Origin of the sequence: Sinorhizobium fredii NGR234, from assembly GCF_000018545.1 — a bacterium.
Lineage (GTDB): Bacteria > Pseudomonadota > Alphaproteobacteria > Rhizobiales > Rhizobiaceae > Sinorhizobium > Sinorhizobium fredii_A.
Genome location: NC_000914.2, coordinates 288357 through 346027 on the forward strand (window position 1 = coordinate 288357; position 57671 = coordinate 346027).

General features: G+C 58.3%; 47 protein-coding genes and 9 pseudogenes. 34 read left to right on the forward strand and 22 right to left on the reverse strand.

What is annotated here, in order from left to right; translation table 11 throughout:
- Window positions 1-305: 305 nt before the first annotated feature.
- Window positions 306-623: pseudogene (locus NGR_RS30995) on the reverse strand (Mu transposase domain-containing protein); the annotation flags it as partial.
- Window positions 624-667: 44 nt separating this feature from the next.
- Here NGR_RS30995 and NGR_RS31000 point away from each other — a divergent pair.
- From NGR_RS31000 to NGR_RS31010, 4 genes and pseudogenes are all read left to right on the forward strand, one after another.
- The gene (locus NGR_RS31000) at window positions 668-931 is read left to right on the forward strand and encodes a DUF5372 family protein (protein ID WP_088198184.1); all 264 of its coding nucleotides are present in this window, start codon (window positions 668-670) and stop codon (window positions 929-931) included.
- A gap of 181 nt (window positions 932-1112) precedes the next feature.
- Complete coding sequence (locus NGR_RS33430; RefSeq protein WP_010875249.1) at window positions 1113-1562, forward strand: helix-turn-helix domain-containing protein; 450 nt, start codon at window positions 1113-1115, stop codon at window positions 1560-1562.
- Window positions 1563-1584: 22 nt separating this feature from the next.
- Entirely contained in the window at window positions 1585-1851 is a 267-nt protein-coding gene (locus tag NGR_RS33435; protein WP_010875250.1) for a transposase, read from the forward strand.
- Window positions 1841-3913, forward strand: a pseudogene (locus NGR_RS31010) (recombinase family protein). Before NGR_RS33435 ends, NGR_RS31010 begins: the two are co-directional and overlap by 11 nt.
- A 9-nt stretch (window positions 3914-3922) precedes the next feature.
- On the opposite strand, the pseudogene istA (NGR_RS31015) reads toward NGR_RS31010, so the two are convergent.
- A pseudogene (istA, locus tag NGR_RS31015) lies at window positions 3923-4689 on the reverse strand (IS21 family transposase); the annotation flags it as partial.
- Window positions 4690-4818: 129 nt separating this feature from the next.
- On the opposite strand from istA (NGR_RS31015), the pseudogene NGR_RS31020 reads away from it, so the two are divergent.
- From NGR_RS31020 to NGR_RS31030, 3 genes and pseudogenes are all read left to right on the forward strand, one after another.
- A pseudogene (locus tag NGR_RS31020) lies at window positions 4819-5288 on the forward strand (ATPase, T2SS/T4P/T4SS family); the annotation flags it as partial.
- Between the two features lie 310 nt (window positions 5289-5598).
- Entirely contained in the window at window positions 5599-5802 is a 204-nt protein-coding gene (locus tag NGR_RS31025) for a hypothetical protein (protein ID WP_234818709.1), read from the forward strand.
- Window positions 5803-6350: 548 nt separating this feature from the next.
- Window positions 6351-6995 carry an NYN domain-containing protein gene (locus NGR_RS31030; RefSeq protein ID WP_010875252.1) on the forward strand — a complete coding sequence of 215 codons (645 nt, stop codon included), beginning with the start codon at window positions 6351-6353 and terminating at the stop codon, window positions 6993-6995.
- An 88-nt stretch (window positions 6996-7083) separates the two neighbouring features.
- Here NGR_RS31030 and NGR_RS31035 read toward each other — a convergent pair whose 3' ends face one another.
- Together NGR_RS31035 and NGR_RS31040 are read right to left on the reverse strand one after the other, a co-directional pair.
- Window positions 7084-7776 (reverse strand): RES family NAD+ phosphorylase, encoded by a 693-nt coding sequence (locus NGR_RS31035; protein ID WP_010875253.1) that lies wholly within the window; start codon window positions 7774-7776, stop codon window positions 7084-7086.
- A 3-nt stretch (window positions 7777-7779) separates the two neighbouring features.
- On the reverse strand, window positions 7780-8169 hold the full coding sequence (locus NGR_RS31040; protein ID WP_010875254.1) for an antitoxin Xre/MbcA/ParS toxin-binding domain-containing protein: 390 nt from the start codon (window positions 8167-8169) through the stop codon (window positions 7780-7782).
- 288 nt (window positions 8170-8457) lie between these two features.
- On the opposite strand from NGR_RS31040, the gene NGR_RS31045 reads away from it, so the two are divergent.
- From NGR_RS31045 to NGR_RS31065, 5 genes are all read left to right on the forward strand, one after another.
- Window positions 8458-10239 (forward strand): ThiF family adenylyltransferase, encoded by a 1782-nt coding sequence (locus NGR_RS31045; RefSeq protein WP_010875255.1) that lies wholly within the window; start codon window positions 8458-8460, stop codon window positions 10237-10239.
- The gene (locus tag NGR_RS33900; protein ID WP_078070322.1) at window positions 10236-10733 is read left to right on the forward strand and encodes a Mov34/MPN/PAD-1 family protein; all 498 of its coding nucleotides are present in this window, start codon (window positions 10236-10238) and stop codon (window positions 10731-10733) included. Before NGR_RS31045 ends, NGR_RS33900 begins: the two co-directional genes overlap by 4 nt.
- Window positions 10734-11268: 535 nt before the next feature.
- Complete coding sequence (locus NGR_RS31055; protein ID WP_240545230.1) at window positions 11269-12738, forward strand: UbiA family prenyltransferase; 1470 nt, start codon at window positions 11269-11271, stop codon at window positions 12736-12738.
- Window positions 12739-12756: 18 nt separating this feature from the next.
- On the forward strand, window positions 12757-13827 hold the full coding sequence (locus NGR_RS31060; RefSeq protein WP_010875257.1) for an NAD-dependent epimerase/dehydratase family protein: 1071 nt from the start codon (window positions 12757-12759) through the stop codon (window positions 13825-13827).
- A gap of 31 nt (window positions 13828-13858) precedes the next feature.
- Entirely contained in the window at window positions 13859-15835 is a 1977-nt protein-coding gene (locus tag NGR_RS31065; protein WP_240545231.1) for a hypothetical protein, read from the forward strand.
- 53 nt (window positions 15836-15888) lie between these two features.
- Here NGR_RS31065 and NGR_RS31070 read toward each other — a convergent pair whose 3' ends face one another.
- The 4 genes from NGR_RS31070 to NGR_RS31085 are packed head-to-tail and all read right to left on the reverse strand — an operon-like array spanning window position 15889 to window position 19334.
- Window positions 15889-17388, reverse strand: coding sequence for a GMC family oxidoreductase N-terminal domain-containing protein (locus NGR_RS31070; protein WP_240545232.1), 1500 nt, complete (start codon window positions 17386-17388; stop codon window positions 15889-15891).
- A 26-nt stretch (window positions 17389-17414) separates the two neighbouring features.
- Window positions 17415-17792, reverse strand: coding sequence for a hypothetical protein (locus NGR_RS31075; RefSeq protein ID WP_240545233.1), 378 nt, complete (start codon window positions 17790-17792; stop codon window positions 17415-17417).
- A 1-nt stretch (window position 17793) separates the two neighbouring features.
- Window positions 17794-18147 (reverse strand): DMT family transporter, encoded by a 354-nt coding sequence (locus NGR_RS31080; RefSeq protein WP_010875261.1) that lies wholly within the window; start codon window positions 18145-18147, stop codon window positions 17794-17796.
- Window positions 18144-19334: an NAD-dependent epimerase/dehydratase family protein gene (locus tag NGR_RS31085; protein WP_010875262.1), complete on the reverse strand. Its 1191-nt coding sequence runs from the start codon at window positions 19332-19334 to the stop codon at window positions 18144-18146. Before NGR_RS31085 ends, NGR_RS31080 begins: the two co-directional genes overlap by 4 nt.
- A gap of 394 nt (window positions 19335-19728) precedes the next feature.
- On the opposite strand from NGR_RS31085, the pseudogene NGR_RS33720 reads away from it, so the two are divergent.
- Window positions 19729-20115: pseudogene (locus NGR_RS33720) on the forward strand (ATP-binding protein); the annotation flags it as partial.
- 124 nt (window positions 20116-20239) lie between these two features.
- On the opposite strand, the gene NGR_RS31095 reads toward NGR_RS33720, so the two are convergent.
- Window positions 20240-20932 (reverse strand): hypothetical protein, encoded by a 693-nt coding sequence (locus NGR_RS31095; RefSeq protein WP_010875263.1) that lies wholly within the window; start codon window positions 20930-20932, stop codon window positions 20240-20242.
- Between the two features lie 948 nt (window positions 20933-21880).
- Between NGR_RS31095 and istA (NGR_RS31100) the strand changes: the two genes are divergently transcribed.
- The 5 genes from istA (NGR_RS31100) to NGR_RS31120 all read left to right on the forward strand — a co-directional run bounded on the left by istA (NGR_RS31100) (window position 21881) and on the right by NGR_RS31120 (window position 31537).
- Window positions 21881-23395, forward strand: coding sequence for an IS21 family transposase (gene istA, locus NGR_RS31100; protein ID WP_010875203.1), 1515 nt, complete (start codon window positions 21881-21883; stop codon window positions 23393-23395).
- A complete protein-coding gene (istB, locus tag NGR_RS31105; RefSeq protein WP_010875204.1) occupies window positions 23392-24288 on the forward strand; it encodes an IS21-like element helper ATPase IstB in 897 nt (298 codons plus the stop codon). Before istA (NGR_RS31100) ends, istB begins: the two co-directional genes overlap by 4 nt.
- Window positions 24289-25946: 1658 nt before the next feature.
- Window positions 25947-26597, forward strand: a complete 651-nt coding sequence (gene nodS / locus NGR_RS31110; RefSeq protein ID WP_010875264.1) for a nodulation methyltransferase NodS — start codon at window positions 25947-25949, stop codon at window positions 26595-26597.
- Window positions 26598-26613: 16 nt separating this feature from the next.
- Entirely contained in the window at window positions 26614-28290 is a 1677-nt protein-coding gene (nodU, locus tag NGR_RS31115; RefSeq protein ID WP_010875265.1) for a nodulation protein NodU, read from the forward strand.
- Between the two features lie 1066 nt (window positions 28291-29356).
- Entirely contained in the window at window positions 29357-31537 is a 2181-nt protein-coding gene (locus tag NGR_RS31120) for a prolyl oligopeptidase family serine peptidase (RefSeq protein WP_010875266.1), read from the forward strand.
- Window positions 31538-31935: 398 nt separating this feature from the next.
- Here the strand turns inward: NGR_RS31120 and NGR_RS31125 are convergent, their stop codons facing one another.
- Window positions 31936-32832, reverse strand: coding sequence for a LysR substrate-binding domain-containing protein (locus NGR_RS31125; RefSeq protein ID WP_010875267.1), 897 nt, complete (start codon window positions 32830-32832; stop codon window positions 31936-31938).
- Window positions 32833-32979: 147 nt separating this feature from the next.
- Between NGR_RS31125 and NGR_RS31130 the strand changes: the two genes are divergently transcribed.
- From NGR_RS31130 to NGR_RS31175, 9 genes are all read left to right on the forward strand, one after another.
- Window positions 32980-33741, forward strand: a complete 762-nt coding sequence (locus NGR_RS31130; protein ID WP_010875268.1) for an SDR family NAD(P)-dependent oxidoreductase — start codon at window positions 32980-32982, stop codon at window positions 33739-33741.
- A 30-nt stretch (window positions 33742-33771) separates the two neighbouring features.
- Window positions 33772-34611: a transketolase gene (locus tag NGR_RS31135; protein WP_010875269.1), complete on the forward strand. Its 840-nt coding sequence runs from the start codon at window positions 33772-33774 to the stop codon at window positions 34609-34611.
- Window positions 34608-35645 carry a transketolase family protein gene (locus NGR_RS31140; protein ID WP_010875270.1) on the forward strand — a complete coding sequence of 346 codons (1038 nt, stop codon included), beginning with the start codon at window positions 34608-34610 and terminating at the stop codon, window positions 35643-35645. Before NGR_RS31135 ends, NGR_RS31140 begins: the two co-directional genes overlap by 4 nt.
- A gap of 65 nt (window positions 35646-35710) precedes the next feature.
- Window positions 35711-37267: a DctP family TRAP transporter solute-binding subunit gene (locus tag NGR_RS33445; RefSeq protein WP_240545234.1), complete on the forward strand. Its 1557-nt coding sequence runs from the start codon at window positions 35711-35713 to the stop codon at window positions 37265-37267.
- On the forward strand, window positions 37264-38523 hold the full coding sequence (locus NGR_RS31155) for a TRAP transporter large permease subunit (protein ID WP_010875272.1): 1260 nt from the start codon (window positions 37264-37266) through the stop codon (window positions 38521-38523). Before NGR_RS33445 ends, NGR_RS31155 begins: the two co-directional genes overlap by 4 nt.
- Before the next feature lie 10 nt (window positions 38524-38533).
- A complete protein-coding gene (locus tag NGR_RS31160) occupies window positions 38534-40027 on the forward strand; it encodes a sugar ABC transporter ATP-binding protein (protein WP_010875273.1) in 1494 nt (497 codons plus the stop codon).
- Complete coding sequence (locus tag NGR_RS31165) at window positions 40024-41025, forward strand: ABC transporter permease (protein ID WP_010875274.1); 1002 nt, start codon at window positions 40024-40026, stop codon at window positions 41023-41025. The genes NGR_RS31160 and NGR_RS31165 overlap by 4 nt, the downstream gene beginning before the upstream one ends.
- Window positions 41026-41068: 43 nt before the next feature.
- Entirely contained in the window at window positions 41069-42043 is a 975-nt protein-coding gene (locus NGR_RS31170; protein ID WP_010875275.1) for a substrate-binding domain-containing protein, read from the forward strand.
- Window positions 42044-42100: 57 nt separating this feature from the next.
- Window positions 42101-42994 (forward strand): amidohydrolase family protein, encoded by an 894-nt coding sequence (locus NGR_RS31175; protein WP_010875276.1) that lies wholly within the window; start codon window positions 42101-42103, stop codon window positions 42992-42994.
- A gap of 351 nt (window positions 42995-43345) precedes the next feature.
- Here the strand turns inward: NGR_RS31175 and NGR_RS33725 are convergent, their stop codons facing one another.
- The gene (locus NGR_RS33725; RefSeq protein WP_348774948.1) at window positions 43346-43531 is read right to left on the reverse strand and encodes a hypothetical protein; all 186 of its coding nucleotides are present in this window, start codon (window positions 43529-43531) and stop codon (window positions 43346-43348) included.
- A pseudogene (locus NGR_RS32665) lies at window positions 43525-43640 on the reverse strand (DUF1778 domain-containing protein); the annotation flags it as partial. The pseudogene NGR_RS32665 and the gene NGR_RS33725, both read right to left, overlap by 7 nt.
- Before the next feature lie 581 nt (window positions 43641-44221).
- On the opposite strand from NGR_RS32665, the gene NGR_RS31185 reads away from it, so the two are divergent.
- Together NGR_RS31185 and NGR_RS31190 are read left to right on the forward strand one after the other, a co-directional pair.
- Window positions 44222-44452 carry a type II toxin-antitoxin system Y4mF family antitoxin gene (locus NGR_RS31185; RefSeq protein ID WP_010875278.1) on the forward strand — a complete coding sequence of 77 codons (231 nt, stop codon included), beginning with the start codon at window positions 44222-44224 and terminating at the stop codon, window positions 44450-44452.
- A complete protein-coding gene (locus NGR_RS31190) occupies window positions 44449-45711 on the forward strand; it encodes a type II toxin-antitoxin system HipA family toxin (protein WP_010875279.1) in 1263 nt (420 codons plus the stop codon). Before NGR_RS31185 ends, NGR_RS31190 begins: the two co-directional genes overlap by 4 nt.
- Here the strand turns inward: NGR_RS31190 and NGR_RS33905 are convergent.
- Both NGR_RS33905 and NGR_RS33450 read right to left on the reverse strand, forming a co-directional pair.
- Window positions 45708-45836 carry a hypothetical protein gene (locus NGR_RS33905; RefSeq protein ID WP_420093033.1) on the reverse strand — a complete coding sequence of 43 codons (129 nt, stop codon included), beginning with the start codon at window positions 45834-45836 and terminating at the stop codon, window positions 45708-45710. The two genes, NGR_RS31190 and NGR_RS33905, sit on opposite strands and share 4 nt — an antisense overlap.
- A pseudogene (locus NGR_RS33450) lies at window positions 45794-46054 on the reverse strand (IS701 family transposase); the annotation flags it as partial. The gene NGR_RS33905 and the pseudogene NGR_RS33450, both read right to left, overlap by 43 nt.
- A gap of 367 nt (window positions 46055-46421) precedes the next feature.
- On the opposite strand from NGR_RS33450, the gene NGR_RS31195 reads away from it, so the two are divergent.
- Window positions 46422-46676 (forward strand): hypothetical protein, encoded by a 255-nt coding sequence (locus NGR_RS31195; RefSeq protein ID WP_165447175.1) that lies wholly within the window; start codon window positions 46422-46424, stop codon window positions 46674-46676.
- Between the two features lie 43 nt (window positions 46677-46719).
- Here NGR_RS31195 and NGR_RS31200 read toward each other — a convergent pair whose 3' ends face one another.
- Complete coding sequence (locus NGR_RS31200) at window positions 46720-46857, reverse strand: hypothetical protein (protein WP_158228604.1); 138 nt, start codon at window positions 46855-46857, stop codon at window positions 46720-46722.
- Between the two features lie 359 nt (window positions 46858-47216).
- The gene (locus NGR_RS31205) at window positions 47217-47882 is read right to left on the reverse strand and encodes a hypothetical protein (RefSeq protein ID WP_420093032.1); all 666 of its coding nucleotides are present in this window, start codon (window positions 47880-47882) and stop codon (window positions 47217-47219) included.
- A gap of 46 nt (window positions 47883-47928) precedes the next feature.
- Here NGR_RS31205 and NGR_RS31210 point away from each other — a divergent pair, with 46 nt between their 5' ends.
- Window positions 47929-48162, forward strand: a complete 234-nt coding sequence (locus NGR_RS31210) for a hypothetical protein (protein WP_164924747.1) — start codon at window positions 47929-47931, stop codon at window positions 48160-48162.
- A gap of 439 nt (window positions 48163-48601) precedes the next feature.
- On the opposite strand, the gene NGR_RS31215 is transcribed toward NGR_RS31210, so the two are convergent.
- Window positions 48602-49291 (reverse strand): OmpW/AlkL family protein, encoded by a 690-nt coding sequence (locus tag NGR_RS31215; protein WP_010875282.1) that lies wholly within the window; start codon window positions 49289-49291, stop codon window positions 48602-48604.
- 1160 nt (window positions 49292-50451) lie between these two features.
- On the opposite strand from NGR_RS31215, the pseudogene NGR_RS33460 reads away from it, so the two are divergent.
- Window positions 50452-50826: pseudogene (locus NGR_RS33460) on the forward strand (Na/Pi cotransporter family protein); the annotation flags it as partial.
- A 231-nt stretch (window positions 50827-51057) separates the two neighbouring features.
- Window positions 51058-51474: an NUDIX hydrolase gene (locus tag NGR_RS31225; RefSeq protein ID WP_164924748.1), complete on the forward strand. Its 417-nt coding sequence runs from the start codon at window positions 51058-51060 to the stop codon at window positions 51472-51474.
- Window positions 51475-52360: 886 nt separating this feature from the next.
- Here NGR_RS31225 and NGR_RS31230 read toward each other — a convergent pair.
- The 5 genes and pseudogenes from NGR_RS31230 to NGR_RS31250 form a co-directional block, all read right to left on the reverse strand.
- Entirely contained in the window at window positions 52361-52786 is a 426-nt protein-coding gene (locus NGR_RS31230; RefSeq protein ID WP_010875283.1) for a hypothetical protein, read from the reverse strand.
- Complete coding sequence (locus NGR_RS31235; RefSeq protein ID WP_010875284.1) at window positions 52783-53334, reverse strand: recombinase family protein; 552 nt, start codon at window positions 53332-53334, stop codon at window positions 52783-52785. The genes NGR_RS31230 and NGR_RS31235 overlap by 4 nt, the downstream gene beginning before the upstream one ends.
- Before the next feature lie 142 nt (window positions 53335-53476).
- Window positions 53477-55045 (reverse strand): hypothetical protein, encoded by a 1569-nt coding sequence (locus NGR_RS31240; RefSeq protein WP_010875285.1) that lies wholly within the window; start codon window positions 55043-55045, stop codon window positions 53477-53479.
- A 15-nt stretch (window positions 55046-55060) separates the two neighbouring features.
- A pseudogene (locus tag NGR_RS31245) lies at window positions 55061-56035 on the reverse strand (transposase); the annotation flags it as partial.
- 77 nt (window positions 56036-56112) lie between these two features.
- Window positions 56113-56451 (reverse strand): DUF4158 domain-containing protein, encoded by a 339-nt coding sequence (locus NGR_RS31250; protein ID WP_164924749.1) that lies wholly within the window; start codon window positions 56449-56451, stop codon window positions 56113-56115.
- Window positions 56452-56802: 351 nt separating this feature from the next.
- Here NGR_RS31250 and nopJ point away from each other — a divergent pair, with 351 nt between their 5' ends.
- Window positions 56803-57585 carry a type III secretion system YopJ family effector NopJ gene (nopJ, locus tag NGR_RS31255; RefSeq protein WP_010875286.1) on the forward strand — a complete coding sequence of 261 codons (783 nt, stop codon included), beginning with the start codon at window positions 56803-56805 and terminating at the stop codon, window positions 57583-57585.
- The last annotated feature ends 86 nt before the right edge of the window (window positions 57586-57671 follow it).

Consider the following 57671-nt stretch of genomic DNA (forward strand, 5'->3'; position numbering starts at 1 on the left):
TATTGGGTAACGGTCAGGCCCTTTGAGGAAGTTCAATCACCAAGGACAAGGCAGGCGGAGTAGAAGGCGAGCGTCTGAGATGCGCATTCATCCGCGAGAGCCGAACACTTATCGAGTGGGCGCGCGAAATGGGTTGCGCGGAATAGCAACGGGGAGCAACGGATCCGAACATAGGAGCGCTCGTGTGCGGCGTAGCTGGGAAAAACTTTTCGATCGTCAGCGTCTCTTCGATCTTGACGACATTGAAACGGCTGATCGATCATCCTTCGTAAAGGGCGCTTATCGCATCACTTTTCAGCGCCTTTTTGCTGGCGGATGAGGGCATGCGGGACGGAATAGAAGAAGCTCTTGCACTCGACATGGTAATCCGTCGAGACCCGCGCCAAGCGCCATTCGGCGAACTCGTAGTCTTCGGCGGGCAGGCTTGCGAGTGCCGGGCGTTCGACCGTCTCGAAGAGGTGCCGGCGGCTGACGCCGAGCCGGCGCATGACATGATCGTTGATGCGCGCGAGCGCCTCGGCGATCGCGGCATTAGCCTCGGCGAGCGAGAAGAAGGTCTGCTTGCGGAGGCGTCCGAGAATGCAGCTCTGGGCAAAGCGCACGGCGTTCTCGAGCTTCGCCTTCTTTCAAGTCCAGGACTGCAGTTCGTACTGACACTCAAGCCCGCATAGAGTTCGAGGTCACACACCCGTTCCATCCTTGGCGCGGACAGCGCTTCGTGCTGTCGACACGCAAACAGAACTGGGGCGAAGACCGCGTCATGTTTTACGACGCTCAAGGACGGTTGCGTTCGCTGCCGGCCTCGTGGACCGATGTTAATGAGGCCGACTTGTTCAGTCAGGTTGCTGCAGGTCGGTCCTTCTCCCGCCCAGACGATCTGTCGGCGCTGGCGTCGTTGATCGATCGCATTAAGCGCCGTCAGGAAGAGTGACGAAGCGTCAAGTAAACTACGCCGCACATGTAAGGCTAATTATGCCGGGCGTACGATGTCTTTGATCATCAAAGCAAGGAGTGAAGCCCTGTGATGCATGCGTATCGGCGATATTAGCGATATAATTTAATTGACGTGCGAGCCAAGTGCGGCATAATTTATCTTACACAAGGAGGCTCCCATGACCAAAGAAAGCAAGCCCGATCGCCTGCGCCAGATGGGCGCTCTGAACCCCAAGCCCGAGAGCGTCCGCGCCCCCTGGTTCCGGGAAGCAGGTTTCTTTGATCCGCTCGATCTCGTGCAAGTGAAGTATGAGATGCTTCGGCACGCCCGCGAAGACGGCACCAACAAAGCGGATGCGGCCGCGCTTTTTGGGCTTTCTCGGCAGACCTACTATCAAGCGGAGGCCGCGTTCGAGCGCGATGGCATGTCCGGCCTCTTGCCGCGCACCCGTGGGCCGAAGTCAGCCCACAAGCTTACTGGCGAGGTCATGCGTCTCGTCGAGGAGCATCTCGACGCGAACGGCCAACTGCAGGCCCGTTCTCTGGCGGACCTGGTGCATTCGAGACTGGGCATCAGCGTCCATCCTCGCAGCATCGAACGCGCGGTGGCGCGGAAAAAAAAACGATGAAGAGCCGACCCACGCAATCGCCATGTCAGAGAACGGCAAGGATGTTTACGAAGCGCTCCGCGCCGATGTTATTTGCGGCACGGCTTGCGCGAGGCGCATGGGCGCCATCGTCTTTCACGGACTGTGGCGCGGCCTGGCAGTGCTGATCGCACCACATCAATCCGCAATAGCGCGACAGCAGTCAGCGCCTCGGTTCAAGACAACTTCAATGGTCGCGCACGACCGCCAGCTCGTGCACATGCTCGCCAATATGGTGCTGGCAGCAGAGACAGGAAGCCATGTCTACTGATAATGCCATGAAGATTAGCGCCGATCACCTGCGGCGCGATGCATTTCTCTACGTCCGCCAATCCTCCCTTCGTCAGGTGTTCGAGAACACCGAGAGCACGAAGCGACAATATGCATTACGGGACCGCGCGGTGGCTCTGGGGTGGCCGATTGAGCGCGTCCACGTCATCGACAACGACCTCGGCCTTTCCGGCGCACAGTCGCAGGACCGCGATGGATTTCAGCGCTTGGTGACGGAGGTCGCGATGGGGCACGCAGGGATCGTGCTGGGGCTGGAGGTATCTCGCCTGGCTCGCAACAATGCTGACTGGCATCGCCTTCTGGAACTGGCCGCCATGTCGCGCACGCTCATCATGGACGAAGATGGCGTTTACGACGCCGCGTCGTTCAACGATCGTATGCTGCTCGGCCTGAAGGGCACGATGAGTGAGGCCGAACTCCACATCCTGAAGTCTCGACTGCAAGGCGGCATTCTCAACAAGGCGCGTCGTGGCGAGCTCGAGTTACCGTTGCCGATCGGACTGGTCTACACGCCTGATATGCGCGTGGTGCTCGATCCGGATCGCCAGATCCAGGACACGGTGCGCATGCTGTTCGATACCTTCCGGGAGGTGGGCTCAGCCTGTGCGGTCGTGCGCCGCCTGCGCAGCGAGAAGATCCTGTTTCCCCGTCGTATCCGTCGCGGCATCGGCAAGGGCGACGTCCTGTGGAGCCAGATCGACCATTCTCGCGTGATCCAGATTTTGCACAATCCACGATACGCTGGTGCTTTCGCATACGGACGCACACGCACGATCTACAATGCCAAGCTTAAGTCCGTACAGCAGAAGATGCCGAGGTCCGACTGGCAGGTGCTCATCCCTCAGGCCCATGAAGGCTACATCTCGTGGGACGAGTTCGAACGCAATCAAACAAGTCTCGAACAAAATGCAGTCGGTTTTTCTCCGGGCCTGCGGGGTCGTATGCCTCGTCAGGGCAACGGCTTATTGCAAGGAAGAGTTTTGTGCGGTCGCTGCGGCGCCCGCATGCGGGTCCATTATGAACAGTTCGAGGGCAAGCTTCGTCCCTATTACATCTGCAACGAGGCCGTCGTGCGCCACGCGGGCAAGGCTTGCCAATGGGCAAGAGGACCAGCGATCGATGAAGCGGTCAGCGCGTTGCTGCTCGAAGCAAATGGCACCGACGGCGATAGAGGTCGCGCTTGCGGTGCAGGAGGAGATCTCACAACGTGTCGAACAAGCTGCCTCGCTGCGCGACAAGCAGTTACAGCGCGCCCGGTATGAGGCTGAACTCGCACGCCGCCGCTATCTGAAGGTCGATCCCGACAACCGCTTGGTTGCCGACGCACTCGAAGCGGATTGGAATGGCAAGCTACGCGACCTCGATACGCTTCAGCGCGAACATGACCGTCAGAACGAGACAGACCAGTCATTGCTGGACGGCGCTATGCAGGAACGGATCCGAGCGCTGGCCGCAGATTTTCCGCGCATCTGGAACAACGAGCGCACCAGCGCGGTCGAGCGTAAACGCATGCTTGGCCTCCTCATCGAAGACGTGACACTGCTGGTCGACGAGCAGATCAACATTGCGGAGGTCGCACGCAAAGCCTGGCAGTAGCTCGTCCCCGGCCCATGGCCGTGATCCGCAAGACCCCGGAAGCGGTTGTGGCACTGATCAACAAACTTCTGGAGACCGACAACGACCAGCAGATTGCCAGTCGTCTCAACGCACTCGGGCATCGTAACTGGCGCGGTGAGGCTTTTACGTTGAAGAAAGTCATGCTCGTTCGCCGAGCCTATGGGCTGAAGACCCGGTTCGAACGGTTGCGCGAGAGTGGCATGCTAACTGGCGAGGAAGTGGCTCGTCGATTTGGCGTAAGTGCCACAACCGTACACCAACTCGGACGCGAGGGTGTTCTAAAGCGCCATCGCTACGCTACCAACCACCGCTACCTGTATGAGCCACCGGCTAACGTTAGACTCGCAAAAGGCGTAGGCGGTCGCTATGGTAGCCGCAAACCTAGGTTAATTGACGCTCAACAATTCCAACAAGGTGCATCGTGATGTCTGCTCCTTGGCCTGCGGGCGGCGCGGCCGGGCCGGTAGGACGCCGACGCCGTAGTGGGACGCCATCATGCCGTAGCTGCGGTTGATCTCGGGATCGTGGAAGTTGGCCCGGTTGACGCCGGACTTCAGGTTGTCCGGCACGATCAGCCGGGGCACGCCACCGAAGAAGGCGAACATGCGCACGTGCGAGCCGATCCAATCCGGGAGCGTCTGGGTCAAGGTCGCCTCGGCGAACGTATAGCTCGACGCGCCGAGCACGCCGACGAACAGTTCCGCCTCGCGAACCTCGCCGGTCTTGCGATCGACGATTGGCACCCCCTTGCCGGAATAGTCCACGAAGGCCTTGTCGCCAGCGGCGTGCTCCTGGCGCATCGTCGGCGACAAGCGCTGCTCGAAGCCGCGGAACAGTTCGCAGAAGCGGCTGTAGCAGTATCCGTCGGGATGGACGCTGCGATATTCCTCCCAGAGCATAAGAAGCGTCACGCCCGGCTTCTTCAGTTCGATGGAGAGCTCGGCCCAATCAGGCTCTTGGCGTCGCCGTTGGCCCTGCTTGACCCCGGCGCGGGCGAACAGCCGATGCTCGAGCGCCTCGTCGGTCAGTTCGCCAGGCAGTGGCCAGGTCAGGCCCGCCAACGCCGCCCGCTTCAGGTTATCCTGCACGGTGCTGCGCGCAACACCAAGCATCACCGCAATCTCGCGGCTGCTTTTCCGCTTCCGCCAAGCCGGAGCATTTGTCGTAATTGTCTCATGGTCAGCCTTCTCTTCGCCGGCATCAATATCTCCTCGTGTACCCGGAGGCTTGATGGCCAAAGTTGCTGACCCAGGGGGTATCGTTAGAGCCGAAAACCGGCCGGTAATTGATTGGAATCGTGGCCGGCTTCAAATCGGAACGGTGGCCGGATATTGATCGGAATGCGGCCGGCTTCACGTCGGAATCCGCACTTGAACCGATCAGGGAATTTATCGACGATCCGAGGGTGGTGGAAATCGCCGTCAACAAACCGGGCGATGTATATGTGGAACGGTTTGGCGCCGATTACATGGAGCATCATCTAATCGTCGCCCTGATGGGTGATGAAATCCAGAACGTCGGCGAGCGTGTTGCGGCCGCGACGAACCAGTTCATCAGCCGCTCGAAACCGATCCTCAGCGCCGCGCTTCCGACCGGCGAGCGTATCCAGATCGTCTTGCCGCCGCGCGGCACCCGAAGGTGGCTCGATCTCGATCCGCAAGCAGGTGGTCAATAACTTCACGCTCGAGGAGTATCGCGACAACGGTTCGCTCGTTAAGGTCTCTGTGGCCGTCGGCGGCCTCAAGCGACATCGATCGCGAGTTGATAGGGCATCTGCGCGCAAATCGGATAATGCTGTTCACCTGATCCCGTCGAGGGGCGACCAGGGGCGCAGCGGACGTGACCATTGCCGCCGCTTTGAGAGCGCGCTGTTCCATATCGAGGTTCTGTTCGAGGGTGGAAACCCTTGCATATCCGGTCTTCTCGCCCATCATACCCCGTTGCGTAATGGAGCATGCTTATGCAATCCTGCCCGGATACGCGGCTCTAGGCAGCTGATTTCATTGCGTTTTCTGCGGCCTGTGCAACGCGTGTATAAACGATCGTTTGCGCAACGCTCAAATGCGCGTAGTATCCTCACGCCCGAGAAGCAGCGATTAGGTGTATGACTATGATGAAGGCGATCTGGCCAGAACCTTCGGACCCGGAAAGCATGATGGAAGCCGCGATTGACCTGTTCGGCGACGAGGCAGCGACTGCCGTGGCGCATTGCGGTCTTGAGGCCTGGACCGACGGGCGAGCAGACGATTTCGCATTCTGGGTCGACATTTTCCGCAGTCTGACGGGGATGCCTTCGGCCGGCGCCGGAAATTAAGCGGACTGGTCGGTGCGGCGCCTGTCCGTCGATAGCCATTGATTTTGCGCGATGCAGGCTGCTTCGGCCTCTTGCGTTGCAGCGCCCGCGGCATTATATCCGTAGTAACTTGTTGCAGCTGCGTATATGCAGAATATCTAATTGAGCGCGATTAGGTCTGATTGGCGTGCGTTGCGTCTCATTAGCGTCCATTTCCTGCAGCGTTTATCGTTTCGTATTGACTTGTGCGCATGCGTGGCGCATACATAAATTACTCCGGCGTGACCGATTAGATATTATGGTTGCGCCGGCATACAAAGGGCTCCCGCGGGAGCCCTTGCTACTTTTAGGGTTGGGGGATCTTGGGGCGCTCTGCTATTTTCGTCGACGCGGGCTATCTGTTCCCGCAGGGGAGCACTGCACTCACCGGTAACAAAGTGGCTAGGGCGAAGTTGTCACTCTCGGCGAGGTCAGTCATTGAGGAACTGAAGGCGTTCTGTTCCACGAAAGCCCCTACTGGGTCACTGATGCGCATTTACTAGTACGATGGAATAAGACCAGGTGCAGCGATGAGCGCTGATCAGACTGCCATCGCCGACATGGATGACATCAAGTTGCGCCTCGGGTTCATTAATGGGCAGGGGCAGCAAAAGGGCGTGGATTCGCTTATCGTGACTGACTTGATAGAGTTGGCACGGCAAAGGGCTATCTCTGAGGTGGTGCTGCTGTCTGGCGATGAAGATGTCCGAGTCGGCGTGCAGATTGCTCAGAACTATGGGGTTCGGGTTCATTTGCTGGGCATTCATCCGGCGCGAGGATCGCAGTCGCCGACCCTCAGACAGGAAGCCGACACCACCTCTGAATGGGACAAGCTCACCGTCGAAAAGTTTCTGTCGCTGCGGTCCGTTCACCAGCCTGCAATGACCGCTATAGCGGCATCGCCCGCCAAAGCGGCGGTACCCGCCGCAGAAACTGCCGATGATGATAATGGACTTATCATTGCTGCCGCGTGCTCTTTCGTCGCAGATCTCCAAGAGGCCGACCTTCAGGCAATTAAAATCTTCTGGAAGGACAACAGGGGAGTTCCCCCCGAATTCGACGGCAGGCTCCTGGCCCAGACGGCTGAGAAGATCAGCAGGCGTTTAGAGAAGGCCGAGATGAGAGTACTCCGTTCCCGGTTTCGAGAGGAGGTCACAAAGCGACGAGAAGGGTAGAGTTGCCTGCTGAGAATATCACTGTGAATAAGCAGAAGGCGAAATCGATTTTAAGCGGAATGTAGGTGTGTTTTGCTAGATTTAATGCTCACACGGCGAATGCATCATCCGCGCCACCCAATACCTCTGGGCGAATTTCGTTGCCTGCATCATCAAAGGCATAAAGGAGGGATATTCGGGTACCATTCCAAACGTAGCGGTAATGGACCGTCTGAATCGTTCGGCCAAGAACGTCGCCTCGGAGTACCGCAATGCAAATGGCTGAGGGCCGCTCCGGCGGATGATAAATCACGCCGTCCGCGCCTTCGGGCACCGAACCTCCCAATCTCCAGCGTTCCTCGCACGATAGATCGATCGGATACTTTCGAAAATCGATGAACCGCCCGCTCACCGGTGTCTTGAGCAATCGCATATCGAGGCCGATTGGCGCTTCCTTGGTTCGCGACAAGAAGGCCTGACGACGCTCGACAGACATAGCGAGCGCGGTCTGACGATCGTCTGCCAATTCCAGTGCCGGGCGACTACCGTCGAAAAAGCGGATTCCCTCCGGGTTCAGGTACTTGAAGGGAGCCAGGTTCCAGTTCTGCAGCCTCGGCGCCCTCGGATCGGTATGAGCGGATAGCAGCCGGCCCTCCGACTGGAGACGCGGATTCGTCTTGTTCTCTATTTCGACAAGTGCCTCGATCTTGTCCTCGCTGACCAATCCCTCGTACACCGCGACTGGCGGGAACCGTGACGGAATTAGCCGATAAAACTCGTCCTTGATGGCGACCTCATCCATTTGTCACCCGCCACGCTGAGCATCGAGGTACTGGCGCACTCTGTAGATATCGACAACCCTCCCCTGCAGCATGGTGTCGAGTGCACTTGCTCCATCGAAGAAATCGTTGGGTCGGCGAATCCAATCGTCGGCGCGCTCCTCTATGGTAAAGAGAATTCGCAGTGCCTTCCAAATGCTGAGAATGTGCGACAGGCGCTCAACCGTGTCGGCGGGCAACGTGCCGCCCGCCTTCTTCCACTTGAAGAACGTCGACCGACCTGGAGATCCCAACAGCTTGATCTGATCGTCGGCAGACAGACGCCACCGGTCGGCAATGCGGAAGAACGCTTCGAGTTCTGCAGGGACTCGAGCAGAATCGCTGCTTGGAGATGACCCTCGAACTGGTTCTGTCATAAAAATCTGCTCCTAAGTCCAAGTGTGTACTTGAACAACGAATGAGTCCATTCTTATATAATCCATATCTGGACTCATCCAGAATTTTAATCCGGAATTGGACTCCGTCAAGAACGGAGGCCTGTATTGTAAGGAGATACTCATGTCGAATACGAATAAGCCGGGCCGGGAAGGTCATCCTGAACACCCCGACGTCCCGAAGGGGCCGCCCAGCCATACTCCGGGTCGCCCCGATGGCCCGCCAGTGCCCTCTCACCCCCCGTCCCACCGGCCGGTCGGCTGACGGAGGTGAACGTTCTTAAGCGCGGCTCGGATCAGGACAATTGGTGGCAGGCCTATCCTGGCTTGTATGCCCGGGAGTTGGCGGCCTATGAGGGGCACGGCGCCTCTCACCGGCCGTTAATCCAACAGGACGGCACCTTGATCCTCGAGGTCCTTTGGCCGATGGACAGTGCCGGGTCCATCCGACTTAATGTCGGCTACTCGCCGCTGCATCCGTTCTGCCGACCCTCGATATCCGCGCCTGAACTGCAACTCGAGCGGCATCAGAATCCCTTTACGAGGGATTTGTGCCTGCTGACGCAGGACTCTGCCCAGTGGTACCCCCATCAAATGGTCGCGGACTTCATAGCCGAGCGGTTATCGCAGGTCCTGCAAGTCATGACACTGCGGCGGAACGAGCAGTGGAGTGAGGCAGCCAGCCTCGAAGAACAAGCTCCCGACCCTGTAACGCCATATCATATGCATGTTGCCGAGGAGTATTCGGCGGTCTTTTTTGATGGGCAGCAGACCGTTCCAAATGCCCCCCTCGGAACCGCAGTTTTCCTGCTCCAGGACCGCCTGGAGCGAGGAAGGTCTCCACCGTTTCAAGCCATTCTGAGCAAAGTGGAGCCATTGAGCGGCACCTGGATGGCGAAGCCCTTCGATCTCCCGAAACGGGCCGGCCCATGGAAAAACGTCATCGGGCGCTGGATACGCCTGGAGCCGCCATTCCCCGAGGCCCCGGAGGAGATTTTGGCGGCGGCCGAGAAGGCGATAGAGCGACAATCGGCCCTCTTCCCCGCTCACCTGAAGAAGCTCGGATCAATTGCCGACGACGATCTATCGATTACCGCCGTGGTTTTTCAGGAGGAGCTTTCCTACGGCCCTGATAACAAGGGCAACGGTTGGTTCTTTCTCGTCAGTCGGCGCGTGCCTGGCAGCCGCCGGCGACAGGTTTCCTTGGTGCGCGGATACCGTCTGTCGAGCGATATGCTCTCGCGACTGCCTGTCGCGAGTGCTTTGAAAAGCAAAAAGGTTGTTCTCGTAGGGTGCGGCGCCATCGGCAGTTTCGCTGCAGTCGAGCTTGCGCGCTCAGGCGTCGGTCAGCTGACGATCATCGATTTCGATCTCGTCGAGCCTGGCAACACGGTCAGATGGGCGCTGGGTCGTTCGGTGTGGGGCCTGCCAAAGACAACCGCGCTGCACGATTTCCTCTATCACAACTACCCTTGGACAAATGTCGGGCGTGGACACGCTAAAGTGGGCTCAGCAATCTCGAATGTGGACGACGTCCGCAAACTCGAGGGGAATCCCATGCGTTGGCTTCGAGCATTGATCGAGGACGCCGACATTGTGGTAGACACTTCGGCCTCGACCGAGTGTCAGGGCGCCTTGGCCTACATGTGCCGTAGCATAGGAAAGCGGTACGTACTCGGCCACGCAACCGAAGGCGCGGCCGGAGGCGTTGTGGCGAGATTCAAACCGGGAGCCCCGGGTTGTTATGTCTGCTTGCAGCAGCATTGGTCCGGCAAGACGCTCCCGCTCCCAACTATTGACAGCTCGGGCACGATAGTTCCGACCGGCTGCAACGCGCCAACGTTCACCGGAGGCGCCTTTGACCTGCAGGAAGTGTCGATGGAAGTTGTACGCAGCACGATCGGACTGCTCGCCCCGGACGTGTACGATTCGGGTGACTGGCAGCTTTCCATTCTTGATCTGACCGAAAATGGCCGCCGCATTCTCCCGCGGTGGAAAGCCGAGACGATCGCACCACATTCGAGCTGCAGCTGCGGAGCGTCACAGGGATGACAATTTGGTTGGGGCGCGACGCAGCTCAAGTAATAATCGAACAGGCCAACATATTCTTTCCGCTCGAGACCGGCGGTGTTCTCCTCGGTTGGAGAGATGGCGAAGATCGGGTTGTCGTTGATATTGTAGGTGCTGGCCCGAAAGCGCTGCATGGTCGCCATACTTTCATTCCGGACCACTCATGGCAGGTCGAGCAGATAGACGAAGCATTCAGGAACACCGCGGGCGACCTCGACTATCTTGGGGATTGGCATTCCCATCCGGCTGGGGTCGCCGCAATGAGTTCCGAAGATCGATCCACACTCAGACGCATTTCGCGACGAGTTCGCCACCCTATAATGGTGATCGCAGCTGGCCGGAATGCGAATTGGACATTCGGAGGTTGGATGCAGTTGCGGCCGCGACTCTTGCGCCGTTCCGTCGCGGAGTGTCAGCCAATTCAGTACTTTGCCGTGCCTTCTGAATGGCCGCGAGCTCCTCTTTCAGCCGAGTGACGAGCATCCTCGGTTCTCCCGCTCAGATGACAAGCCGCGCGCCCTACCCGCCTTGCGTTCGGCGTCGTTGTAGAAGCTGGCCGCCTGGGTACCGACTTGTGCAGCGACTGCTGGCGGACAGCGGAATGCCGCGGTTATCCAAGCTCCCTCGTCCCGCTCACTGATCACTCTATGGCGCCGGTTCCTGTAAACGTCAAACAAGAGACACCTGCTGTCCATTCTGTCGTGTCCGCGACACAGCGCTCGCCAGCTGAGATCAGGCGCCACGCATGCACGTCATTGAACAATATACAGAAAGTCTCTTCCCATAAGTTTGTGCAAGCTGGCACAACATTTGATGCTCCTCTGTCGCATGCGTCTGGAGATACCGACCCCGGTGGGGATGGATAGCTTAGCGGTCGTTTGAGAGAGGCAAAAAGCAGATGTCCTCGTCAGCTCATATACCAGAACGCGCGTGCCAGGCTCACCACCTCCCGAAAATGCGCCCGCCGTACTTTGGACCTGTTTCGGGGCGTCCGGCTGGAGGATGCTACTGATGAAACAGCGGCGAAATGAAATGAAGGTGCTTGATCTGGACTGCTTTGATCGTAAGTTGCCTTTGATTTGTGACCTGGATGGCACACTGATAAAATCAGACAGTCTTCACGAGAACCTGTTTGATGCCTTCTTCCATTCCCCGCAGCAGTTGCTTCGCACGATTCCAAACTGGTTTAAGGGGCGCCCGGCCCTGAAGGAAGCTCTGGCGAAAGTCCGTTCGGTTGAGCCGCAGGCGCTTCCCTACCGTGAACAGATGCTTGACCTGATACGCCGCGCGAGATCTGCCGGGCGTGAAACCTATCTCGTTACGGCAGCTGATCAGAGCATAGCAGATGATATCATTTCTCATCTCGGCGGTTTCGACGGTGCCAAGGGGAGTAGTGGCTCACTGAACCTCAAGAGCCGGCGCAAACTGCAATGGCTTCAGGAGAGCTTTCCCGAGGGATTCATCTATGCAGGCGACAGTGCCGCCGACCTGCCGATCTGGGAGGCGGCTTCCGGAGCCGTTCTGGTTGGCGACGGAGTAAAGTTCGAAAGCAAACTCCGTGAGGCTGGCGTCGAGGTTAGGACGCTCAGTCCTGAAAAAAGTCATCCGGTGAAGGATTGGCTTTCTGAACTCAGGATACACCAGTGGTCGAAAAATGTGCTGATCTTCGTGCCTCTGTTTCTCGGCCGCATTGCGGACGACTTCCATGCTGTACTGAAAACGACGTTCGGTTTTCTCGCTTTCGGCCTGATTGTTTCGGCAACCTATATTATCAACGATCTGGCTGATCTGGAGGCGGACCGGGCGCATGCGACCAAACGCTTCCGGGCAATCGCTGCAGGCCGAATCAGTGTCATGAACGGCTTTCTGGCGTGTCTGGTTATGCTTGCTACAGGCATTGGGACGGCCCTCCTTTTGGACCATCAATTCGCGCTGGTTGCTTCTGTCTATCTCGCGCTGACACTGGCCTATTCATTCCGCCTGAAGCGTGTTGCGTTACTCGATGTGACAGTTATTGGGGCGTTATTCACCTTAAGGATTGTCATGGGTCAGGTGCTGAACGGCCTGGCATTCTCCCCTTGGCTTTTTTCGTTTTCAGTAATGTTCTTCATTTCGCTGGCTCTGGCAAAGCGTCATGTGGAAGCAATGCGCGCGTGCTCAAATCGCAAGGACACCATCGAAGGGCGCGGATACTTGCCTGGCGACTGGCCGCTAACCTTGGGCCATGGCCTTGCGTCCGCTTCGGCCTCGATCGTCATCATGCTGCTTTTCCTCGCACTCGAGCCCAGAGTGACGCACCTATATCATAATCCAGCATGGCTTTATGTTGCGCCGCTCGGCGTTTCCATTTGGCTGCAAAGGATCTGGCTCCTCAGTCATCGTATGGAATTGCACGACGACCCTATTGTCTTCGCGCTCAACGACAAGACCAGCTGGTTTATCGGCGCCCTCATCGCGTCGGCGTTCGTGATGGCCATGTGAAATTAAGCAAATGCCAATATGCAAGAGATAACCCCTATAACTTTGAATGCGCCGCTCGTACTCCTAACTGGAGCTGCCGGCTGGTTGGGCGGGCGGGTGGCGGCCGCGTTGACGACGGGCCTGCCGGATGCAGGACTTCTCGCAAACGGAAGCTTCCGGGTAAGGGCCCTCGTGCCTAAGGGAGAAGACATATCTGAGTTGCGCAAACAGGGCATGGAAATCGCGACAGGTGACCTTCGGGAGATGCAGTCCGTCCGCGCGTTCGTCGCCGGCGCCGAAGGCGCCGTTCTCATTCACATGGCAGGTATCATTCATCCCAAAAATGTTGCCCAGTTTGAAGCAATCAACACACAGGGCACGATCAACCTCGTTACTGCAGCGCAAAAGGCAGGTGTGCGGCGCGCTGTCGTCATGTCGTCGAATTCGCCGGTCGGCTTCAATCCTCACTCGGACCACAGATTCACGGAGGAAAGCCCCTATGATCCCCATGCGGGATACGGCCGCTCCAAGATGCTGATGGAACGGGCACTGCGTGCGGAAGTGGCTGCTGGCAGCACTATGGAGATTGTCATCGTGCGCGCGCCCTGGTTTTACGGTCCCAATCAGCCTTCAAGGCAAACGCTTTTTTTCAAGATGGTCAAAGAAGGCAAGTTTCCCATTATTGGATCAGGGCGGAACCGCCGATCCATGGGTTACACTGACAACCTGGCTCAGGGCATTCTTCTGGCCGCAGTTCACGAGCGGGCTGCGGGAGATATTTTCTGGCTTGCAGACGAGACGCCCTACACCATGAACGAAATCATTGAAGTCGTTGGAATGGTCCTGCACGAAGATTTCGGCATGACGGTAAAGCCCAACCCTTTCCGTCTGCCGGACATCGTAGGCGGCGCCGCAACGATACTTGATGCTACCCTCCAATATGCCGGGATCTATCACCAGAAGATCCATGTGCTGTCGGAAATGAACAAGACAATTGCCTGCGATATCACCAAAGCCAGAAAAGTGCTCGGATACGCCCCGAAAATTGCGTTGCGCGAGGGCATGCAACGTTCGGTCGATTGGTGCGTCAAAAACGGTCAGTCATTCTAGTCAAGCTTGCCGAGGAGCTGTGAGGCCGTCAGTGCTGGTGCAAACTTCTTCAATTGTCTCCAGCGCACTTGTTTCAAGTGCTATAGGATATGCCATAGGTTGGCCTGTTTCGAAGTATTTTGACAGCAACACCACGATGCGCCTGCTTCTGTCGCCGGTCATCGGACTTGGGATATTCGGCGCCGTAGCCGTTTCCATTTTTCATTTTTTACCCATTACAGCGATCAACCTGATGCTGATCGTCCTTGGTTTGTCCGCTGTCGCATTCTGGCTCTCGAAAGGCACCATAGACCCGCTCCTGCGATCGCCTGCGAGTCCCGGCTTTTGCTGGTTCACTGTTGCGTTTCTCCTCTGCCTTTTGCCAGCTTTCGAGATCATTCCGCAGCATTATGGAGGTAGCGTCGGCGTCGGTCACCCGATCTGGGACCATGCAAAGATCGCGATCGTAAATGAAATCGCTCAAAACGGATTGCCTCCCGCCAATCCATTCCATTCCGAAGCCGGATCTCCCAACACCCTAATTTACTACTACGTCTGGCACTTCATAGCCGCCTGTTCATCCGTGATAACAGGCGCAACCGGCTGGGAGGCCGACATCGCTCTTACCGGCATGACCGCGCTTTTCTCCACGTTTGTCGTAACTTGGCTGGCTGTGGCGCGAAGCAGAAGTGCATATGCCGCTTGGTGGTCACTCCCGCTCTTATTCGTCGGTTCGCTTAAGCCAGCCGTGCGATTTGTCTTCGGAAAGTGGCTCGAGAAATGGATGGCACCCGAACATGGCCTCCAAACGTGGATTATCCAGGCCCCCTGGGTACCCCAGCACGTCTTTTCCGGGACGCTGGCCCTGATTGCCATCATGGCATACCTGCGAATTTTATATTCCAACGCCGGGCGCAATATGGCTCTGGCAGTATTTATGGGCGCAATCTTGGCTTCTGCTTATGGGAGCTCGATGTGGGCGGGCAGCTTATCGCTGCTTTTGATATTACCCCTTGTGGGGGCGCTGTCGGTCTCACATGTGCTAAAGGTCAAACGGCTTCTGGAGGTTCTCATTTCACTTTCGGTCACAGTCGTCATAACCCTACTCTGTGCAGCCGTGCTTATTCGCGAACAGTCCGCTATATTACACACTAGGAAGGTCGTGGAGTTTTGGGTTTTTCCCATTTTTGCCGGCGATTATTGGTTTTTGGACATTCCAGGATTCTGGCTTGTTCTGGTCTTTCTTGAGTTCGGAATAATATATTTATCATTCCTCATCTGGAGTTTTGCCAGACCCTCTGACGACAGTAAGCGATACGCACACATTGACTGCGCTTTAACTGTCTCGGTGCTGGCGCCTCTATTTTGTACACAGATACTCCATAGCGTAATTATGTACAATGATTTAGGATGGCGTGTACTCATTCCATCTATGCTTGTCATGACTGCGCTGACTTCTGGGCTTTTCTCCACAACTATCGGTAAAGGCACGCTAGTTGGGCGCCTCACAACCATAACAGCTATTATTTTACTCGCCCCCTCAATTTTGGTTGGCGCCAAGTCTGTCTATTCGAACACCTTCAAATTCCAGGTCGAAGGACCTGATTCAGAAGAAGGCACTGCTTTCAAAGCATCCCCTGAGATGTGGAAAGCTGTCCGCGAGGTAACGCCTCCGAATGAAGCGGTGGCCAACAACCCGCTTGATCTAGCAAGTGTGACCTATACACCGGCAAATATCTCCTGGGCAATTTTGTCTCAGAGACGACATTGCGGAACCACGCTTGATTTTTTGCGCGCCTATGCTGCTCAACTGACGCCTAAAAAAGCATCAGAGATCTATAATTTCTTCGTACGCGCTTTCGCCGGCCTGGCAACAGAAGACCATCTTAGAATTATGAAGGAAAAATATCGTTGTAGAACTCTTGTAGTCACTTCAAGAGATGGTTTGTGGGGCAAACCGGTGCTGGACAACAATTCAGTCTACAAGCTTGTTTCCGAGAAGAAGGGCAAGTGGCGCATTTATCGATAGTTCCCCTGGGCTGCAATTCCCGGTCCTCACTACTGGACCTTAATGTATAACACTTACTCCCTTGCGGCCGATTGGGCGCGTTCTCGAGAGGAATGACTGAGTGCCGCTTCCGCTATCCGGAACGCCAGAGCCATGATCGTCATCTGGGGATTGACGCCGGGCGCCTCAGGAATGACGCTGCCATCGGCGACAAAGAGGTTTTCGACGCCCCGCACACGTCCGTAACTGTCGACTGCACAAGCGTCCCGATGCTCGCCGGGTGGGCAGGTGGAAAACAGATGTATGGTCATCAGGTTGGTCGCTTTTTCAGGCAGAGGCTTGTTCCGGAATTCATCGACCTCATCAGGGTTTGTCCAGCCCTCGTGGCCCGATATACTTGGGATTACCTTCCGGGCACCGGCCGCAAACATCGCCTGTCCGAGGAGGGTGAGAACCTGGCCCAAAGAGATCCAGTCCTCAGGCGCGAGTTTGAAACTGACAAGCGGTTCATTAATACCGGGAAGAGGTCTCACTGAACCCACTCCGCGCGGTCGTATCATGCCGTAATAAGAGCCGCATAAACGCCAAGCCTGCATCAGATCGCCGCGATTGGTCCAGTCTTCCGCAAGTGAAAGGCCAAAGACAGCCGGCGTGAACACCGACCCGCCTATGCGCTGCTCGGGCATGAATTCGGTAACGGCTGTCAGCGGAAGGCGCGACTGGTGCGCATCAACGGGTTCATCAAAAAGTGCCGTCGCTCTGATCGTCGGATGAATGCGCAGGGTATCGCCAATGCGTTTACGCAGGCCAGAACGACGCAAAAGCGCTGGCGTATGAATTGCTCCCGCGCAGACAAACACAAGTCCCGCTTTTACGCGCACGTGCACGCCCTGTCCGCCGGCGTCCTGCAACTGAGCGACGACCACTGCGGCACGTCCTTTCTCGATACGGATCTTGTCTACGCGCGTTCGCGCAAGCAGCCGCATGCCGCGATCCATCGACTTTGGGAGAAGGGTCACCGCCATCGACTGCTTGGCACCATTCGGACAAATGAAAGAACACCGATTGGCGCCCTTGCAGTCACGCTGCCCCCGTTTCAGCTCCGAAACTTTCCAGCCAAGCGCTTCCCCACCCAGCCGCAGAATGTCGGTGGGACGCCCGAGTGGGCCGGGGGTCAGGCTCGCATTCACCGTTGTCTCCGCGCGACCATAATATTGCGACAGTTCGTCCGGGGTAAAATTCTCGATCTTGTAAAGCTTGCGCCATTGATCAAGGAGGTCGCTATCGGCGCGCTGGGCAATCGCGCTGTTGATTTCTGTCCCTCCCCCAACGCAGCGGCCCTCCGCATAAGCAATAGGGGGGCGGCCGATCGCCGCGGTTAATCCTCCGCCGCGCCAGGCTGCCGCGAATGCTTCACTCGCGAAAGGAGAAGCCGATGATGAGGGAACATGCCCACCTTCTTCAAGCATGATCACATATAAACCGGCAGCTGTAAGTACATCAGCAACGCTTGCACCGCCCGCGCCGGAACCGATTATCACCGCATCGGCTTCCAGTTGCAGTTCGCTGTTCAACGAAAACCCGCCCTTCATATTCAAGCCTATGAGGTTTGAGCAGGCCGTGCAGCCAACAGCTTTTCGGCTACCGGCGCTTCATCATAAAATGCAAGCAGCGTCATCGAGCGATAAAGGCGTATGACAGAACCGGCGGGACCGGGCATTCTTTGCAGGAGCCGATAAAATCTGTCTGTTCGGAGCGTGCGCGCCAAGGGACCGCCTGCACCCGCTGAAATCAAGACAGTGCAGAGACCTATGACGATCGAAACGCTTTCGACCGCAAAGCGAATGTGAAATGGGGCAAGTGCGATGGAACGGGTCACACTGCGTGCGACTTCTGACACCACCGCTGGCCTTTCTTCCGCGTCGAGCAATGGCCATAAAGGTGTCAATGTTGCCACGATCACTCGATCGAATGCCAACTTAGCCTCCTCGCGCCAGAAAAATAATGCCCACCAGGACGAGGGCAACACCGATCCATTTGTGAAGGTGGAATGGTTCTCCAAAAAAATAATGCGACGCGATGATAAGCATCGCGAATCCGGAGCCTGCCAGAATCGGATAAGCGACTGATACCTCCAAGGAGTCCAGAGCCTTTGCAAACAGTAGAACGTTAATGCCATAAAATACCACCCCGCCTACAAAGCCGGGAGTGAGAAACGTATCGGCAAGTCCGGCGCTGGGAGGCAGTGAGGCCCGGCCCCATTTCAGCAATATATTGCCAATACAGGAATTCAGGCCCGCAGCAAAAACCAAGATTATCGGAACCGCGTTCATCCTGGGATCAGCCGCAGTGCATAGGGAAGCAATGCCAGGAGCTGCTGTTTGACGGGCGCCTTATGACGTGACCCTCCGCCTTTTCCGAGAGAAGCCCTATTAGCCTGGTACCAATTATAGGTCTCGATCATCATCTGAGAATTAGAGTATCTCGGTGCATACCCAAGTTCCTTTTGCGCTTTGGAGATATCGAAATACATTGCTCTCCCATACATCAGCGAATGGTATGGCCCTAAGGGAGAGAGGCCGAGCGCGCTTGCCAGATTCGCTGCAAGGGCAGTCGGTCCCATCGGGATCGATTTGATTCGACTTCCGGTTTCGGCATGCTTGATTACCACTTGCAAAAGTTCACGCATCGTACCGAACTCGGCAGCACCAATATTGTATGTGGCAAACCCCTTTACATTCGAGGCTGCTATGCATGCCGATGCTAAATCATCCGAGTGCACGAACTGATATTTGTTATTACCCCCACCCAACACTGGAATATCGAGCCCCCGTTCAACCCAGTCAAAGAGAATCTGGACGACGCCTTGGCGGCCATATCCGAGAACTGTGCGAGGGCGCACAATCGCCACATCCAAGCCATCACGCTGCATTGCTTCCTTACAGATAATTTCTCCTGCGAGTTTCGCGCGACCATAATCTTCCGCCGGGTTCGGTTCTGTTTCTTCTGTTACGGGGTTCGATTTCGGCGCACCGAAAACAGCGCTCGAGGACGTGTAGACGAACTTTTCGATCCCCGTCGCGACCGACTCGTCAACGATGATCTGAGTGCCTCCGCAGTTAACGGACCAGAATAGGTCTTTTTCCTTGGCTAGCGGTACCTGCGCAACGTTGTGGAACACCTTGTCTATCCCGGAAAGTGCTTGTCTGACCGCGTTTCGGTCGAGAATTGTGCCCTTGAGAAATTCAAGATTAGGATGACTGAAGCCGGGCGGATTCAGGTCGAACACGCGAACGTAGGTTCCTTGTCTAAGCAATTGCTTGCTTAACAGTTCCCCAAAATATCCGGAGCCGCCGGTAACGAGTGCTGTTTTCACTATCCTGCCTAGACAAATTACAAGTGCCATGATCGAAGTCTTCGACTGGCGCACCCATCGTAAAGTCGGAATTTGCAAAGTCTTTCCATGTTCCGCTCCAGCCGAGCCTGATGTAACCGATGATCCAAGGAAGTTCTTCACCATTGCTTCGGAATCTCCAGCGCGGCGGCGCAGCGTGTATGTGGATGGCTATGCATGTGTCGTGCCAAGCTTGAAAATCGTTCCAAAGCAACGCGATCACTTCGGTGGCGCTATGTCTCGCCTCCCGAATGTCGGGAACTCGACAAATCCAGTGGCACAGTAGGCGCCCAGTCGACTTCGACACACGCCTGCGCTCGTGCCTTGGGAATCAGGGCACGAATTCCACGGTCTGGTCCGTTCCGATCGTCGCCAATCATCTCGACTGAAGCGCTGTGTCAGCTGGAGTGGCGCGCATAAGCCGATCTATCACACAAACATCTGCGGACCCGCTATCGCCAGTAAGGACAACGAAAGATGCTTGGGCGCCTAATCTCGAACGGGACTGGATTTCGCGCCCCGGAAGCTCGCCGCACGCCTCAGGTTCGCCGGGCTACGCCATCAGGCCACTGCCGAAGCGAACACAGCCGGGATCGCGTTGTTCATGAGGCTTGATTGGCGGCGACTGGATCGATGCGCACGACGATCTGGCCATCCGAGGACCGTCCGGCGTCGGAGAGAGCTGGTTGGCTTGCGCTCGGGCACAAGGCCTGATGCGATGGTTGCGCCGTCCTTTACCAGTGCGGCGCAAGGCCGTTTGCCCAACTGACGCTTGCTCGTGGAGGGCGATATGCGCGCCTGCCGCGCACCATTTTCAGCTGTTGATCCTGAACGATTGGCGCCCCGAACCTCTCTTTTGATCAAGCGCGAAAATAATCTCCTCGAGATCGTCGAAGGCCGTGACGGGACACTGCTCCACCTTCACCGTCGGCTGGGCACACCACTGGTTCCCCGCTTTCGAGCAGGCCTCGGAACTCGCGGCGAATAACGTCCTGCAGCATTTTCTCGGTCCGGCGTCAGTTGACGCGAACTCACGAGGCGTCGAAACGCTCAAGCATCTTTTTGAGCTGAGCGTTCTGCAGATAAAGTTTTTGAGCCAGCAGACGTCGCAGCTCTTTGATTTCCTCGTCGAGGATTGCCACTTCGTTGAAGAAAGGATCCCCGGACGACGAGGTTTGTACGGTCTCAGCTTCATTTGTGGCGACAGCGCTCTGCGCAACCCCCTCGGCGCGCGCGTTCTTGGAGCGTTCTCGACATCTGATCTCCGGCTTCTTTTGGGAATTTGCGCTTGTCTGGCTTTGCGGCCCCAGCCTCTTCCCAGCCGCATCCGATTGTTTGGTTTCACTTCGGGCAGGGGTTCCAGGCTCTTGAATGTCAGCTGTGAGGTTCATTTCCTGCAGGGGATTGGGGTCGCTTTCCAGCTGGTCCGATAACATCGACCCGCGATCAACCGCGGAATCGTGATCAGGAGTGCCAGAAGCTTGCGTTGGCTTGTCGAACGGAAGTGGCGACTTGTTTTCCGTTTCGCTTTCGATCACTTCGGGATCAGTGTCAGGCGCAATAAAATTCTCTTGCACGCTTGCCGATCGTCGCCGCGACGCCAATTGAGCAAGAAATTTCCACGGTGTCTTCATAATGTTCCTACCCTCGAAATCGTGGCCTGCGAACGCGCTGCAGGCATGTGCCTTTCCAATGCCCCTCAGCCGGGCATCGTAACGTGCCATCGTCGAATATCTCCCCTCCTCAACATGGACTGGGGGACATTGTCTCTACAAGCGCCTTTTTGCTGGTGATAGCGTGCCAGCATACACAGCCGCATTGCGGTATCGTCCCGGCGTGTGGACCTCGGCTCCGGACCGCCCCATGGAGTGCTTGGAGCATTCTGATCACTGGTTGTGAAGGGGAGCGCACCGCAAGCACCGCGAAGGTTGAAATGGTCCCCTCCATATGACGAAAGGAGGCGATGCAGATCCACCAGCCCGCTGGCGAGCTGGCGAAGACGCGAATTAAGGGAAAATTGACGCGCATCATCCCCAGAAGCTGCTCATGCGAGAGGACACTGATTTTTGAGAAAGGCCATCAGAAGAGTGAACTCGCAGAGAGCTTGAGTTTACAATCCGTTCCTCGATGCAAGCGGCGCCCATTCGCCAGACATCGAAATGGAAAATCCTGTTGCAGTGACGCTTCCGGCGGCCCGCGTAACGCGGCACGCACGCGGGCCAGGTACTCCGGCGAGGCAAAGGGCTTGGTGATGTAGTTGCGGGCGCCGGTTTCGAGCCCGGTCACCTTGTCAGCCCGGATAGCGCCGTATAGCTGCAGAAACGGTCGAGACCCTAGATCTCGCGGAAAAGCCGCCGCGCGGTCCGGACGGGACAAGCCTTCACGCGTTCGCGAAGATAGGTCGCGAGCCGGTCGCCAAACATTGTGTGCTTGCGTTGGCCATATTTCGGAGCCTCTAGCCCCCGCTCGACGTAGTTGCGCGCATTCTTTGCGCGGCGACAAACAAGGTGAGACTCAGCGTCAATCAGGATGAGACTCGGCGGTGGGGGTGTGACGAAGGGAGGGCGTAGCCCGACCGGAGTTACACCCCCGCCGCGGCGCAATTTTTAGGCGTCTCATGATCGCGGTCGGCCCGCTACGGTGGCGGTTTTCTGGAATGGAGAACCACCTTTGTGCCGGGTCGCCATGTAACCGATCATCAGATGAGATTATTCATGAAGTACCGACAAACGCATTCTGTTGAGGTCGCCGCCGCGAAGGCGTCGATCAGCCGGGCGACGGCGTTCCGCATGGAGAAAGAGCAGCGCCTTCCGTCGCAGAACAAGCCGCCCCGCGGTCGGCGTCGACCCGATCCGCTTGAGCATATCTTTGATGCGGAGGTCGTTCCGCTCCTCAAGGCCGCTCCCGGCATTCGTGCGGTCGCCGTTTACGACGAGATGCTGCGGCGTCATCCGGAACTGCCCGAAGGCATTCGCCGCACACTTGAGCGGCGCATCCGGTCATGGCGGGCGGTTCACGGTGAAGCACAGGAGGTGATCTTCCGCCAGACGCACGAGCCCGGCCGACTAGGGCTGTCGGATTTTACCGACATGGGCAGCCTCAGCGTGACGATCGCCGGCCAACCGCTCGACCATCTGCTCTATCACTTCCGGCTGGTTTGGTCGGGTTTTGAGCACGCCCATGTCATCCTTGGCGGCGAAAGCTTCGTCGCCTTGGCGGAGGGCCTGCAGAACGCCCTGTGGTCGGTCGGCGGTTCGCCGCTCTATCACCGCAGCGACAGCCTGTCGGCTGCCTTCCGCAACCTCGATGCCGATGCCAAGGTCGATCTGACAAACCGCTATGAGGAGCTGTGCGCTCACTACCGGATGACGCCGACGCGCAACAACAAGGGCGTCGCCCACGAGAACGGCTCAATCGAAAGCTCCCACGGCCATCTCAAGAACGCAGTCCGCGATGCACTCCTGATGCGCGGCACCAGAGACTTCGACGATCTGCGCTCCTACCGCGCCTTCATCGACGAGATCGTCAGCCGCCGCAATGCCGCGCATGGCAAGCGCATTGATGCCGAGCGCCCGCATCTGCAGGTGCTTCCCGAGCGCCGCACCACCGACTTCGAGGAGGTAGTCGTCACCGTGTCGCGCACCGGCGGCTTCGCCTTGCGCAAAGTCTTCTACACCGTCCCCTCCCGTTTGATCGGCCATCGGCTGCGTGTGCGTTTGTTTGACGATCGTCTCGACGTCTTCATCGGCGGCACGCATCTGCTGACGTTGCCACGAGGTCGCGCCCACGCGAGCGGCAAGCATGACCAGGTCGTCAACTATCACCACGTCATCCACTCTCTGCGCAAAAAGCCCATGGCGCTTCTCAACCTGGTCTATCGCGACAAGCTCTTCCCCCGGCCGGAATATCGCAGGGCTTTCGACGCTCTCATCGAGCAACTGCCTGACCGGCAGGCTTGCAAGATCACCGTCGAATTGCTGGCCCTGGCTCATGATCGCGGTTGCGAGCGTGAACTGGCCGAGGAGCTTGCCAGAACGCTCGACGCCCGCAAACTGCCCGACCTGATGGCCTTGAGAGCCATCTTCGGTCCGGACCCGGATCAGTTGCCGACCGTGCATGTGCAGCTCGCATCGCTCAATAGCTATGAAGCCCTGATGGGGTCTGCTTATGCGGGAGAGGCCGCATGAAAAACGTCCACAACACCATCGACGAAGCCCGCCTCGGCATCATGCTCAATGACCTGAGGCTGCCGACGATCAAAACGCTGTGGCCGCAATTTGCCGAACAGGCCGATCGTGAAGGGTGGCCTGCGGCTCGTTTCCTTTCGGCCATCGCCGAGCATGAACTGGCTGAACGGGCGCATCGCAGGATCGAACGTCACCTCGCCGAGGCGCATCTGCCGCCCGGAAAGACGCTCGAGAGCTTCGCTTTCGACGCCGTGCCCATGGTCTCCAAGGCCCAGGTCATGGCCATTGCCGCCGGCGACAGTTGGCTCGCCAAAGGTGCCAATATCCTCCTGTTCGGTCCGCCGGGCGGCGGAAAGAGCCATCTCGCCGCCGCCATCGGCCTCGCGCTGATCGAGAATGGTTGGCGGGTGCTGTTCACGCGCACGACCGACCTCGTCCAGAAGCTTCAGGTCGCACGGCGTGAACTCCAGCTCGAATCCGCCATCGCAAAGCTCGACAAGTTCGATCTGCTCATCCTCGACGATCTGGCCTACGTCACCAAGGACCAGGCCGAAACCAGCGTGCTGTTCGAACTCATCTCCGCAAGATATGAGCGGCGTTCCATCATGATAACCGCCAATCAGCCCTTCGGAGAATGGAACCGCGTCTTTCCGGACCCGGCCATGACGCTTGCCGCGGTGGACCGACTTGTTCATCACGCAACGATCTTCGAAATGAACGTCGAAAGCTATCGGCGACGTTCCGCCATGGAAGCCAAACGCCACCGCGGCAGACCCGCCGCCTTCGCGACAACCAAAAGTGCTTCCCTGATTGTCGCGGAGCGACAATCAGAACACGATGAGACCCTTGCCAGCGACAATCAACATGATACCTTCATGCCGACCGCGACATAAGAGTCTCATCCAGATTGTCGCCGCCGTCTCATCCTGATCGCCGCGCTATACATTCTTGCAATCCGTAGCCAATCTGTTTGGCGGTCGCTGACACCGATAGCCCTTGCCCGTGTAGATCCAGGATTATCGTCGTCTCCCCCAGCTTGATTGGCGAAATCCCCTCCCGACCATCGGGAGTAGTATCAGTGACGACGCGCCGAGGATACTCCGGACCCCGCCTCGGAAGACCGGCTACGGCGCAAACTGGCGCAGATCCCGCCACGTTTGAGTTGTTCCAGTATCGAGAACCATTCTGCATATGTCCGTCAGGCCGACTTCCTAATCCTGCTCTTGAGAGTCTCACGCAGATGCGGTCGCGGCGTCTGGGAGAAGCAACAGTTCGATCCTCCGCCAAGTCCAATCGTGTAGTTCCAGGACTTCGAGAAATTGATCGGTAGTTCCGCTCGTCATTCATATCCGGGTCGGTCCAAAGCTCAAGTTACCGAGTTCCCGGCATCAGAGCACCTCTAGTCTAAAAGCGATCGCGAAAGAATTTCGCCTTCTCTCTTTCAGTTTAAGTCAACTTTCTCTATCGCCGTTCAGAAGATTGCGATAACTGTTTATTTGGATGGCAAAGATCCACGCCATGGATGAATGCGTATCAAGTCGGGTACGGTGGATGATGCTGGAGACATGGCGCATGAGAGCGCACACGGCCGCTGGGAGAGCTTGAAATGGCCGGGTCAAAGGAACCGGCGTTCCTCAGACAACTGAGCCTCGATTGTTTTGTCTGGTCGTCAATTATCGAGATCGGCCGAGCTTCCTTCAAGGAAGGAGTGAGGCGATTCTTGGGTGGCGACATCAGGCGCATCGCCAGCAGCACACAAGAGTACGCGGATTTCGTATCCTGACATCCTGAAGCGGCGGCAAGTCTGGTTCGGCAGCCAACTTGACCTTGATCCGGAACGTTTCATTGTAACGATGAGACCCTGGGCTTTCATCAGTATGGCGCACCGCTACGGTCGATCCCGTATAGGAGAACGCTCGCGGATCAGCGTCCCTTATGGTCACTGGAAAGCGACGGCCTTCATAGGCGCTGGTGCAACCTCCCAGTCTAGCAGCCACCCTCCCGTCCAGCAACAACAGCTGCTCCCTGAACAGGCGCAGGATCGATCGGGCCGTCTGAGAATCCCAAAGGCATCTGCCACAAGCGCCTGGAACACGTCTCCATCACATCCACCCAATTGTGATTTCGACATGGATGCCTCCCTTGGATAGCTCCCGCCGTATGGCCCGATTTCACCCGATCGAGAATACACACTCTCAAAGCTCAAAGCCTTGTTGAGAAAAGCCGCTGAACGATCCATCGAGAGCCTCTCAACGATCGGGCGACTACTCCAACTCTTCACTCCAGACGAATGCGATCAAGCCGAGCAGCCCCAACACGCCCGCCCTTGGAGTGACCGGAACTGGCGAAACTTCCATAACCTGGATGTTTGGCATCACAAAAATCGATTTTACGAATTTTGCTTGATGCTGCATCAGAAAAGTATGACTTTCGAGCGAACTCAAGGGGCCACAAGTAGCAGTATTGACGGAGCCATCGTTGCCGGCGACCGCTTTTTCGGGAATTCGCGTGCATTCCACGCCTCCGGATTCGCGCCTCGCTCTGCCCACCCATGTGCAAGAGTCTTTGCAGATCCGTGCACGGCGTCTCGGAGGCGAATTTGACGCAGGTCAACAACTATCATTTATTGCACCGTGAGCTGGCGGCGGAGGACCCATGGCGGCTCGACGCCAATGCGTTCGAGCAGGAGCGACATTCGCAGATGCTTCGGTTGTCGCTTTCCCAAGGTCCTATCACCAACGCACTCGAAGTCGGGTGCGCGGCCGGCGCATTCACGGAAAAACTGGCGCCTTATTGCAAGCGGCTGACTGTGATTGATGTGGTGCCGCGAGCGATTGCTCGAACGAGGCAACGGATGAAGGAATCGTCTCACATCAACTGGATAGTCGCTGACGTTCGACAGTTCTCGACTCAGCAGCTATTCGATCTGATCGTCGTGGCCGAAGTTCTTTATTATCTCGAGGATGTAGCCGCGATACGCACCGCCGTTCACAACCTGGTGAGCATGCTGGCGCCAAGTGGGCACATGGTTTTTGGATCCGCAATCGATGCTAATTGCCGGCGCTGGGGGCATGTGGCCGGTGCCGAGACCGTCATCGCGATGTTGAACGAAACGTTGATCGAGGTGGAGCGGCTTTATTGCCGCGGCGCATCGGTCAATGAAGACTGCTTGCTTTCCCGTTTTCAGAAATCGACTACCTGATTTGGATAGAGACACTATGCGCGTCTGTGGCATCAAGTTAACCCATGACGGGGCTATCGCCGTTGTCGAAGATGGAAGGCTCGTCTTCTGTACTGAGCAGGAGAAGCGGAATAACAATTCGCGCTATCAAGAAATCAACAATCTCGATGCTGTTGTGGCGGCTCTGGCGGAAAACGGGGTCAATGCACGAGACGTTGATCAGTTTGTCATCGACGGCTGGGACGGTGAGGCCGAGTCGCAGTTCAAGGTCCTCAGTGGGGAGACTCCTGTTATCCTCAGAGGCGCGCCTTACGTTGAACGCCACGCCGAGGGACTTCTCGATTGGATCGGCGGCTCCGGCCTCACACTTGGTGATCGGGTTTTTAGCTACAGAAGCTATCCGCATGTTACGAGCCATGTCGCCTCTGCATACTGCACCAGCCCCTTTGCCAAATCCGGAGACCCTGCGCTTTGCCTGGTGTGGGACGGCTGCATATTTCCGCGGCTCTACCATGTGGAAGGCAAGCGAGCCAGCTTCGTCAAATCGTTGTTCCCGGTAACAGGCCAGGCCTACGCTGCCGCGGGCCACTACTTCGGCCCCTATAAGCAGACGAGCCGCGGGGGCTGGGACCTCGGCGTTGCCGGCAAGCTGATGGCCTTTATCGCACTGGGATCAGTTCACGAACGCATCGTTGCTGTGTTCCAAAAGCTCTATCAAGAACACTTTGCCGGCGATACTGCGCTTGCCTGCGCCTTCCGTGCGAACATCAACAACTCGGAATCCTCACTTGCGGCCGTGCACGATTTTTTCGCTGCCAGCGCGCTCCAATTGGGGGCAGAGGCGCCCGAAGACGTGCTTGCATCGTCTCATTTTTTCCTCGAACGTCTCCTCGTTGACGAAATGGCGAACGCCTTGCAGCACCATCCCCTGCCGGGAGCACGCAATCTGTGCATAGCTGGCGGCTGTGGACTCAATATCAAATGGAACAGTGCGCTGCGCGAGACAGGCCTGTTCGATTCGGTTTGGGTACCGCCCTTTCCTAATGACAGCGGCTCTGCGATTGGTGCAGCCTGCTGTGAAATAGTGGCCCAGCAAGGGTTCGTGCCATTAGACTGGTCAGTCTACAGCGGCCCGAGCCTGCAAGCAGGCAAAGTACCAGCTGGGTGGCATGCTAGCCCGTGCAGCATCTCGGAAGTGGCCGCCATCCTCGCCAGCAACAAACCCGTGGTTTTCCTTTCCGGGCGCAGCGAGCTTGGACCACGGGCACTGGGAGGAAGAAGCATTCTGGCGGCTGCGACCTCGCCGGAAATGAAAGATCATCTTAACGAAATCAAATTCCGCGAACACTTCCGGCCAGTTGCGCCAATATGTCTGGAGGACCGTGCACCGGATATATTTAGTCCAGGAACGCCCGATCCATACATGTTGTTCGATCACCAGACGAAGATGCCGTGGCAGGACAAAGTTCCTGCAGTTGTACATCTTGACGGATCTGCGCGGCTGCAAACCATTTCCAGGAACTCTCAGCATAAGGTCGCCGAGGTACTTGTCGAATATGAAAAGCTCACGGGCATTCCGTTGCTTTGCAACACAAGTGCCAATTACCATGGGCGTGGCTTCTTCCCAAGTGCAGCCGCAGCCTGCGAGTGGGGCCGCGTTGAACACGTATGGTGCGACGGCATGCTATACAGGAAACCGTCCGCAACCGCGTGATCCTATCGGGCGCGGGCTTCGCGCAAGATACGTGTATGTCAACGCATAAGGTTGCTGCCCCACGGCGAAAGGTCACTCTTCCACTGGGGAGCAGCGAACTCCTGGATCGAATGTACAAGTTGAACTTCCGTTCGCCGTTTTCGATCTAACCAAAGGCTCGTATATCATTGCGCAGGGCAGTTCCCATGAGCGCCCTTGGTACGAGCAGGCCTATGACAGTGGCTGGGGCGGTAAAAGGCTTGCCCGCGGTGCGCCGCTCCGCTTACAACCGAGATTGCAGCTCAAGCGCATTCCTCAGCCAGTCACAGGATAAATACGAACCCGTGAGCGACCGTTCTCTTCCAGCAACTCGGCCCTATAAGGCACGCCGCGGATGTTGATATATGTCGGGCGCCCGGCTTCCGGCATGAGGCGCTCGCTCTCTAGTGCACGGTCAAGGTAAGGTGGAAGCTTGCCTTGGACCGAACTGGTTTGGCAGTAGATTGATATCTTCCAGTACGTCGATCACGACATTCTAGGCTGGTTCGGAGCCGTGGCGCCAATTCTCGCCAATGATAGGTCCGATATCCGGAAGCTCCTGAGGGGTCCCCGACGGCCTGATGAGCGACGGCGGTCTGGCGGAGGTGTCAATCAGCACTGAACTTGACCCTTATTGGAGTGCGCCCTTGGGTGGACAGTCCGGGATGACGAATTGACCGGCCTACCAGGTTTTCGGAAAAATCCCCCGAGCTTGTTGACCAAATTGCCGCTGACGGCGCGGCTCTTCATACGCAGACGCGCGGTTCTTCCACAAAGCAAGGCTGGGTGTCGACAATCCCGAGTCAACCCTATAGCGCGAACTCCCTGAAGTGCCGGATCCGACCGCGCCCGACGTCGTCCAACGCCGTTTCGCGGTTGCGACACACAGTGCCACTTCTCCTACAACGGCCTCCCAATGACCCCGAAAAAACCGGGCTGGCACAGCTCTTGCCCACACAGACTGGCACAGCATTTGCTGAGAAGGGTGCGAAGCGATTGATTTTAAACGCTTCCAATACGTTTATCGAGGCTTTCGAAGAGGCAAACCATGCTCACTACATTTCTGAACAGCTTGATGATGGCGATGACTATGGTCACCATGACGGCTCCCGCCCAGCCCCAGATGACCACCGTCGCCACGGCGATTGATTCCAACCCCAACAAAGCTTCCAAGGACGCCTCCGATCCTCGCGCCTATCTGAACGAGATCGACGGCGACAAGGCGATGACCTGGGTCGAGGCGCATAACCTTTCGACCGTCGATAAGCTGTCGAAAGATCCGCGTTACAGCGAGTACCAGGCCGACGCTCTGACGATCCTACAGGCGACCGACCGCATTGCTTCGCCCAGCTTCGCGCGCGACGGGATGATCGACAACTTCTGGCAGGACGGCACGCACGTGCAGGGCCTATGGCGGCGCACGACCTGGGAGTCCTACAGGTCCGGCAACCCGCAATGGCGCACAATTCTCGACGTCGATGCGCTATCCAAGGCCGAGGGCAAGACCTGGGTATTCGAAGGCGGGGACTGCCTGCCGCCCACGAGCAATCTCTGCCTCATCCGCCTGTCCGATGGCGGCAAGGATGCGGATGTGGTCCGCGAATTCGACATTGCCAAGGGTGAATTCGTTAAGGAAGGCTTCGTCCTACCCGAAGGCAAGCAGTCCGTGACCTGGGTGGACGAGAACACCATCTACGTGACCCGGGAATGGACGCCGGGTGAAGTGACCTCTTCCGGCTATGCCTACGTCACCAAGGTGGTAAAGCGCGGCCAGAGCTTGGATCAGGCGGTCGAGATTTTCCGCGGCCAAAAGAAGGACGTCTCGGCTGAGCGCGGCGTGCTACGCGACATCGATGGCAAGTATGTTATGGACACCTCGTATCGCGGCCTCGACTTCTTCAATACCGAACTAGCCTTTTACCCAAACGGCCACCCCGATACGCGCAAGGTGGTCCTGCCCCTACCGACCACGGCCGTCTTTAGCGGCTACTACAAGGGCCAGGCAATCTATTGGTTGAAGTCGGACTGGACCTCGGCCAAAGGCACCGTCTTCCACAATGGTGCGATTATCGCTTTCGATCTCAAGGCGGCGCTCGCCGATCCAGCGCGCGTTGAACCGCTTGTGCTGTTCATGCCAAACGAGCATCAATCTGTCGCAGGCACTACCCAGACCAAAAATCGTCTCGTGCTGTCGATCCTATCGAATGTCACCAGCGAGGTGCGCAGCTTCGATTTCGGCAAGGGCGGCTGGTCGTCTTTCAAGCTGGCTCTGCCGGAAAATTCGACGCTGTCCCTGACGTCTAGCGACGATGAGAGCGATCAGTTGTTCGTCTTCTCAGAAGGGTTCCTCGAACCCTCAACTCTGTTTTGCGCCGATGCTGCAACCGGCCAAGTCGAGAAGATCACTTCGACCCCAGCACGCTTCGATGCCGGAGGCCTGCAAGCACAGCAGTTCTGGGCGACCTCGAAGGATGGAACGAAGGTTCCATACTTCCTCGTAGCGCGCAAGGACGTCAAGCTGGACGGCACGAACCCGACCATCCTCTATGCCTATGGCGGTTTCCAAATTCCAATGCAGCCCAGCTATTCGGCGGTGCTCGGCAAACTGTGGCTGGAAAAGGGTGGTGCCTACGCGCTCGCGAATATCCGCGGCGGCGGCGAATTCGGCCCGAAATGGCACGACGCCGGTTTGAAGACAAATCGTCAGCGCGTCTATGACGACTTCCAGGCCGTTGCGCAGGACCTGATCGCCAAGAAGGTCACCTCGACACCGCATCTCGGGATCATGGGGGGTTCGAACGGCGGCCTGCTCATGGGCGTGCAAATGATCCAGCGCCCCGACCTGTGGAACGCAGTCGTGATCCAGGTGCCGCTTCTCGACATGGTCAATTTCACCCGCATGTCGGCAGGAGCCTCCTGGCAAGCCGAATATGGCAGTCCCGACGATCCGGTTGAAGGCGCCTTCCTGCGCTCGATCTCGCCTTATCACAACGTCAAGGCGGGCGTAGCGTATCCGGAACCCTTCTTTGAAACTTCGACAAAGGATGACCGCGTCGGCCCAGTGCACGCGCGCAAGATGGCCGCGCTGTTCGAAGACATGGGCCTGCCCTTCTACTATTATGAAAATATCGAGGGCGGTCACGCCGCCGCCGCCAACCTGCAGGAACACGCCCGCCGCTACGCCCTCGAATACATCTACATGTTTCAAAAACTCATGGATAATAAGTGAGTGCGTAAAGCCTTAGGCCATGTCGGGCAAATCTGAGCAAAATGAACCCAGTGGCGAGAACCGACGAAGGAGGCGAAGTTTCGCCTTTCTTCTCGCCCCACCGATGTACCTCCATGCAGCCCGCCAAAAATCAACCCTTAATACCCTGGTCCCTGCCATTGCCGCCGGCGTGGTTTCGAATCTGGGAATGAGCGAAACCCGTTCTTTGATCAGTCGAGTTTCCCCGGATCGACCTGCTCACATGCTTCCTATCTGGCAATGACGGTTATTAGTCCCAATCACGCCTCGGGTACGCGGCCCCTTCAGTGATACGGTTGAGCGACCGGCCTTGAAAGATTTCTCGTCCGCTTCACTCGGAAACGAGTGAGACGTCGCGGCCGAGAAGCCTGGCGGAATGTCTACTCTGAGCCAGTGCTGGCCGGCTGGCATTCGCGCGTCAGCCAATCGGCAAAGGCGCGGGCGAGTCGCCGCTGGCTGCCGGATTTTGGATAGGCGAGATAGTGGCCGATATAGCGGTTGTCGCGACAGATCCGATGAAGAGGACGGACCAACTTGCCGCTTTCCAGCTCGCGCCTGGCCAACACATCGGACTCGAGCGCAATTCCGAGCCCGTTGACCGCAGCATCGACGGCAAGGAAGCTCCGGTCAAAACTCATCGATGGTGATGGTGGTGGTCCAAGGTCATTGGCTTCGAACCAGTCGATCCACTGGATGCGCTTGAGATCGCTTCGGATCAGCGGTTGGTGAAACAGGTCGCGCGGGGACTTGATTTGGTGCGCCAGATCCGGCGCGCAAAGCGGCAAGACGATTTCTTCAGAAAGCGGGATGACGATCAGGTCTTCACGATTGAGTGGCTCGCCGTAGACGATATCGGCATCGAAGAGCCCATCGACGAAGCGGGCGTAGTTGGTGCTGGCCGCCACCCGGACCTCTATGCCGGGATTCTCTTTCAAAAACTGCGGCAGACGGGGCGACAGCACCTGTGCCGCGAAGCTCGGCGCGCAGTGGAGTCGCAGCAATTGCGCCTTGTTGGATGAAATTTGTTCAACACCGCGCCGCAATTCTTCGAAGGCATTGGACGCATGATTGAGTAGTGTCTGCCCCGCGACAGTCAGCGAAACGCTGCGCGTCGTCCGTTCGAACAACGCCACCCCCAGATCCCGTTCCAGCCGCATAATCGCATGACTGACGGCACTCGGCGAGAGGTTCAACTCCTCCGCGGCTGCCCGGAACGAACCGAGTCGCGCGGCAGCTTCAAAAATGCGCATAGCGGAGAGTGACGTCGTCTGCAGCATGGGATTAGTGAATCAGATTCACCCACAGATGTAAAGTTGGCGTTTGAAGGACGGTGCGCGCTACGCCACAACTCTTCCACGAGGACAGGCAGAGGCCTGGAAGGAGACACCAGGCGCCGCATAGTCGGTGTCGGGAGGAAAGAAAAGATGCTTTTGAAGGGAAAGACCGCCGTCATCTCTGGCGCGGCGAGCAAGCGTGGCATTGGCCGGGCAACGGCGGAGCTTTTTGCATCGCACGGCGCGCGGGTCGCCATTCTTGACATCAACGCCGATGAGGCAAAGGCTGCAGCGGGCGACCTGCCGCCGGTCGAACACGGTGCGCATATCGGGCTGCGTTGCGACGTTGCCGATCGTGCCTCCTGCACGTCCGCCTCGGATGAGGTCTTGAGCGCGTTTGGCGTCGCCAACATCCTCATCAACAATGCCGGCATCACCCAGCCGGTGAAGACCCTCGATATCTCTGACGCCGACTGGCAGCGCATCGTCGCCGTCAACATGACGGGCGTGCTCAATCTCAGTCAGGTTTTCATACCAAACATGCGGCAGAATGGCGGTGGATCGATCGCCTGCATGTCGTCGGTTTCAGCGCAGCGCGGCGGCGGAATCTTCGGCGGCCCCCATTATTCGGCGGCCAAGGCCGGCGTGCTCGGCCTTGCCAAGGCCATGGCCAGGGAGTTCGGCCCCGACAGCATTCGCGTCAATTGCGTGACACCGGGGCTCATTCAGACCGACATCACCGGCGACAAGCTGTCCGCCGAGATGCGCGCAGACATCGTCAAGGGCATTCCGCTCAGTCGTTTGGGCGACGCGCGCGACGTGGCCAACATCTATCTCTTCCTCGCATCCGATCTCTCCGCCTACGTCACGGGCGCCGTCATCGACGTCAATGGCGGCATGCTGATCCATTGATCCACGAGGAAGCCTGAAAGGAAGGACGGCATGGCTCAGATCGGTCACAACATCAGTCTGCCCGAGCGTGCGCGCCGCATTCGCCGGCATGCGCTCCGCATGGGCGAAGTTCAGGGCCAGGGCTATATCGCACAGGCGCTCGGCATCGCAGACGTTCTCGCGGTCGCCTATTTCCATGCGACGACCTACCGGCCGGACGATCCGGAGTGGGAAGGTCGCGACCGTTTCCTATTGTCGATCGGCCATTATGCCATCGCACTCTATGCGGCCTTGATCGAGGCGAAGATCATTCCCGAAGATGAACTGGAAACCTATGGCGCCGATGACAGCCGCCTGCCGATGTCCGGCATGGCGGCCTACACGCCGGGCATGGAGATTACCGGAGGATCGCTGGGTCACGGCCTCGGCATAGCCGTCGGCATGTCGCTCGCGCTGAAGCGCAAAGGTTCGCGGTCCTTCGTCTACAACCTCTTCTCCGACGGTGAGCTCGACGAGGGTTCTACCTGGGAAGCGGCCATGTCGGCCGGTTCCTACAAGCTCGACAACCTGATCGGCATCGTCGACGTCAATCAGATGCAGGCGGACGGCCCGTCGCTCGGGGTGCTCAACTTCGAGCCTCTCGGTCCAAAGTTCGAGGCCTTCGGCTGGTACGTCCAACGCATCGACGGCAACGACATCGATGCGCTCGTCGACGCTTTCGACAATGCGCGCCAGCACCGGCATCCGCAGCCCAGAATCATCATCTGCGATACGAAGATGGCCAAGGGCGTGCCCTTCCTGGAGGCGCGTGAGCGCAACCACTTCCTGCGCGTCGAACCGCAGGAATGGGCCGAGGCGATCCGGATCATCGACGCGGGAGTGACGGCATGAGACGCTCGAAATACGAACGCCCCGCCCATCTGATCGGCAATGCGGAGAGACCCCGATTAACCACGTCGGCGATGATCGCTTCCATTGCCGGCGCCGACCAGCCGACACGTCCGGCGCCTTTCGGACATGCGCTTTCCGCCTTGGCGGAAAAGGACGACCGTGTCGTCGGTCTTTCGGCCGATCTCGCCAAATACACGGATCTGCATGTCTTCCGGGCGGCCCATCCCGATCGCTTCTACCAGATGGGCATGGCCGAGCAGTTGCTGATGATGTCGGCTGCCGGGATGGCACGGGAAGGGCTGCAGCCCTGGGTGACGACCTATGCCGTCTTCGCATCGCGCCGCGCCTATGACTTCATCTGCCTCGCGATCGCCGAGGAGATGCTTGACGTCAAGGTCGTCTGCGCGCTGCCGGGACTGACCACAGGCTATGGCCCGAGCCATCAGGCGACCGAGGACATTGCCATGTTCCGCGGCATGCCGAACCTCACCATCATCGATCCTTGCGATGCCAGCGAGATCGAGCAGGCGGTCCCGGCCATCGCTGCCCACGAGGGTCCGGTCTATATGCGGCTTCTGCGCGGCAATGTTCCACTCGTGCTTGAGGAATACGGCTACCGGTTCGAACTGGGCAAGGCCAAGCTGCTGCGGGATGGCAGGGACACACTGATAATTTCCTCCGGTCTGATGACGATGCGGGCGCTCGAAGCGGCCGAGGAACTTCGCAAGAACGGCATTGATGCCGGCGTTCTTCATGTTCCGACGATCAAGCCGCTTGACGAGGCAACGATCCTCGCTGAGTGCGCCAGGCAGGGACGGCTTGTGGTCGTGGCTGAGAACCACACCGTTATCGGTGGCCTCGGCGAAGCGGTCGCCGCCACCTTGATGCGGTCCGCTGTGCGTCCCGCCGCATTCCGGCAGATCGGACTGCCCGACGCCTTTCTAGAAGCGGGCGCCCTGCCGACCCTGCACGACATGTACGGCATATCGACCACGAAAATCGTGGCCCAGATCAAGGAGTGGCTCGACGAGTGACGAAAACGGTCACCCGCGCTGGAGGAGCATCGGGGCCGCAACAGTTTCAAAGTGGAGGAGAGACAATGAAGTACGAGATAACCAGACGCCGCTTCCTGGCCGCGTCATCGGCCGTGCTCGCGGCCCCTGCGATCGTCACGATGGTTCGGCCCGCACGGGCCGGCACGACACTGACCCTAGGCCATGGTGCCGCACCGGGAAATCCGCGAACTGTCGCGGCCGCGAAGTTTGCCGAACTGGTAGCCGAGAAGACAGCCGGTCGTGTGACCATCAATGTGGCCGGCGCGGAAACACTCGGCAGCGACGCCGCGATGCTGACGAGCCTGCGCACCGGCGCGCTCGATGTCACAGCCAACAGCCAGGGAGCGACGTCCGCGCTCGTTCCGGAGCTTGCCGCGCTCGGTCTTCCGTTCCTGTTCGAGAACACGGCGAAGGCGATGCAGGTTCTCGGTGGGCCCGTTGGCGCCGAACTCGTCAAGCGCTTCGAAGCGGTCGGCGTGGTGCCGCTCGACTGGTGGGATAATGGCATTCGCCACCTCACCAATTCGAAGCGCAAGGTCGCAGCCCCCGCCGAGGTGAGCGGAATGAAGATCCGCACGCCCGCCGACCCGATGACCATGGATATTTTTCAGGCTCTCGGTGCGGCGACGGAGCAGATTGCCTTCGGCGAGCTCTACGTGGCTTTGCAGCAGGGCGTGGTCGACGGACAGGAGAACCCGCTCGCCAATATCGATAGCTCCAAGCTCTACGAGGTAAACAAGTACATCAGTCTCACCGGCCATAAATGGGAATCGACGCCGTTCCTGATGTCGCAGATTGCACAAGCCCGTCTAGGCGGCGATCTCGAGGCAGTGAAGGCGGCGGCCAAGGAAGCCGGCGAACTGCAGCGCAAGCTTTCCGCCGACAAGGACGCAGAAGTGTTGGCAGCCTTCAGGCGCATTTCCGCGATCGAGGTCACCGAGGTGGACCGCGAAGGCTTCGCCAAGGCGACTGCTTCTGTTGTCGAGAGCAGAAGAAGCCCTTCGGGAATTTCGTCGCCCAGATCGAATCGGCAGCCAAAGGCTGAGGCCTTGTCGGCGCGGGAGCATCCCATGAAAAGCCTCTCAAATCTCGTTGAGCTGACGGCACGGGCCATCGTCTGGTTCGCGCGGCAGGTCGTCATATTCAGCGGCATCGCACTCATGGTCTTCATGACCGCGAATGTCGCTGCCCGCTACGTGCTGGCCGGCGGAGGCTTTTCATTCGCTCAGGAGCTACCGGTGCTGATCTTTCCCTGGTTCATCCTCGGCGGCATCGTGCTGGCGGCCCATTCCGGCGGCCATATGGCGGTCGAGTGGATCTACGACAAACTCCGGGATGGCGCACGTTCAACTGCATTTGTCGCCGCCAATCTCGTCAGCGCCGGAGCTTTCCTGATGCTCGGCTACCAGGCCTATCTTGTTGGCGAGATCGCCGGGATCGAACACAGCCCGGTCCTCCAATTGCCCAACAGCGTCGGGTATTTCGCCCTTGCCGTAGGATCCGTGCTGGTCGCGATCGTCACGCTCGCTGTCGCTCTGCGCGTGCTGCGCCTCGGTTGGGACCACCGGACGAATACCGAAAGCGGCGAGGTGGCGCTATGACGATCGTGATGATCATTGTCTTCTGCGCACTGATGATGCTGGCAGTGCCGGTCGGTTACGCCCTGATTATCGCCGCCGGCGTCGCGGTCCTGTTCAACGGCTATCTGCCGCTTTCGATTGTGGCGCAGCAGATTTATGACCAGACCCAATCCTTTCCGATGCTCGCGCTGCCGTTCTTCATGCTGGCCGGCACGCTGATGCTTGGCGGTGAGCTCGGCCGGCAGCTGCTGGAGCTGGCATCGCATGCGATGCAGCGCTGGCGGGGCGGACCCCTGTCGACCACCGTCGTTTCTTCCGTCGTGTTTGGCGGCGTCTCCGGTTCCGCCGTGGCGAATGCCAGCGCCCTCGGATCCGTTCTTATCCCGTGGCAGAAAAAGCACGGCTTTCCGCCCGCGCTCTGCGCGGCCAACAACGCGACCTCGGCGGTCATCGACGTTCTGATACCGCCGTCGATTCCCATGATCCTCTTCTCCCTGGTAAGCGGCGTCAGTGTCGCCAACCTCTTCGTCGCGGGCATCTTGCCGGGCATCCTGATGGCCGCGAGCTTTGTCTTCGTCTGCTGGTTCGTTTCGGTGAGGCGCGGCTACGCCTCGCAGCCCTCGCAGACCAGCAGGCGGCAGCTCGCCACGCTGGCACTGAAGAGCCTGCCCGCGGTGCTGCTGCCGGTGCTGATCATCCTATTCCTGCGGTTTGGCCTGGCCACGCCCACGGAAGTCGCGGTGCTCTCGGTCGTCTATTCGCTCGCACTCAGCCTTCTTTACTACCGCGACCTGACATGGAAGCGATTCTGCGACAACGTGGTCGAGGCCGGCATGGCCACCGGCGTGGTCATGCTGGTCATCATGGGCAGTGCCGCCGTGGGTTGGGTCTTGACCTTCGACCAGGCGCCGCAGCAGATGGCGGATTGGGTCGCCGCCAACATCTCGAGCCCGATCGTCATCATCCTAATGATGAACATCCTGATGCTGATCGTCGGCATGCCGCTCGATATGCCGCCCGCCATCCTGCTGCTCGGACCCATCTTCGTTCCCCTTGCCGACACGATCGGTCTGGACCGGGTCCAGCTTGGGCTGATGATGGTGATCAATCTTGGAATCGGGCTCTACACCCCCCCGATCGGCACGACGCTCTTCATCTCCTCGTCGATCGCCAAATCACCACTCGGCGAGACCACCCGTGAACTCTGGCCCTTCTTTGCCATGGCGATGACGCTCCTTCTTGCGGTGAGCTTCATCCCGGCGCTCACGCTCTACTGAGGACAGGACTATGACCGACGCCAGCAAAGACATCGTCTCGGTCCGATCACTTACCAAGTCGTATGGTGCGACAGTCGTGCTCAAAGGCGTGGATTTTTCGGTAGCGCGCGGCGAAATACACGCGCTCCTCGGCGGCAACGGTGCCGGCAAATCGACGCTCATCCGCGTCATCACGGGAACGGCGGCAAAGGATGGTGGCGAACTCGTCTTCCGGGATATGGCCGGCAACATCCTCACCGAAGCGGACGGTCGCCGCAAGGTTGCCGTCGTCCACCAGGAACTCGCGCTTCTTCCCCACCTGACGGTTGCTGAGAGCATAGCACTGCCTCATTTCCGCAAGGGCTCGCGCGTTTACGATGGAAGGACGGCCGGCAGCCAGGCCTATGCCGCCCTTTCGATGATTGATCGGGACTTTGCGGGTACCGCGCTGAACCGTCTCGTCGGCGACCTCAGCCTCCATGAGGGACAGATGGTGGAGATTGCGCGAGCGCTGTCGTCGGGGGCCGAACTTATCCTCCTGGACGAGCCGACCGCCAATCTGACCGCGGCCGAGACGGAGCGGCTGTTCGGGGTTCTGAGAAAATTGACACGGGGAAATGGCCTCTCGGTCGTCTTTGTCTCGCATCGCATGAAGGAAATCCGCCAGATCGCCCATGTTTGCTCGATTATCCGGGACGGAAGAACCGTGGTGGGGAACGTGCCGACGGCAGAGCTGTCGGATCTCGCCATCATCGAGCATATGGGGCAGGCGCAAGCCACAGCCGTTGCCCATTCCGCTCGGCCGGCACCGGTGGCGTCTCTGTCCGATGAACCGCTGACGATCGCGGAAACAGGGTTTTCCGTAACGCTCCAGCCTGGGACCATTCTCGGTGTTGCCGGCGCTCCTGCGGGCCCCGAAACCCTGATCGCCGCGCTCATTGGCGCCGCGCACGAAAGGCGCTGGACGGTAACGCGCGCCGGATGGCCCGACCGTTTCCGTTCGCCGCGAGAGGCCGCGCGCCTCGGAGCAGGCTTCGTAACCGGGGACCGGTCGCACCGCGGCATCCTCCATTCCCTGCCGATCATCGACAATGTGCTCGCATCGCGCCGCGCGACGCGCGGTTCCCTGTTTGCCACCAAGCGGGAAGAGGTCGAGTGTCTGGACCTGATGCAGGCGCTCAAAGTGAAAGCCGGTTCGCTCTGGCACCTGCCGAACACGCTGAGCGGCGGCACGCAGCAGAAGCTTCTTCTCGCCCGCTGGCTGAACGTTCCTTCCCGCCTCCTGGTGCTCGAAGAACCCACCCGCGGCGTCGATATCGGCACCAAGCGGGAAATCTACCAGTTGATCCGGGACATGGCGACTACGGGGACGGCAATCGTCTGGTGGTCGACCGAAAACGCGGAATTGCTTGAGATCTGCGACCAGGTGCTCGCTTTCGATACAGAGGGGCGCTCATCGGGTGTGATCGAGCGGGACGAACTCAGCGAAGACAAGCTTGCGACATTGACAGGAATGGCGGCATGACGAAGACCATTATTGACCAGGCCGGGGCTACGCCAGGGGCAATCCGAACTCGGGAAGGCCTCGTTTCCGCCTACCGTACGGAATTGGCGATTGCAGGGGCCATTGTCCTTCTCGTTCTCGCGGTTGGAACACAGGTGCCGCAGGCGATGAGCTGGGGCAATTTCGCCAATATTACACAGGCCGGAGCACCGCTGATCATCATGTCGCTCGGCGTGCTTCTCGTCGTCATTACCGGCGGCATAGACCTTTCTGTCGGCTCGGTCTTCTCACTGACCGGCATGGTCACAGCACAGGCTATGGCCTCAGGTCTCGACGTCAGCGCCGCGCTGATTGGGCTTGGGGTCGGGCTTGTGTTCGGTTCGATCAACGGCTTTCTCGTCACGGTGGCCGGTCTCGCGCCTTTCGTCGTCACGCTGATCACCTTTGCCGTGGCCGGCTCACTCGCTTTCATCGTCACCAATGGACGCTCGATGCCGATCGGCGATCCGGATTTCTGGCTGCTCAACAGCGGCAGCCTGATACCCGGCGTGCCCAACTACATCCTGTTCTGCATCGTCCTGCTCGTCGTGATCGAGATCTTTCTCAAGAAGATGGTCGCGGGGCGCTGGTTCTATGCCGTGGGCAGCAGCGCGGCAGCGGCACGTCTTCTGGGAATTCCCGTCAAGCGGACGCAGTTCTTCGCTTATGTTGCCTCGTCACTTCTCGCATCCTTCTCCGGATTGCTGACGATTTCCTACATTCTCAATGCGGAATCGACGGCCGGTTCGAGCCTCATGCTGCAGGCGATCGCCGCGGTTGTGATCGGCGGCGCAAGCCTGCTTGGCGGCACGGGAACGGCGGTGGGCGCGGTTCTCGGAGCGCTCATGATCACGGTCATCCAGAACGGCGTCAATCTCATCGGCATCAATAGTTTCTGGCAGGGATCGGTCACCGGCCTCGCCATCCTGATCGCGGTCCTGATCGATCGCTTCAGCAAATCGCGGCGCGGTGCCGTGTAATCCGTCCCGGGGGAGACCTGGACGTCAAGAGGAGGAAGAAGGCATGAGGAAGAAACTGAACGGGTGGCTCGCCATGGCAGCGGGTGCAGCGCTGGCAGCGTTGTCGAGCGTCTCGCATGCGGAGGACAGGAAAACGGTCGCCTATCTCGCGCCATCGCTCGACATTTCCTATTGGCAGTGGGTCGGCTTCGGCGTGAAGCAGAAGGCCCAAGAGCTAGGTATGGACTATGTCGAGTTCACCTCCGAGAATTCGCCGGCCAAGCAGATGGATAATGCGCGGACCGCGGTGACAAAGGGCGTCGACGCGATCGTCATCGGTCCGGTGAGCTCGACCAGCACCCCGCCTCTGCTCGCCTATCTGAAATCCCAGAACATACCGATCGCTTTCGCGGGTATCGGCCCGCAGCCCGGCCAGACGGACTACACGTCCTCGGTCACCGCCAACAACTACGAAACTGGCAAAGCCCAAGGCAGCTTCGTCTGCGCCCTCGCCAAGGAGCGCGGCGGCAACAAGGTTGGTATGCTTTCCCTTCCGCAGGACCGCGAGAACGCCCAGAAGTATCTCAAGGGCGCTCAGGAGGCCTTCGCAGCCGACGGCTGCGAACTTGTCCAGATGCTGGAGACGCGTGGGCTGACCGTCAATGAGGCGGTGACGCAGGCCAATGACATGCTGACGGCCCATCCGGACATCAAGGCGATCTACGGTATGTATGATGAGGCCGGGACCGGAGCGGCGAAGGTGCTTGAAACCCGCGGCCTGACCGGAAAGATCGGCATCGCGGTCGCAGACGGCAGCCCGACGACCATTGCACTGTTGAAAGCCACCGCCATCCAGGGGATCTTCTTCCAGGAGGCGGTGGGACAGGGCATCGACGGCACGCTGCAGGTATTCAACGCTCTGACCAATGCTCCGGTCGAAAAGGATCTTGCGCTTGTCATGCCGCTCGTGACCGCCGACAAGATCGATACGGCGGAAGCGAAGGCGGTCATCGCCCGCGTTTTCCCCCCGAGCAACTGACAGGAGACTCGCGGGAACGGCGGTGCCTGCCGTTTCCCGCGACCCCGAGGAGATACCATGTCCGACATCGCCATCATCGACCCCCATTTCCACCTCTGGGATTTGGAGACCAACTACTACCCCTGGCTTTCCGACGGTGTTAAGCCTTCAGCCTTCGGCGATTATACAGCTATCAACAAGACCTACCTGATCGAGGATTTCCTCGCGGACGCGAAGAACCAGAACCTCGTCAAGGCGGTCCATCTCGATGTCGGATTCGACCCCACGAACCCCGCCGGCGAAACGAAATGGCTCCAAGGCGTTGCGGACAAGCATGGCTTCCCTCACGGCATTGTCGGCTATGCGGACTTCCGCAAGCCCGATGTCGGCGACCTGCTTGATGAGCATATGCAATACGCGAACTTCCGCGGTATCCGCCAGTCGATGAACTTTCACACCGATGGCGCCAAGACCTACCTGAATGAGCCCGAGGTCAGCAGGACGCCCGAATGGCGGCAGGGCTTCAAGGAGCTGGCTCGTCGCGGCCTGAGTTACGACCTCCAGCTCTACTACTGGCAGATGGAGGAATTCCTTGAACTCGCCCGTGATTTCCCAGACGTGCAGATCATCCTCAACCATACCGGCATGCAGGTTGACGGGCCGTCGCATTTTGAGGGCTGGCGGAAAGCGATGAAGACACTCGCACAAGCGCCCAACGTCGCCTGCAAGATCTCTGGCCTCGGTATGGGGAACTGGAACTGGACCAGCGAGAGCATCCGCCCATATGTCGAGGAGGCGATTGCCGCCTTCGGGGTCGACAGGGCGATGTTCGCCTCGAATTTCCCCGTCGATAAGCTGTTCTCAAGTTACGACGCCATTTGGAATGCCTTCAAGAAGATCACCGTGGGCTTCTCGGTCTCAGAACGCTCGGCACTGTTCCACGACAACGCGGCCACATTTTACCGAGTATAACGCGGGGACTGAGGCTTACGCTTCCGCAGCGGTGCTACAGGCTTCGCCCGTGCCCGGCGACAGCGTTGATTCGGCAAAGGGGTAGACCGCTACAGTGCTCGCCACATTCTAATGACGATTACAAAACCACATCCGAATTGTGAGGGCGGCCTAAAGATCGTCAGGGATTCAGCGCACTGCTGAGATCATGCAACCCGGCCGTCAGCATCGTGGGATCGGACGGCGAAGGCAGGAAGCCGATCGCCTCTAGAACGCTCGCGCTCACTGGAAATCGCATGCAACAGCACACCGCGAATGCCGAGGATTTCAAAAGCATGGAGCAGGCGCAGGCCTGCGTCGTGCACCAATGCCCTACGGATGCCGCGACCCTAATAGGAGGGTCGACTGCGAGGCGGCCGAGGACGGCACCCGGAACCGGGTCAGGCATATTGCGCCGGAAACCGCCAGCCGCTTCGGCTGCTTTACCGCACCGGAAGCGAGTGCGCAGTAGGCGATGACGCGGTTGCCCTCGCAGGCAACGAAGTGCGCGACGAGCAGCGCCTCCTCGGCGCGACGCTCAGAGACCTCCGGCATGAAATTAGTGCGTGTCTTCCCAAGCAGCTCGGCAGCGCGGGCTCAGGTTGCGGACCGCAGGCTTGATGCGCATATTCAGCGGCACGCTTGCGTCCAGGACTTTTTTCGTGTCCGCGATGGGATTGGCACGCGGCTTTTTTACACTGCGCGGCGAGGCTCGTCAGCTTCTCGGCAGCTTGCCAGCGTAGCGTGCCGCCGGGATCTGCGGAGATGAGACTAGCATGGACAATTTTTCGCCAACCAAACTGGCGCTTCGATGCAGGTTCAGCATGCCCTCCCCGACGATCAGCAAGCTGGCCAGGCGCAAGCCGCCTTTGAGCTGCACTTGCGGGCGCGAGAAAGGCTACCGTCGTCGATGAGGCCGCACGTGAGGCGCCGCCCCTCAGCGGCCTAAAGATAAGGGAGGCAGTCCAGGCAGAAACGGCGCGGCGGAATCTGAGCCCGCACGCCGCCCAGGCTTATACTGCGCTTCATAGAATTTGAGGACGGGACGAAAACTCAGCCTGCCACCAAAATTGCCACTCAATTTCGTAATCCCGAGCGGTAAATTTCATTGGCGATACGCCTTCTCGGGCATAAATTTTCCCGACCGGGAAATTTCACTCGACAGGGCGGCCGATATGATGCTACTTTCCCGAGCGGGAAAACAAAAAAATGGCGAAGCGCATCAAAACTCCAGCCGATATCGGCGCTCTAGTCCGCATCGTGCGCAAGGAGCAAAACTTGCGGCAGGATGAGCTTGCGGGCGTTGCCGGCGTTGGCCTCCGGTTCATTGTCGATCTCGAAGCGGGCAAACCGACAGCTCAGATAGGAAAAGTGTTGCAGGTTTTGCAAACACTCGGCTGTTCGATCGATATTCTGGCTCCTGGTGAACGTAGAAAATGACGGTAAGGGTTCTCAACGTCTGGTGGGATGGTCGCATTGTCGGGCAATTCACCCAGGACAGGCACGGTGATATCGGCTTTGCCTACAGCGAAGCTTGGCTCGACGACGAAAACACGCTTCCGCTGTCTGCCTCCCTCCCGAAGCGCGCAGAACCTTTTTCTCGTCGTGAATGCCGACCATTTTTCGGCGGCCTGTTGCCCGAGGAAAGCCAGCGTCTTGTGACAGCGCAGGCATTGGGCGTTTCACCTGCGAACGACTTTGCGCTCCTTGATCGCTTGGGCGGCGACGTCGCCGGCGCACTTCAGCTTTTGCCGGAAGATCAGGAGCCCATAGAGGCAGGGCCGCTTCCAGACCAGCAGCCGACACCTCTGGATGAGGCCGGAATCGTTCGGATACTGGACGCACTTCCGACGCGGCCGCTATTGGCCGGCCAGGAAGGCTTGAGGCTATCGCTAGCCGGCGCGCAGTCCAAGGTGCCGCTTGTTTTGATTGACGGCGAGCTCGCGCTTCCAGTTTCCGGACAAGCAACAACACATATTCTGAAACCACCAATCGCGCGCTTTCCAGGGACAACCGAAAACGAAGCATTCGTGATGAGACTCGCTGCAGCGATCGGCCTCGACGTTGCACCAGTCGAACCGAGGTCTGCGAATGGGCGCCCTTTTCTTGTGGTCGAGCGATACGATCGCTATCGCGATGCCGACGGTGTGGTTCACCGCATCCACCAGGAAGACTTTTGCCAAGCACTTGGTGTGCCGCCTGAAACGAAATACGCCAGCGAGGGCGGGCCGACATTCAAGGACTGCTTTGAGCTGTTGCGGCGAGTATCAGCGCGGCCCGCTACAGATGTGTTGAAGCTGCTGGACGCCGCGATCTTCAACCTGGTTGTCGGAAATGCCGATGCCCACGGCAAGAATTTCTCGATCCTCTACGACGATCAGGGACCGAAAATGGCCCCGCTGTACGATCTGCTTTCTACGGTCGCCTATCCAGACCTTTCACCGAAAATGGCCATGAGGATCGGGAAACGGGTCACGCTTGCCGAGATGGACGCTGATGGGTGGCAGACTTTTGCAAAGGAAGCTGGAGTTGGCTTACCTTTGGTGCGCCGCCGAATTACAAACTTGGTCGACTCCACCGCTGAAGCCGTAGCGAGAGTATTGGAAGACACCTCAGACCTCTACATCGATTCAGCTAGGATAAATCACTTTGCGGACTCGGTTGCAGGGCGCGCCAAACTCGTCAGGTTGTCGATTTAGCCGCTGTCTTCCACGTCTGGATCGGGCACAAGAATAGGCCATGGCTTTCCGGAGGCGAGATCGGGATGCCGCGGCTCAGTGGTCTTTTTTCCGCTGCAAGACGCCGATGTTGAAGGAAGGTAAATCAACTATAATCATGAATGCGTGACGATGAGGGCCGTGCCATTGCCAGGATCGCGGTTCGAAGTTGATCAAGTCCGAATTCCTCTTTGAGCTGCTGATGGGCCTGTTAGCAACTCCGTCAGGACTTGATTGTGGCAGCTAACGTGCGCAGGTCTGCCTTGGCGGGTAGGTGAGCAACATAGTATTTCTTCTCCCCCCGCGTCCGACGCTCGCCGATAAGTCAGGCTTCGACGCGGAGATGCTGCAAGAACATAGGCGACGTGTCGTACCGGACACAAGGAGTAACACTTGTTGGCCGGAGGTGTTGATGCCGTGGAGAAGAGTGTTCGGTGATGAAGGAACGTCTTCGTTTTCGCAGAAGCGTTTAATGCCAGCAGCGGCGTGACTACGCCGCCTCGCGCAGCTTGACAGGAGCGCGCTGACCAACAAGTGCGCCGGCAAGAGCTGCATCGTCGTCAGAATGCGGCCAAGGCTCCCTAACATCATGCGGCGGCCCACCGATCTGGGCCGACCGCCTCCTTGCGCCATACTCAAAACGGGATCAACGGTGGGAGTCCTCCCGCAACAGGGTCATGTGGTGCGGGCTGTTGCGTCCCGCCGAAATTGCGCTGGGCGCCATGGCCGCAGGACAGCCGCTCAAGCCGCTCCCCAAATTCTATCGGTCCAAGATGAGCCCTCAGTCGGTCCTGAAGTGCCTGCCGATCGGCGACGAGGTTGTCGAGGTGCAGCGGCTCGTGCGCTGGTCGTGGTCCTTGCGCCAATATGCTAACCAGCGCACGCGTGCCGTCCACCACGAACACGCCGCAATCATAATTGTTCCGCATCTGGGCCATGCGGGGTGACTTCAGGGGGGCGCCCGGCGATCCACGGCGTCGAAGATTTGGCTTAACGGAATACGGTCTCGATGCGTACCTTCCTGGTGATCACGCCCGGCAATTCGAAACGCACTACATCGACCGGCAGGCCCACCAGGACCACGGCACGCGCCCGGCCGCACCAGATCGAGGAGCCCCTCGAAGCCATTCGCGCTGCCGCTTGCCTCAAAGACCCCGTCGGCGCTCCAGCGTTCGGTCGCGAAGTCGATAGCGGGGGCAAAGGTGGTTTCATTGATGTTCAGTAGGCAGAGATCGAAATGTCAGGACTGGGCAGGAGCGCAGCGTGGACACGCTTGACTATTCGCTGAGCAGGCGTGGGAAACTTGCAAGCGAGCGCTGATTCACGCACCTTCCGATCGGCTCAACGATTAAGACGCCGGTGGCGGAGGCCTCATCACTCCAAACTGCTCGGCACAATCCGAATCCTGTCCGGTGTCCGATCCGAATGGCGTCCGGCTTCAATCGGATTCCGTGCTAACGCCGAGTCGCCAGCCAATCCACTAGGCTTTATTGCGGATATAGCAGCGGAGCCGGAAAATCGAGCACATTGTTCGTATAGCTTTCGACCACGGCACTAAAAGGCGTGCCATCTTGCAACTTTAGCACCGCATGATGTTCGAGAAGGAATGGCGGTGGAATCAAGGGCCCTGAGCTCGACACTGGTAATTCGGCTGACATGTCCCAGCCTTCCGGAAGAGGGGACCAAAGCAGTCTGGCCGTTAGGTTGGTTCGGGTGAAGTTCAAGGATCGAACGGCTCGACCAAACGAGATATCAGTCGTATTCAGCACCTCGTTCATCTCCGCTGTCAATCTTGCGGGTACATACCAGTTGTCTGCTTCCGAAAGGATGCGATCACCGCATGCTAGGCGGACATGGCGATAGACGATCGGCTCGTTAGGCCCGACGTGCAGCAATTTACGAATATGAACGTTAGCTGGCTTGTCGTGTCCCTGTACATGTTTTGCTACGATCTTCGAACCGGGTGGTGCAAGTCTATGCGCTTCACACCAGCGATCGAGCGTGAGCGTCGCACTGGCATTGCTGAGGAGATTCGCGTTTAGAGTCTGAAGAACCGCAAGGGCTTCCACTCGTGACAAGGGGGTTCCCGGCCACTGCTGCTGGGAGGACAGGTCTTCCGCCGTCAAAGGCCGCACGCTGACGATGGCGGCCATGACGGTGAAGGTGACGAGCCGATTGAACGTGGAAAATGAAAAAACCATGGAAATGAAACTCCTTTACTGCAGACTTACGAACTTCGTGGCCTTTTTTTCTGAGCTTTTGCAGGCAAGCCAGCCGTTCGTCGCGCAAAGCAGCGACATGCGCGATTGCGCCGCCTGCGGCCGCGCGCTTCGGATCGATCTCGATGATCGGAATTCCCGCGCATCACATCCTTGGCCTACAAAAGGGCAAATTCGCAGTGGTTCGGCGGATCGTCATAGACCGATGGCCTGAAAGTGAGTTCGACAATCAGACCACCTCTAACAGCGGCTCGCAATAGACATTCGCCCTTGCCTCCAGTTGAAGTCAACTCTCTATACCGGCGTTCGGAAGATTGCCAAAACGGTTGTGTGGATAGCAAAGATCCACTGCGTAGATGAATGCGTTTCAAAGTCGGGTATCGTTGACTGACGTACGGTTCCGGCGAAACGGTGTCTTTTAACGGATCATCAGCGGGACGAAAGTCCACCGGTTATCGAGAGTACATCCGGAGGCGACGGAAGCGCCGCGGACATTGCACGGAGTCGGCGATCTTTTGCACCTGTCACTCTGGATTTTCCAGGGAACAGAGGGCGACGTGACCCGCCTTCAGGGTCTGCATAGAGACCGTTTACAATTGGGGACGCGCCCGACGGGTGGTGCCTGCGTCTCCCTCTCCGGCAGTAATGGTCTATTAGAAACGGTAGGTCACGCCTGCGCCGATCAACCACGGATCGATTTTTGCCTTGCCGCTCAGGGGGCCGAGAACGTCATGATCAGCCTTCCATTCGGTTTCGAGGAAGATTTTCTTCACATCGAAGTTCACGCCCCAATGCTCGTCGACCATGTAGTCGAAACCGACCTGCAGCGCAGCGCCCACATGATTGTCGACGTCGAGGTCATGGAACCCCGCCTTTTCGCTCTGGTTGTAGAACAGCGAGTAGTTGATCCCCGCGCCGAGATAGGGCTTGAAGGCGCCGAAGTCGGTGAAATGGTACTGCAGCGTAAGCGTCGGTGGCAGCAGCCAGGCCTTCCCGACCGGAACCCCGACCGCGCCAACTTCCTTGATGTTGGCATAGGTCGTGCCAAGGATAAGTTCAGCGGCGATATTGTCGGTGAAGAAGTAGCTGATGTCGAGTTCCGGGATCAACGAGTCCGAATAGGAAAGGTCCGAGCCAGGCACGCCGTTGATTGAGCCACTGTCCTCAGTGAGGACGCCCAGACCGCGCACGCGGATCTGCCAGGGACTTAGCCCGGCCGCTACACCCTCTGTCGCCGGGGCAACAGGCGGTGATGTCAGCTCCGCCGCGGCTGCCCCGCATGCGAAGAAAGCCGCACCCAGTGCCGCGGTACATCTCAGATACCGTGCATCATTCCTGCTCATCTGACCTCTCCTTGAACCAGCATAAGTTGGATCGGAACCAATCGTTGCAAGGCGAACGGTAGACTGTGCGCAGCGGCGGCATATTGATCGAGATCAACCGTAGTCAGGAAGAAACGCTTTATCGCGCGGAGAGGGCAATGTGTCGCACGGAGGCTTTCGGCTGGAAGCTGAGATTTGGCTCACGTTGAAGTACAGACAGGCTGGACGAAGCTGGCCTCAATGACCGCGCTTCCCGGCCGCCTTCAACGCCCGACGCCTGATGCCGGCGCCCGATCAAGGAGTCGCGCCGTCACGCACTTTGCAAGGCAGTGGCCGGGCCATCAGTTGGAAATACGTGTAACGGCCAATCAACCACCACTCCCGCCTGGCCTATTTCTAAAATCTTTCCCGACGAGACGCGGCGGGCACTGAAATGTCGCAACTGCGACACGCTTGTCGCCTCCGGATGACTCTAAGACAGAGGCTATTACAGGAGTGCGGCCATCCGCCACCTTCCACAAATCGCTCATGTCGGTGACCGTGTCCGTGGCAGCCTGCCAGACCCACAAGCTCGGCATTTACAAGCTCGGCTGCCGTGCGCTTCTGGGCGAGGCCTTCGGTGCACGGCATACTCGCCTACTATGCAGTACATCCGGCCGCCCTCACCTATCGCCCCGCCAACGCCTCCTTCGCGGAAGGCGTCATGCCGAGCCCTTTGCCATCGGCATGCAACCGGCCGGACAGGCGGGTATCGTGCGGGGCGTAGTCGCCGCAATCCATCGGAGCGATTTGCATCTTGGTGGCGCTAGCGGCCCTTGCCGGCGGCTGGATTTGCACTATCTGCGCGTTGCCGCTAACACGGCGACCCGTTCGCTATTCCTGTGAAGTGCGCGACACAATGTTCGGCCAGGCGCGCGACGCCGCACTCTCCAGCGCAAGCCGTTGAACTGTAGCGGAACTGTTCTTCCGAGCTCCTTCCTGGCAGTTGGCACGTTTCTTGAACATCGCGGACCATCCTCTCGGGAACTGCCAAGCTATCCCCCCGAGATCGAACGTCGCAGCCTTTTCGGAGGTGCGGGATCCATGACGGCGGACGCGGATCGACGCTCGCCCACTGGGATGCTGCGTCTGGCTGGAGTCCAAAAATGCGCTGAGCGCTTTTTGTTCAGTGTGAGGGAGACATGGAACTTACGATTCTCGTACTGGTTTTTTTCGGCGCTGTAGCCCTTGCCGCTATTCAGCCTTGCGCAGGTGAAAGGCGTGTCTAGCCTCTTTGGAGCGAAGCTCCAAACTGGGTTCCCGAACGGCACCAACGGCGGATTTGGCTGGTCGTGACAGTCGTGCTGCAGAGATCAACGGCAACGGCCTTGGTGGCCGCATCTTTCGTCGAGCGTGAACTGGTCAAGCCGCGCATGGCGAAATTGTGCTGCTCGGCGCCAATACCGGGACCGCGGTCACTGCCTGGATTGTCGCGACCGGCAGTCGAATGGCTGTCGCCGTTGGTGATCCTCGCCGCAATCGTTCTTTATCGCCGCGTCGAGGTTCGCAGAAAGGGAGAAACAATGGTAGGAGCCACATCTGGAACGCTTGTGCGATGGTCGCGCCTACAGCCTTCAGACGAGTTCGTTGCATCTCGACATGCTGCGCGATCTTATGCGCATCAACGCTCACATCGTCTCCTTCGAACACCCAATCCTCGACGGGATGCTAATCGGAATCGGGCTGAGTGATGCCGGCTGACAGTACGAACCGTTCCGCTTTATCCAAGCTGATGAAGGTGTAAGGTCATGGCTCAATACGCCGCTGCCTGTGTGAGGCCGAATCCGGGAGCAGAGAACGATGTTCAGGTTCTGCTCATCACCAGCCGAGACAGTCGCCGCTGGGTCATTCCCAAAGGCTGGAGTATGCCCAGGAAAAAGCCCCACGAGATTGCCCGACAAGAAGCCTGGGAAGAAGCCGGAGTTCGGGGCCAGGTGAAAAGGAAACCTCTCGGATACTACACCTATGTCAAAAAACTGAAGGGATCAGGAATAGCGCCCGCTCTCGTCCAAGTTCACTTGCTAAATGTCTCGGAGCTCAAACGAGACTATCCGGAGAGGGGGCAACGCGAACTTCATTGGTTCTCGCCAGAGGAAGCAGCCGGCGCAGTAGACGAACCGGAACTCAAGTCGCTTCTTCGAGGGATCCGGAAGTTTTCCAAATAGGCGATGAAGGGCGCGCCCGCAGGATGTGCGTACCGTTAGAGAGCACCAAACAATGCCCGATTTTTGTTGATAACCTTCGTCGCTGGCTTCGTCTCATGACCGGCGGGCGTGCCTTGTAGGTGCAGCGTGGCACTTGCATCTGCTGCGGTGGATTGCCGACATTGCCGTCGCTCGGATCATTTGGCGCGCCTCTCTGCGGTCTCTAAGACCTCTGGCCCACCATGACGGCACAATGATCCAGTGAGACTTCATACTGGCACTTCTATCGAGGTCGTTCGGCGGAGGCGAGCACATGGCCGGCGCACCGCCCTGCTAACCAGTTGCTGGCCCTAGGCGGTCGCCACGCGTCGATCGGGGCGAACTGTTTGAAGTAAACCCATCGCTCTCAACGGATAGACAGTCGGTTTGCCAGCTGCGAAGTAGAGAAGATCCCGCTCGCACCTTGACAATAGTCACAAACGTGAGCCAGCACGCGAAAGTCGGCTGGCATCAAGGCTTTGACTCGGGTGGGATCGAGCTGAAGCACCTCCATCCGCATGAGCAAAAGATAGGGGACTCCCGGGTCACTCCCCGCCGGAGGTGGATCAAATCCTGACGCGGTGGCTTGCGGTGTCGCCTTCGCCGGATCGCTCGGCGTAACAGCATTTTTTAGCGCCCGAACAAGAACTGCATCGAACCGGGACCGCCAATTGCGATGATGTGCCATGGCGTTCCTCCTTGCGCCAGCTCTTCGCATATCAACCTCGTACTTTTAACCTTCATTTGATCTGGCGCAATTCCCGTCACTTTTTCGATTCGAGATGCGTTCTTTCGACATGCGCCCGCTATTTGGCCCCGTCGGCTCGAAGCTGTGATTTTGGCCAAGTTGAAGAACGATTGGTGAACGTCAGGGTTTGGCCTGAGCTTTGAGCAGCATGGCAACGTTGTCAGCGGTGAACTTGAAGCCCCTGTGATCGGGAATACGCTCGACGGATATAGGGTATTTCGGCCGGCGCGGATCAATGCCGGTGATCCGGAAGCGTTCGCCGCCAGCGATAAACTCGCGTTCGAAGTCAGCAGCCTCCAGACCGTACTGTTCGGCCAACACGGCGAACATCTCCCTATCCAGATTGAGGGGCTTGCCATCTGGCGCGGGAATGCTGATGCGGAATGCAGGTTCGAACGAGAAGCCAGGCTCCAGGCCGCGCCACCCGGCGCTTTCGATGACCAGGCCGTGATCTGAAGCGATCTGCCTGCAAGCCTCAAGCATGCGGGCCTGGATTTGCTCGCAGGTGGCGGATGTCAAACGGGCGATGCGGATGGCCTTGCTCATTCGAAAACACCTTTGCGCACCTGATAGACCGTGCCGCGCGATATGCCGAGATCGCGAGCGATCTTGCTGGGGCCTTGGCCCTGTTGCAGCCGAAGCAGGATTTCTGCGCGGTCAATCTTCGGGGGGCGGCCTTTGTAGATGCCACGTTTCCTGGCAGCGGCAATACCCTCAGCCTGCCGCTCGCGCCGCAGGTTGGTTTCGAACCCCGCGAAGACGCCGAGCATGTCGAAGAACGCCTTCCCGGCGGCTGTGGAGGTATCGGCGGGTTGCTCAGTGGCAACCAGATGCGCGCCCTTGGCCTTGAGCCGGTCGACGATCACCTGAAGATCGCGCAGAGATCTGGCCAGCCGGTCGATACGGGTGATGACAAAGGTTTCGCCGGCATGGATGAAGTCGAGAATGGTCATCAGTTGCGGCCGACCTTCGAGCGATGCACCGCTTTTCTGCTCCTCGCGGATGACCTCGCAGCCGGCGTTCCTGAGCGCGGCGATTTGCGCCGCAAGGTTCTGGTCTGTTGTAAATGTCCGGGCATATCCGATACGAGCCATGTCCTATACCATGCAAACTGTTCAATTTGCGTGTGCCATCGCGTCGATTTGTTCGATATCTCAGTCGGGACCCAAAATAAATAGGAATCCACAGCCTCGAACTGTTCATTGGCGAAGTTCACGATGGGTATACGCAAAATACTCACCACGGAGATCCACCGCCTGCGTCCAGTGTGGTCATAGCGATATCTTTCATAAGCGGGATGTCCTGTAGAGGATGCTTGTGCATCACGGCGAAGGCTGCGGCTGCCAGTGCTTTTGACATTCGCTCCTTCTTAGCCGATTTGAGAATGATCGCGGTTTGCAGAAATCGCCTCGCCCAAATGTCTCGCCGGCCTTCGAGAAAGGCCCAGATCCTTTTTTCAACAGTCCGCACTGAGCGAGATCCCTGGATGATGCCGCGTGTTTCTCCTGTGTCTTCAAACCAGCTGTCGGTGAACGGGACGAGCGCATCCAGTGCGGACGCATTGCGGAGCATCCGATTCAGCTCTGCCGCTGTCGCATTCTGGATTTCCTTTTGCGGATCGACGTGTTCCAGCAAAGCCTGCAGATCCCTTTCCTGGGGCCGCAATTGGCTCAGGCTGCAAGCCTCTATGACGTCAATGAAGCCTGGCGCTGGTGGGTGGCCGTTTTTCATCCCATCCGCCAGAGCCGCCTCCAGCAGCAGTTCGGCAGTCATTCGATCTATTTTGACGCTGTTTGCTTCCTGGCGGGCATAAGAGACGATGTTGGTTGCTTCGCTCTTTGAACGGCAACGAATGACAAAGGCATCCTTGATGCCGTATCCGGTCTTTAACAGGATCATCGCGACAAATGTCCGGGCTTGTAGTTTTCCGACAATCGTCAGGCCTTGTGCTCCAACACCGTCAGCGGTGGTCGCCATGATGTCGCTGACAATCGGCTCCGCTCTGTTTTGATTGGAAGCATCTGCAAGACCTTGTCGCCGAGACAGCTTGCCGATGTCATCGATAGCCGCCCGGGCGGCACTCGCCGGCAACCAGCCACGAATAATCGGCAAATAGGATGCAGTTTCAGGCTGCAGCTCCCCGCGCATGAGCCTTTCTCGTAGGCCGTCAGCCACGGCCTCCCGGGTCAATGCTGCACCAGACACCAGCCAATACAGCGCGCAGCGTTCCAAAAAGGGATTATCGAGGCTCATAAGATGATGAATAAACCCAGCTTTGGCCCCCTCCGGCATTCCTGCCGTCATCTCATCCAGGCCACTGAAGAACTCATACGCGCCGCCGCCTTCAGCCTCAACCTCTGCCGCTAAAACGGCAAGCACGCCACCAAGATCCGGCATCGCGATCTCATCGGCGGCACCTTCCCCCTCCGGATCAAGCATCAGTATGTCTGGCACGGGCAGACCGGCACGCCGATACAAGCCAGCGATTTTCAAGCGGTGAAGCGGTTCGAAAGCGTCGGCGGCAATGCGAGCTCTGATCGCCTTCTCCGCATTTTCCAGGAAGGCCTTTCCATATGGGCTGTCATTCTCGATGCCCATTCGGGCCTCATCCAGCAGCAACCCGAACAAGGTTGCCGCGTCCGGATGATCGTCCATGGACTGCATAACCTCAGCAACAATGGCGTCGCAGGCCATGCCATCGGCCAAGAGATCATGCTTTGCTCTCTCGAACCAAAATTGGAACTGTGCCGACGACAACCCGTGCTGGTAGAGAACATTCAGGCATGCTTCAGCAATCTTGACCATTATCGTCTCCAAAAATTATGCCGCAAGCTGATCAAAGTCGATCCGACTATTCAAGTCGAGATCGAAACGGCCATAAGGATTGACGTGACTATAGATGAGGGGCGTGAGGCCGCGATAGTCTTCCGGTGCCATCCGGCCGGCCCATTTCGGTTCCGCCAGCATGGTCTGAAGCATGCGTGTGTTCACGTAGACCAGTGAAGCTTGCAGCAGGTGCAAAGCCAGGGCGGAGATTTCCTGTTCGACCCGGTTGGTGGCAATCTCGCCGCCCTTGCCGAAGAACACAAAGCCATTCGCGCTGTTCCAGTTCTCGACGACATTCAGCCCCTCGTGGATTTCTCGACGGAACGATTCCTGGCGAAGATAGCGGCACAGGAATATCGTCTTGACCGCGCGGCCGAGCTCGCTCAACGCTTTGTAGGTGGGATGCATCACCTCGGCGCGGGCAAACCGCCGCAGGATGGCCTCCGGGTCCGCCGTTCTGGTCTGCATGGCGGCGGTGTATTTGACCATCTCGTCATATTGCTGCTCGATCTCTTCCCAGCTGATCACGCTGGAAAGGATCGGCAGGAGGTTCGGTAGCCGCGTCCGCATGCCTGCATCCGGAAGCGCGAGCTTCTGCCGGGCGATTGCCTTCAGGCGTGGGGCGAGCTCAAAGCCGAGAAGTCGGCAAAAGGCGAAGCCGACGGCGCTTTGGCTGTGGCTATCGACGTACTGACGCTGGACTTCCATGTCGGTGCAATGGCGCAGCACGCCGTCGATCATCGCGGCAACCTCCGAGGACGAGCATCGCTTGAGCTGCGAATAGACGCAGGTTGCCCGCCGTTCGACATGCCAATAGATCATCACACCCCGGCCTCCGTAGCGGGCATGCCATTCCGTCATCAGATTGCGGTCCCATGCGCCGAACTTCGTCGAATCGGAGGCGCATGCCGTCCCCGCATCACCCCAGACGTCCGCATTGCGGATCGACAGTGTCGCGTTTGGAAGATAACATCGCAGACCCGCCCCGCCGGTTCGTCGATCGAGGCGATGGCGATGTTGCTCGGGGTATCGTCATCAAATCCAAGCTACTCGGCCAGGTATGAGAGACCATCGGCAGGGATTGCGCTGCGATCCTGTACGAGAAAGCCGTAAGTCATGAAAAACTTCAGCTGCGCCGCCAGCCCAAGGCGCGCCGATACCGGCTTGCCGGTTACAAATTCTATATCGGAAAAACTCAGGCTCCAGCGGCTGCACGAAGCCCACGGCCCAGCAGCCAGTTCAGCCGTCAGCTTCTCGAAAGCTAATTCAGTTAACTTGGAGAACGTAGCGATCCAAATACGCAGATCTGCGAACGTCACCACGCCAACGAATTGGGACTGCCTATTTGATGATATCAACCCTTTGGATGGTCCAGATTTCGCCATTCTGCACCATGCCGTTGCAGCAGGCGCGTCAGCGAACTTTTGAGCCGCATCTTAGCGGACTGCATCACGGTGAGGCCGTGCAAGTTTAATGCCGGAAGATCATGAATGCGGTTAGTCGGTTGCATGCGATCGCGACTCCTTAATCCGTTTTCGCGGATGAATTTTTTTGAAGAGCCAGATCGGGTAAACACGTATCACAGGAGCTTGCATATGGGTGGTTGCATTTCCCGGCTGAGCGTACGGCGCCAGAGCCATCAGGACTATGGACACGGCCAAGAAACCTAGTTTGCTGCTTACGTTGAGGCCGCACGATCAAGTCCACCTCAACCCCATCTTGAAGGCCAGCATTCGTTGCAATTATCTCGGCGGGCCGAGATTGGAAATCCGTCGAGCCGTAATCTCTCACCCCGAATCAACGAGAAAGTCGAGTTGCTTGGCCAAGCACTTGAGCATGCCAGGCGGGCTGGGATGTCATCCAGTCTGATGGAATACGGTCGGCAGGTAGCACGCCATTTGTCTGCCAACGTACAGCCTGACGAGAAAATTTTATCGTTGGACATCAGGAATCTTCCTCTCTTGGCGGCCAGCTACAACCGGCGCTACCCGGACCTTGACCTTAGACACATGGACTCGCCTGCTAGATTTTTCGACGCGCTGAATGACCGCTCATCGGACGGTGCCTGGCGTGCTGTCGTGCGGTTGGCGGACGGCGAGCAGCACCACGTCGCCGCTGATGTTCGGACACGCGCGGGAGCAGCACCCACCATTATCGTGATGGAGGGAGCCAACTTTTACACCTTTGTCGCCTCGTATTTCAAATTGCGGGGGGATTCGTTTCGGCAGTTGGGAACGCAGGCGAAGTGGGCTTTTATTGAGGTTGGCGCGCAGAAGTCTGCGGCTGACTGCGTGATGTTCGGAGTACAATTTGCACTGGCCGCATATCGAGAATTACCGACGTTCGATGCCTGGCATGACAATCTACACCACCATGGAACGATAGCCCACGAAGGTGACTACTCCAGTGACTACATGCCCCGACGCCATGCTGGAATATGCGCAAATAAGCCTTTTTCATGGGGAGAGGTTCCTCCCAGCGACCTTTTACAAGCACTCTCACTCCAGCAGTGTAATTGACGAGATTGCAGGCCACCAACCTGGCATCAACGAGACAGACTTGAGCACCAGCAGGCGCGATCCCAAAACCGAATCATTAGCCGAAC

Coding starts and splice junctions, on each gene's coding strand:
- NGR_RS31060 (WP_010875257.1), top strand. CDS start 12,757: ATGCAAGAGATAACCCCTATAACTTTGAATGCGCCGCTCGTACTCCTA.
- NGR_RS31240 (WP_010875285.1), bottom strand. CDS start 55,045: ATGGTCAAGATTGCTGAAGCATGCCTGAATGTTCTCTACCAGCACGGG.
- NGR_RS31160 (WP_010875273.1), top strand. CDS start 38,534: ATGACCGACGCCAGCAAAGACATCGTCTCGGTCCGATCACTTACCAAG.
- NGR_RS33445 (WP_240545234.1), top strand. CDS start 35,711: ATGAAGTACGAGATAACCAGACGCCGCTTCCTGGCCGCGTCATCGGCC.
- NGR_RS31025 (WP_234818709.1), top strand. CDS start 5,599: ATGATGAAGGCGATCTGGCCAGAACCTTCGGACCCGGAAAGCATGATG.
- nodS (WP_010875264.1), top strand. CDS start 25,947: ATGTGCAAGAGTCTTTGCAGATCCGTGCACGGCGTCTCGGAGGCGAAT.
- NGR_RS31155 (WP_010875272.1), top strand. CDS start 37,264: ATGACGATCGTGATGATCATTGTCTTCTGCGCACTGATGATGCTGGCA.
- NGR_RS31175 (WP_010875276.1), top strand. CDS start 42,101: ATGTCCGACATCGCCATCATCGACCCCCATTTCCACCTCTGGGATTTG.
- NGR_RS33900 (WP_078070322.1), top strand. CDS start 10,236: ATGACAATTTGGTTGGGGCGCGACGCAGCTCAAGTAATAATCGAACAG.
- NGR_RS31120 (WP_010875266.1), top strand. CDS start 29,357: ATGCTCACTACATTTCTGAACAGCTTGATGATGGCGATGACTATGGTC.
- NGR_RS31080 (WP_010875261.1), bottom strand. CDS start 18,147: ATGAACGCGGTTCCGATAATCTTGGTTTTTGCTGCGGGCCTGAATTCC.
- NGR_RS31190 (WP_010875279.1), top strand. CDS start 44,449: ATGACGGTAAGGGTTCTCAACGTCTGGTGGGATGGTCGCATTGTCGGG.
- NGR_RS31235 (WP_010875284.1), bottom strand. CDS start 53,334: ATGGCTCGTATCGGATATGCCCGGACATTTACAACAGACCAGAACCTT.
- NGR_RS31040 (WP_010875254.1), bottom strand. CDS start 8,169: ATGACAGAACCAGTTCGAGGGTCATCTCCAAGCAGCGATTCTGCTCGA.
- NGR_RS31085 (WP_010875262.1), bottom strand. CDS start 19,334: ATGGTGAAGAACTTCCTTGGATCATCGGTTACATCAGGCTCGGCTGGA.
- NGR_RS31230 (WP_010875283.1), bottom strand. CDS start 52,786: ATGAGCAAGGCCATCCGCATCGCCCGTTTGACATCCGCCACCTGCGAG.
- NGR_RS31200 (WP_158228604.1), bottom strand. CDS start 46,857: ATGGCTTCGAGGGGCTCCTCGATCTGGTGCGGCCGGGCGCGTGCCGTG.
- NGR_RS31225 (WP_164924748.1), top strand. CDS start 51,058: ATGGCTCAATACGCCGCTGCCTGTGTGAGGCCGAATCCGGGAGCAGAG.
- NGR_RS31035 (WP_010875253.1), bottom strand. CDS start 7,776: ATGGATGAGGTCGCCATCAAGGACGAGTTTTATCGGCTAATTCCGTCA.
- NGR_RS31250 (WP_164924749.1), bottom strand. CDS start 56,451: ATGGCGAAATCTGGACCATCCAAAGGGTTGATATCATCAAATAGGCAG.
- NGR_RS31170 (WP_010875275.1), top strand. CDS start 41,069: ATGAGGAAGAAACTGAACGGGTGGCTCGCCATGGCAGCGGGTGCAGCG.
- NGR_RS31210 (WP_164924747.1), top strand. CDS start 47,929: ATGGAAATGAAACTCCTTTACTGCAGACTTACGAACTTCGTGGCCTTT.
- NGR_RS33435 (WP_010875250.1), top strand. CDS start 1,585: ATGTCAGAGAACGGCAAGGATGTTTACGAAGCGCTCCGCGCCGATGTT.
- NGR_RS33430 (WP_010875249.1), top strand. CDS start 1,113: ATGACCAAAGAAAGCAAGCCCGATCGCCTGCGCCAGATGGGCGCTCTG.
- NGR_RS31125 (WP_010875267.1), bottom strand. CDS start 32,832: ATGCTGCAGACGACGTCACTCTCCGCTATGCGCATTTTTGAAGCTGCC.
- NGR_RS31130 (WP_010875268.1), top strand. CDS start 32,980: ATGCTTTTGAAGGGAAAGACCGCCGTCATCTCTGGCGCGGCGAGCAAG.
- istB (WP_010875204.1), top strand. CDS start 23,392: ATGAAAAACGTCCACAACACCATCGACGAAGCCCGCCTCGGCATCATG.
- NGR_RS31135 (WP_010875269.1), top strand. CDS start 33,772: ATGGCTCAGATCGGTCACAACATCAGTCTGCCCGAGCGTGCGCGCCGC.
- NGR_RS31030 (WP_010875252.1), top strand. CDS start 6,351: ATGAGCGCTGATCAGACTGCCATCGCCGACATGGATGACATCAAGTTG.
- NGR_RS31215 (WP_010875282.1), bottom strand. CDS start 49,291: ATGAGCAGGAATGATGCACGGTATCTGAGATGTACCGCGGCACTGGGT.
- NGR_RS31140 (WP_010875270.1), top strand. CDS start 34,608: ATGAGACGCTCGAAATACGAACGCCCCGCCCATCTGATCGGCAATGCG.
- NGR_RS31095 (WP_010875263.1), bottom strand. CDS start 20,932: ATGGCACGTTACGATGCCCGGCTGAGGGGCATTGGAAAGGCACATGCC.
- nodU (WP_010875265.1), top strand. CDS start 26,614: ATGCGCGTCTGTGGCATCAAGTTAACCCATGACGGGGCTATCGCCGTT.
- NGR_RS31055 (WP_240545230.1), top strand. CDS start 11,269: ATGAAACAGCGGCGAAATGAAATGAAGGTGCTTGATCTGGACTGCTTT.
- NGR_RS31205 (WP_420093032.1), bottom strand. CDS start 47,882: ATGGCCGCCATCGTCAGCGTGCGGCCTTTGACGGCGGAAGACCTGTCC.
- NGR_RS31185 (WP_010875278.1), top strand. CDS start 44,222: ATGGCGAAGCGCATCAAAACTCCAGCCGATATCGGCGCTCTAGTCCGC.
- NGR_RS31165 (WP_010875274.1), top strand. CDS start 40,024: ATGACGAAGACCATTATTGACCAGGCCGGGGCTACGCCAGGGGCAATC.